General features: G+C 65.3%; 58 protein-coding genes and 1 tRNA gene (2 of these 59 only partly in view). 41 read left to right on the top strand and 18 right to left on the bottom strand.

Annotated elements, in window-relative coordinates; genetic code table 11:
* On the top strand, positions 1-213 hold the 3' portion of the coding sequence (locus tag F624_RS0121270; RefSeq protein WP_157443551.1) for a hypothetical protein. Its footprint begins 426 nt before the window's first position; only the last 213 of its 639 coding nucleotides appear in the window; its start codon lies off the left edge, out of view; the stop codon is at positions 211-213.
* Here the strand turns inward: F624_RS0121270 and queA are convergent, their stop codons facing one another.
* The 3 genes from queA to F624_RS0121255 are packed head-to-tail and all read right to left on the bottom strand — an operon-like array spanning position 214 to position 1,920.
* Entirely contained in the window at positions 214-1,278 is a 1,065-nt protein-coding gene (queA, locus tag F624_RS0121265; protein ID WP_019576375.1) for a tRNA preQ1(34) S-adenosylmethionine ribosyltransferase-isomerase QueA, read from the bottom strand.
* A 58-nt stretch (positions 1,279-1,336) separates the two neighbouring features.
* Positions 1,337-1,717, bottom strand: a complete 381-nt coding sequence (locus F624_RS0121260) for a PIN domain-containing protein (RefSeq protein ID WP_019576374.1) — start codon at positions 1,715-1,717, stop codon at positions 1,337-1,339.
* On the bottom strand, positions 1,714-1,920 hold the full coding sequence (locus tag F624_RS0121255) for a type II toxin-antitoxin system VapB family antitoxin (protein WP_031255763.1): 207 nt from the start codon (positions 1,918-1,920) through the stop codon (positions 1,714-1,716). Before F624_RS0121255 ends, F624_RS0121260 begins: the two co-directional genes overlap by 4 nt.
* A gap of 218 nt (positions 1,921-2,138) precedes the next feature.
* Between F624_RS0121255 and recG the strand changes: the two genes are divergently transcribed.
* The 4 genes from recG to ubiA all read left to right on the top strand — a co-directional run bounded on the left by recG (position 2,139) and on the right by ubiA (position 6,871).
* Positions 2,139-4,226, top strand: coding sequence for an ATP-dependent DNA helicase RecG (recG, locus tag F624_RS0121250; RefSeq protein WP_157443550.1), 2,088 nt, complete (start codon positions 2,139-2,141; stop codon positions 4,224-4,226).
* A gap of 45 nt (positions 4,227-4,271) precedes the next feature.
* Positions 4,272-5,228 (top strand): LysR substrate-binding domain-containing protein, encoded by a 957-nt coding sequence (locus F624_RS0121245; RefSeq protein WP_019576371.1) that lies wholly within the window; start codon positions 4,272-4,274, stop codon positions 5,226-5,228.
* A gap of 147 nt (positions 5,229-5,375) precedes the next feature.
* Complete coding sequence (locus F624_RS0121240) at positions 5,376-5,885, top strand: Dps family protein (RefSeq protein ID WP_019576370.1); 510 nt, start codon at positions 5,376-5,378, stop codon at positions 5,883-5,885.
* A 92-nt stretch (positions 5,886-5,977) separates the two neighbouring features.
* Positions 5,978-6,871, top strand: coding sequence for a 4-hydroxybenzoate octaprenyltransferase (ubiA, locus tag F624_RS0121235; RefSeq protein WP_019576369.1), 894 nt, complete (start codon positions 5,978-5,980; stop codon positions 6,869-6,871).
* A gap of 75 nt (positions 6,872-6,946) precedes the next feature.
* On the opposite strand, the gene F624_RS34935 is transcribed toward ubiA, so the two are convergent.
* From F624_RS34935 to F624_RS0121210, 5 genes are all read right to left on the bottom strand, one after another.
* Entirely contained in the window at positions 6,947-7,156 is a 210-nt protein-coding gene (locus F624_RS34935; protein WP_019576368.1) for a hypothetical protein, read from the bottom strand.
* 103 nt (positions 7,157-7,259) lie between these two features.
* Entirely contained in the window at positions 7,260-8,075 is an 816-nt protein-coding gene (proC, locus tag F624_RS0121225; RefSeq protein WP_019576367.1) for a pyrroline-5-carboxylate reductase, read from the bottom strand.
* Positions 8,072-9,268: an esterase-like activity of phytase family protein gene (locus F624_RS0121220; RefSeq protein ID WP_019576366.1), complete on the bottom strand. Its 1,197-nt coding sequence runs from the start codon at positions 9,266-9,268 to the stop codon at positions 8,072-8,074. The genes proC and F624_RS0121220 overlap by 4 nt, the downstream gene beginning before the upstream one ends.
* A gap of 62 nt (positions 9,269-9,330) precedes the next feature.
* Complete coding sequence (gene glpK / locus F624_RS0121215) at positions 9,331-10,824, bottom strand: glycerol kinase GlpK (RefSeq protein ID WP_019576365.1); 1,494 nt, start codon at positions 10,822-10,824, stop codon at positions 9,331-9,333.
* 35 nt (positions 10,825-10,859) lie between these two features.
* The gene (locus F624_RS0121210; RefSeq protein WP_031255762.1) at positions 10,860-11,627 is read right to left on the bottom strand and encodes a DeoR/GlpR family DNA-binding transcription regulator; all 768 of its coding nucleotides are present in this window, start codon (positions 11,625-11,627) and stop codon (positions 10,860-10,862) included.
* A 188-nt stretch (positions 11,628-11,815) separates the two neighbouring features.
* Between F624_RS0121210 and F624_RS0121205 the strand changes: the two genes are divergently transcribed.
* The 26 genes from F624_RS0121205 (at position 11,816) to F624_RS0121080 (ending at position 28,780) form a co-directional block, all read left to right on the top strand.
* A complete protein-coding gene (locus F624_RS0121205; protein WP_031255761.1) occupies positions 11,816-12,892 on the top strand; it encodes an ABC transporter ATP-binding protein in 1,077 nt (358 codons plus the stop codon).
* Between the two features lie 2 nt (positions 12,893-12,894).
* Positions 12,895-13,971 (top strand): ABC transporter ATP-binding protein, encoded by a 1,077-nt coding sequence (locus F624_RS0121200; RefSeq protein WP_019576362.1) that lies wholly within the window; start codon positions 12,895-12,897, stop codon positions 13,969-13,971.
* Positions 13,968-14,864, top strand: a complete 897-nt coding sequence (locus tag F624_RS0121195; RefSeq protein WP_019576361.1) for a carbohydrate ABC transporter permease — start codon at positions 13,968-13,970, stop codon at positions 14,862-14,864. Before F624_RS0121200 ends, F624_RS0121195 begins: the two co-directional genes overlap by 4 nt.
* Positions 14,857-15,669 (top strand): carbohydrate ABC transporter permease, encoded by an 813-nt coding sequence (locus F624_RS0121190; RefSeq protein ID WP_019576360.1) that lies wholly within the window; start codon positions 14,857-14,859, stop codon positions 15,667-15,669. Before F624_RS0121195 ends, F624_RS0121190 begins: the two co-directional genes overlap by 8 nt.
* A gap of 10 nt (positions 15,670-15,679) precedes the next feature.
* On the top strand, positions 15,680-15,988 hold the full coding sequence (locus F624_RS0121185) for a DUF2160 domain-containing protein (protein ID WP_027476456.1): 309 nt from the start codon (positions 15,680-15,682) through the stop codon (positions 15,986-15,988).
* Between the two features lie 98 nt (positions 15,989-16,086).
* Positions 16,087-17,817, top strand: coding sequence for an ABC transporter substrate-binding protein (locus F624_RS0121180; protein ID WP_019576358.1), 1,731 nt, complete (start codon positions 16,087-16,089; stop codon positions 17,815-17,817).
* Between the two features lie 131 nt (positions 17,818-17,948).
* Positions 17,949-19,541, top strand: a complete 1,593-nt coding sequence (locus F624_RS0121175) for a glycerol-3-phosphate dehydrogenase/oxidase (RefSeq protein ID WP_031255760.1) — start codon at positions 17,949-17,951, stop codon at positions 19,539-19,541.
* A gap of 179 nt (positions 19,542-19,720) precedes the next feature.
* Complete coding sequence (gene rplN / locus F624_RS0121170; RefSeq protein WP_007861702.1) at positions 19,721-20,089, top strand: 50S ribosomal protein L14; 369 nt, start codon at positions 19,721-19,723, stop codon at positions 20,087-20,089.
* A gap of 11 nt (positions 20,090-20,100) precedes the next feature.
* Positions 20,101-20,421: a 50S ribosomal protein L24 gene (rplX, locus tag F624_RS0121165; RefSeq protein ID WP_019576356.1), complete on the top strand. Its 321-nt coding sequence runs from the start codon at positions 20,101-20,103 to the stop codon at positions 20,419-20,421.
* Between the two features lie 2 nt (positions 20,422-20,423).
* Complete coding sequence (gene rplE / locus F624_RS0121160; RefSeq protein WP_027476453.1) at positions 20,424-20,963, top strand: 50S ribosomal protein L5; 540 nt, start codon at positions 20,424-20,426, stop codon at positions 20,961-20,963.
* Between the two features lie 8 nt (positions 20,964-20,971).
* Positions 20,972-21,277 carry a 30S ribosomal protein S14 gene (gene rpsN, locus F624_RS0121155; protein ID WP_027476452.1) on the top strand — a complete coding sequence of 102 codons (306 nt, stop codon included), beginning with the start codon at positions 20,972-20,974 and terminating at the stop codon, positions 21,275-21,277.
* Positions 21,278-21,297: 20 nt separating this feature from the next.
* Positions 21,298-21,693 (top strand): 30S ribosomal protein S8, encoded by a 396-nt coding sequence (rpsH, locus tag F624_RS0121150; RefSeq protein ID WP_019576353.1) that lies wholly within the window; start codon positions 21,298-21,300, stop codon positions 21,691-21,693.
* Positions 21,694-21,718: 25 nt separating this feature from the next.
* On the top strand, positions 21,719-22,252 hold the full coding sequence (gene rplF / locus F624_RS0121145) for a 50S ribosomal protein L6 (RefSeq protein ID WP_019576352.1): 534 nt from the start codon (positions 21,719-21,721) through the stop codon (positions 22,250-22,252).
* Positions 22,253-22,263: 11 nt separating this feature from the next.
* Positions 22,264-22,629: a 50S ribosomal protein L18 gene (gene rplR / locus F624_RS0121140; protein WP_019576351.1), complete on the top strand. Its 366-nt coding sequence runs from the start codon at positions 22,264-22,266 to the stop codon at positions 22,627-22,629.
* Between the two features lie 17 nt (positions 22,630-22,646).
* The gene (gene rpsE / locus F624_RS0121135; protein ID WP_019576350.1) at positions 22,647-23,165 is read left to right on the top strand and encodes a 30S ribosomal protein S5; all 519 of its coding nucleotides are present in this window, start codon (positions 22,647-22,649) and stop codon (positions 23,163-23,165) included.
* 14 nt (positions 23,166-23,179) lie between these two features.
* Positions 23,180-23,362 carry a 50S ribosomal protein L30 gene (rpmD, locus tag F624_RS0121130; protein WP_027476450.1) on the top strand — a complete coding sequence of 61 codons (183 nt, stop codon included), beginning with the start codon at positions 23,180-23,182 and terminating at the stop codon, positions 23,360-23,362.
* 10 nt (positions 23,363-23,372) lie between these two features.
* Positions 23,373-23,804 (top strand): 50S ribosomal protein L15, encoded by a 432-nt coding sequence (rplO, locus tag F624_RS0121125; protein WP_019576348.1) that lies wholly within the window; start codon positions 23,373-23,375, stop codon positions 23,802-23,804.
* Between the two features lie 21 nt (positions 23,805-23,825).
* Positions 23,826-25,145, top strand: coding sequence for a preprotein translocase subunit SecY (secY, locus tag F624_RS0121120; RefSeq protein ID WP_027476449.1), 1,320 nt, complete (start codon positions 23,826-23,828; stop codon positions 25,143-25,145).
* Positions 25,146-25,151: 6 nt separating this feature from the next.
* Positions 25,152-25,370, top strand: a complete 219-nt coding sequence (gene infA, locus F624_RS0121115) for a translation initiation factor IF-1 (RefSeq protein WP_019576346.1) — start codon at positions 25,152-25,154, stop codon at positions 25,368-25,370.
* 33 nt (positions 25,371-25,403) lie between these two features.
* A complete protein-coding gene (gene rpmJ / locus F624_RS0121110) occupies positions 25,404-25,517 on the top strand; it encodes a 50S ribosomal protein L36 (protein WP_019576345.1) in 114 nt (37 codons plus the stop codon).
* 23 nt (positions 25,518-25,540) lie between these two features.
* On the top strand, positions 25,541-25,906 hold the full coding sequence (rpsM, locus tag F624_RS0121105) for a 30S ribosomal protein S13 (protein WP_019576344.1): 366 nt from the start codon (positions 25,541-25,543) through the stop codon (positions 25,904-25,906).
* 13 nt (positions 25,907-25,919) lie between these two features.
* Positions 25,920-26,324 carry a 30S ribosomal protein S11 gene (gene rpsK, locus F624_RS0121100; protein ID WP_019576343.1) on the top strand — a complete coding sequence of 135 codons (405 nt, stop codon included), beginning with the start codon at positions 25,920-25,922 and terminating at the stop codon, positions 26,322-26,324.
* 84 nt (positions 26,325-26,408) lie between these two features.
* Entirely contained in the window at positions 26,409-27,032 is a 624-nt protein-coding gene (rpsD, locus tag F624_RS0121095) for a 30S ribosomal protein S4 (RefSeq protein WP_019576342.1), read from the top strand.
* A gap of 105 nt (positions 27,033-27,137) precedes the next feature.
* The gene (locus tag F624_RS0121090; protein ID WP_019576341.1) at positions 27,138-28,127 is read left to right on the top strand and encodes a DNA-directed RNA polymerase subunit alpha; all 990 of its coding nucleotides are present in this window, start codon (positions 27,138-27,140) and stop codon (positions 28,125-28,127) included.
* 156 nt (positions 28,128-28,283) lie between these two features.
* Positions 28,284-28,685 (top strand): 50S ribosomal protein L17, encoded by a 402-nt coding sequence (rplQ, locus tag F624_RS0121085; RefSeq protein WP_027476448.1) that lies wholly within the window; start codon positions 28,284-28,286, stop codon positions 28,683-28,685.
* Between the two features lie 18 nt (positions 28,686-28,703).
* Positions 28,704-28,780 (top strand) — tRNA-Met (locus F624_RS0121080).
* 171 nt (positions 28,781-28,951) lie between these two features.
* Here F624_RS0121080 and F624_RS0121075 read toward each other — a convergent pair.
* The 4 genes from F624_RS0121075 to F624_RS0121060 all read right to left on the bottom strand — a co-directional run bounded on the left by F624_RS0121075 (position 28,952) and on the right by F624_RS0121060 (position 34,232).
* Positions 28,952-29,521 (bottom strand): HD domain-containing protein, encoded by a 570-nt coding sequence (locus tag F624_RS0121075; RefSeq protein WP_043426410.1) that lies wholly within the window; start codon positions 29,519-29,521, stop codon positions 28,952-28,954.
* A gap of 215 nt (positions 29,522-29,736) precedes the next feature.
* The gene (locus F624_RS0121070) at positions 29,737-32,427 is read right to left on the bottom strand and encodes a bifunctional acetate--CoA ligase family protein/GNAT family N-acetyltransferase (protein ID WP_019576337.1); all 2,691 of its coding nucleotides are present in this window, start codon (positions 32,425-32,427) and stop codon (positions 29,737-29,739) included.
* A 5-nt stretch (positions 32,428-32,432) separates the two neighbouring features.
* Positions 32,433-33,359, bottom strand: coding sequence for a histone deacetylase family protein (locus tag F624_RS0121065; protein ID WP_031255757.1), 927 nt, complete (start codon positions 33,357-33,359; stop codon positions 32,433-32,435).
* A gap of 156 nt (positions 33,360-33,515) precedes the next feature.
* Positions 33,516-34,232 carry an MgtC/SapB family protein gene (locus F624_RS0121060; protein ID WP_019576335.1) on the bottom strand — a complete coding sequence of 239 codons (717 nt, stop codon included), beginning with the start codon at positions 34,230-34,232 and terminating at the stop codon, positions 33,516-33,518.
* A 184-nt stretch (positions 34,233-34,416) separates the two neighbouring features.
* On the opposite strand from F624_RS0121060, the gene F624_RS0121055 reads away from it, so the two are divergent.
* From F624_RS0121055 to F624_RS0121045, 3 genes are read left to right on the top strand one after another with little or no spacing between them, the layout of a single operon-like run.
* Entirely contained in the window at positions 34,417-35,649 is a 1,233-nt protein-coding gene (locus F624_RS0121055; protein WP_019576334.1) for an efflux RND transporter periplasmic adaptor subunit, read from the top strand.
* A 13-nt stretch (positions 35,650-35,662) separates the two neighbouring features.
* Positions 35,663-38,872: an efflux RND transporter permease subunit gene (locus tag F624_RS0121050; RefSeq protein ID WP_043426377.1), complete on the top strand. Its 3,210-nt coding sequence runs from the start codon at positions 35,663-35,665 to the stop codon at positions 38,870-38,872.
* The gene (locus F624_RS0121045; RefSeq protein ID WP_084679581.1) at positions 38,865-40,325 is read left to right on the top strand and encodes an efflux transporter outer membrane subunit; all 1,461 of its coding nucleotides are present in this window, start codon (positions 38,865-38,867) and stop codon (positions 40,323-40,325) included. The genes F624_RS0121050 and F624_RS0121045 overlap by 8 nt, the downstream gene beginning before the upstream one ends.
* Positions 40,326-40,430: 105 nt before the next feature.
* Here the strand turns inward: F624_RS0121045 and ggt are convergent, their stop codons facing one another.
* The gene (gene ggt / locus F624_RS0121040; RefSeq protein WP_425387328.1) at positions 40,431-42,050 is read right to left on the bottom strand and encodes a gamma-glutamyltransferase; all 1,620 of its coding nucleotides are present in this window, start codon (positions 42,048-42,050) and stop codon (positions 40,431-40,433) included.
* A gap of 250 nt (positions 42,051-42,300) precedes the next feature.
* Here ggt and F624_RS0121035 point away from each other — a divergent pair, with 250 nt between their 5' ends.
* On the top strand, positions 42,301-43,239 hold the full coding sequence (locus F624_RS0121035; RefSeq protein ID WP_019576330.1) for a LysR family transcriptional regulator: 939 nt from the start codon (positions 42,301-42,303) through the stop codon (positions 43,237-43,239).
* Between the two features lie 107 nt (positions 43,240-43,346).
* On the opposite strand, the gene hemP is transcribed toward F624_RS0121035, so the two are convergent.
* Together hemP and F624_RS0121025 are read right to left on the bottom strand one after the other, a co-directional pair.
* Complete coding sequence (gene hemP, locus F624_RS0121030) at positions 43,347-43,550, bottom strand: hemin uptake protein HemP (RefSeq protein WP_019576329.1); 204 nt, start codon at positions 43,548-43,550, stop codon at positions 43,347-43,349.
* A 183-nt stretch (positions 43,551-43,733) separates the two neighbouring features.
* Positions 43,734-45,782: a molybdopterin-containing oxidoreductase family protein gene (locus F624_RS0121025; RefSeq protein WP_019576328.1), complete on the bottom strand. Its 2,049-nt coding sequence runs from the start codon at positions 45,780-45,782 to the stop codon at positions 43,734-43,736.
* A gap of 87 nt (positions 45,783-45,869) precedes the next feature.
* On the opposite strand from F624_RS0121025, the gene F624_RS0121020 reads away from it, so the two are divergent.
* Complete coding sequence (locus F624_RS0121020; protein WP_084679580.1) at positions 45,870-47,072, top strand: ABC transporter substrate-binding protein; 1,203 nt, start codon at positions 45,870-45,872, stop codon at positions 47,070-47,072.
* Between the two features lie 2 nt (positions 47,073-47,074).
* On the opposite strand, the gene argE is transcribed toward F624_RS0121020, so the two are convergent.
* Positions 47,075-48,232: an acetylornithine deacetylase gene (argE, locus tag F624_RS0121015; RefSeq protein WP_031255753.1), complete on the bottom strand. Its 1,158-nt coding sequence runs from the start codon at positions 48,230-48,232 to the stop codon at positions 47,075-47,077.
* 96 nt (positions 48,233-48,328) lie between these two features.
* Between argE and F624_RS0121010 the strand changes: the two genes are divergently transcribed.
* From F624_RS0121010 to F624_RS0120990, 5 genes are all read left to right on the top strand, one after another.
* Complete coding sequence (locus tag F624_RS0121010) at positions 48,329-49,531, top strand: M20 aminoacylase family protein (RefSeq protein WP_019576325.1); 1,203 nt, start codon at positions 48,329-48,331, stop codon at positions 49,529-49,531.
* 2 nt (positions 49,532-49,533) lie between these two features.
* Positions 49,534-50,628, top strand: coding sequence for a M14 family metallopeptidase (locus tag F624_RS0121005; RefSeq protein ID WP_019576324.1), 1,095 nt, complete (start codon positions 49,534-49,536; stop codon positions 50,626-50,628).
* Between the two features lie 42 nt (positions 50,629-50,670).
* Positions 50,671-52,011 carry a glutamate carboxypeptidase gene (locus tag F624_RS0121000; RefSeq protein ID WP_019576323.1) on the top strand — a complete coding sequence of 447 codons (1,341 nt, stop codon included), beginning with the start codon at positions 50,671-50,673 and terminating at the stop codon, positions 52,009-52,011.
* Positions 52,012-52,163: 152 nt separating this feature from the next.
* Positions 52,164-52,418, top strand: coding sequence for an acyl-CoA-binding protein (locus F624_RS0120995; protein WP_019576322.1), 255 nt, complete (start codon positions 52,164-52,166; stop codon positions 52,416-52,418).
* Positions 52,419-52,525: 107 nt separating this feature from the next.
* Complete coding sequence (locus tag F624_RS0120990; RefSeq protein ID WP_169426666.1) at positions 52,526-53,848, top strand: cadherin-like beta sandwich domain-containing protein; 1,323 nt, start codon at positions 52,526-52,528, stop codon at positions 53,846-53,848.
* 31 nt (positions 53,849-53,879) lie between these two features.
* On the opposite strand, the gene F624_RS0120985 is transcribed toward F624_RS0120990, so the two are convergent.
* Together F624_RS0120985 and F624_RS0120980 are read right to left on the bottom strand one after the other, a co-directional pair.
* On the bottom strand, positions 53,880-54,341 hold the full coding sequence (locus F624_RS0120985) for a GNAT family N-acetyltransferase (RefSeq protein ID WP_019576320.1): 462 nt from the start codon (positions 54,339-54,341) through the stop codon (positions 53,880-53,882).
* Between the two features lie 80 nt (positions 54,342-54,421).
* On the bottom strand, positions 54,422-54,905 hold the final stretch of the coding sequence (locus F624_RS0120980; RefSeq protein WP_019576319.1) for a Bug family tripartite tricarboxylate transporter substrate binding protein. 506 nt of this gene lie beyond the right edge of the window; 484 of the gene's 990 nt are visible here — the last part of the coding sequence; its start codon lies beyond the right edge, outside the window; its stop codon occupies positions 54,422-54,424.

The following is a 54,905-nucleotide window of genomic DNA, read 5'->3' as shown; positions in this document are numbered from 1 at the left end:
GGCTGGAAAGGCAGTGAGGGCAAGCGCCGGCTCGGCCTGGGTCTGGCTTTTGAGGGCTGTCAGCCGCCCGGGGCCTCGCGCAGTCTGCGGGTGAGCACCCTGCTGCGCTTCAACGCCCAGGGCGACTACATCGCCGTGCTGCGCGATGCGGATCTGGCCACCCTGCTGCCCAAGGAGGAGCAGGCCCGGCGCTTCCCGGCCTGTGCCTCTTGATCAGGTCGCTGGTGAGCCAGTGGGTCGGCGCTCCAGCAGCATCGCATCCCCATAGCTGAAGAAGCGGTACTGGTGGGCGATGGCGTGGCGGTACAGGGCCATGATGGGCTCGTAGCCGGCCAGGGCGCTGACCAGCATCATCAGCGTGCTCTTGGGCAGGTGGAAGTTGGTGATCAGCACGTCGACCACCTTGAAGCTGAAGCCGGGCGTGATGAAGATCTGCGTGTCGCCCGAGGTCTGGCCCGACTGGGCCCACGATTCCAGGGTGCGCACGGTGGTGGTGCCCACGGCCACCACGCGGCCGCCGCGCTGGCGGCAGCGCTCCAGGGCGGCCAGGGTGTCCAGCGGCACCTGGTACCACTCGCGGTGCATCTTGTGCTCGGCCAGGTTCTCGGTCTTGACGGGCTGGAAGGTGCCGGCCCCCACGTGCAGGGTGACGCTGGCGCGCTCGATGCCGCGCGCGGCCAGTTCGGCCAGCAGGGGCTCGTCAAAGTGCAGGGCGGCCGTGGGTGCGGCGACGGCCCCGGGGTGGCGGGCGAACACGGTCTGGTAGCGCTGCTCGTCCTCGGCCGAGTCGCCGTGTTCGATGTAGGGGGGCAGGGGCACGTGGCCGTGGGCGGCCATCAGGGCATGGGGTTCGCCGCTGAAGCGGAAGCGGAACAGCGCGCCGTCCTCGTCAGGCCAGCGGCCCAGCAGGGTGGCGCTGAAGCCGCCCACCATCTCCAGCGTGCTGCCCACGGGCGGCTTCTTGCTCACCTTCATGTGGGCCACCACCTCGTGGTCCTGCAGCACGCGCTCGACCAGCAGTTCGACCTTGCCGCCGGTGGACTTCTCGCCGAACAGGCGCGCCTTGATCACCTGGGTGTCGTTGAACACCAGCAGGTCGCCGGCACGCAGCAGGCTGGGCAGCTCTTTGAAGATGCGGTCGATGGGGGCCGGGCCGGTGCCGTCGAGCAGGCGCGAGGCGCTGCGCTCGGCAGCGGGGTGTTGGGCGATCAGTTCAGGCGGCAGTTCGAAGTCGAAATCGGCCAGGGTGAACGGACGGGAAGCGGGGTGAAGCGTCATGGTGCTTGAGGGCCTGACAGGCCCGTGCCAAGGGGTTGTGAAAGATCAGGCGCGCAGCTTAATGCAGTTTGGCCGCGTGGCTCACCTGAAAACGCCGACACAGCGTGTCCAGGCGCTGGTCCAGGGTCCAGAGCGTGGCGCCCGGGGTCAGCAGGGTGGAGGTCAACAGCAGCAGATCGACGATGCCGCAGCCCAAGCCATGCAAATGTTCCCGTTCAATGAAGGCCATCACCTCTTGCAGACTGGCTTGCTGGGCCGCGCGCAGCAGGCCGATGTCGCCCAGGGTGCGACCGCGGGGTTCGGGCGGCGTGCCGCAGGCCAGTTCACCGAGCACCAGCGGGTGGGTCAGCGCCTGATCCGTCAGAAGCAGCTGCACCAGCGTCTCATTGCGCTGTCGGAAGTGGGCCACCCACACCGAGGTGTCGACCAGCACCGTCATGGCGTGGCGGGGGCTTCGCGCTGCCTGGGGATGTCTGCGGCCTCGGGTTGGCTGCCTCCCAGGGCGGCCAGGCGCTTGCCGGCCTGCAGCCGCACAAAGGCCTTGATCGCCTCACGGAACAAATCCGATTTGTCCATGCCGGGATCGGCCATTTCAAGCGCTTGTTCGTACAGGGCATCGTCGATGGTCACCGTGGTTCGCATGAGGGCCTCACCAATTTGGATGCTGAATTGCATCATATTAAGCATCACGAGGGCTTGTTGAGGGGATTGAGGGGGCATTCACCGTCTCGGCGCAGTGCAAAGGCCAGCATTTTTGAAGTGCGCAGCGCCTGGCCTTTGAAAGACTGGGTAAAAATACAGTCATGGCCCCCAAGCCCCCCGCCACACCGCCCTCTCCGCCCAAGTCTGCCAAGCCAGACATGGCTGCTCCTGCCGGGCGTGAACTCTCGCCGCCGCAAAAAGCCCTGCTCAAGATGGGGCTGCGCCGTGACATCGACCTGGCGCTGCACCTGCCACTGCGCTACGAGGACGAGACCCGCATCACCTTGCTGCGCAACGCCCGCGATGGCGACACGGTGCAGATCGAGGCCACGGTGGTGAAGAGCGAGATCACCCTGCGCCCGCGCCGCCAGCTGGTGGTGACGGTAGAGGACGAGAGCGGCAGCTGCGAGCTGCGTTTTTTCAGCTTCTACCCCTCGCACCAGAAGACGCTGGCGGTGGGCGCCCTGCTGCGGGTGCGGGGTGAGATCAAGGGTGGGTTCTGGGGGCGGCAGATGCTGCACCCGGCGTTCCGCCTGGCCGGCGGCGAGCTGCCCACGGCGCTGACACCGATCTACCCCACCGTGGCCCAGTTGCCACAGCCCTACCTGCGCCGCGCCGTGCAGTCGGGCCTGATGCGCGCCGACCTCAGCGAGACCATCCCGCCCGAGGTCTTGCAGGGCATTGATTTTCTGCGCCTGTCCGATCTGCGTTCGGCCCTGTCCTTTTTGCACCACCCCACGCCCGATGTGTCGCTGGCGGCGCTGGAGGACCACAGCCACCCGGCCTGGCAACGCCTCAAGGCCGAAGAGCTGCTGGCGCAGCAGCTGTCGCAGCTCGAATCCAAGCGCGAGCGCGCGCGCCTGCGCGCCCCGGCCCTGCAGCCGCGGCACCAGCGCGGCGTGCTGTCGCTGCACGAGCAGTTGCTGGCGGTGTTGCCTTTTGCGCTCACGGCGGCCCAGCGCCGGGTGTGCGAAGAGATCGCCCACGATCTGGCGCGCGGCGTGCCCATGCACCGGCTGCTGCAGGGCGATGTGGGCTCGGGCAAGACGGTGGTGGCGGCGCTGGCAGCGGCGATCTGCATCGATGCGGGCTGGCAATGCGCCTTGATGGCCCCGACCGAAATCCTGGCCGAGCAGCACTTCGGCAAGCTGGTCGGCTGGCTGGAGCCGCTGCTGGCACCGCTGGGCAAAAAAGTGGCCTGGCTGGCGGGGGCCCAGAAGAAGAAGGAGCGGGGCGCTGCCCTGGCCCTGGTGGAGAGCGGCGAGGCGGCGCTGGTGGTGGGCACGCATGCGGTGATCCAGGACCAGGTCAAGTTCAAGAACCTGGCCCTGGCCCTGATCGACGAGCAGCACCGCTTCGGCGTGGCCCAGCGCCTGGCCCTGCGCAGCAAGCTCGATGACGGCAGCGGGCGCGAGCCGCACCTGCTGATGATGAGCGCCACGCCCATCCCGCGCACCCTGGCCATGAGCTATTACGCCGACCTGGATGTGTCCACCATCGACGAGCTGCCGCCCGGCCGCACGCCCATCGTGACCAAGCTGGTGTCCGACAGCCGGCGCGATGAGGTGGTGGCGCGCATTGCCGATCAAATTGCGCAAGGGCGCCAGGTCTATTGGGTCTGCCCTTTGATTGAGGAGAGCGAGGCGCTGGACCTCAGCAACGCCACGGCCACCCATACCGACCTCAGCGATGCCTTGCCCGGCGTGATGGTGGGGCTGCTGCATTCGCGCATGCCCACGGCCGAGAAAAAGGCGGTGATGGAGCTCTTCACCAGCGGCCAGATGGGCGTGCTGGTCAGCACCACCGTGATCGAGGTGGGGGTGGATGTACCGAATGCCTCCTTGATGGTGATCGAGCACGCCGAGCGCTTTGGCCTGAGCCAGCTGCACCAGTTGCGTGGCCGGGTGGGGCGGGGCGCGGCGGCCTCGGCCTGCGTGCTGCTGTACGCCACCAACGAGAGCGGGCGCCTGGGCGAGACGGCCCGCGAGCGCCTGCGCGCCATGGCCGAGACCGCCGACGGCTTCGAGATCGCCCGGCGCGATCTGGAGATCCGGGGGCCCGGCGAGTTCCTGGGCGCGCGCCAGTCGGGGGCGCCGCTGCTGCGTTTTGCCGATCTGGCCACCGACACCGTGCTGCTGGACTGGGCCCGCGAGGCCGCACCCCTGATGCTGGACCGCTACCCCGAAATGGCCCAGGCGCACGTGAGCCGCTGGTTGGGAGGAAAATCAGAGTTCCTCAAAGCCTGAGGACCGGCTGGGCCCCTTCGGGCCCGGCATGCAGCAAAGACCTTCATGACCCTGACCGAACTCAAATACATCGTGGCCGTGGCGCGCGAAAAGCACTTTGGCAAAGCCGCCGAGGCCTGCTTTGTCTCGCAGCCGACCTTGTCGGTGGCGATCCGCAAGCTCGAAGACGAGCTGGAGGTGAAGCTGTTCGAGCGCAGCGCCAACGAGGTCAGCGTCACCCCGCTGGGCGAGGAGATCGTGCGCCAGGCGCAAAGCGTGCTGGAGCAGGCCGCCGCCATCAAGGAGATTGCCAAGCGCGGCAAAGACCCGTTGGCCGGCGCCTTGAAGCTGGGGGTGATCTACACCATCGGCCCCTACCTGCTGCCCGATCTGGTGCGCCAGGCCATCTCGCGCACGCCGCAGATGCCGCTGATGCTGCAGGAGAACTTCACCGTCAAGCTGCTGGAGATGCTGCGCACCGGCGAGATCGACTGCGCCATCATGGCCGAACCCTTCCCCGACACGGGGCTGGCGCTGGCGCCGCTGTACGACGAGCCCTTCATGGCCGCCGTGCCCAGCACCCACGCGCTGGCCGCGCGCAAGAGCATCACGGCCGAAGAGATGAAGAGCGAAACCATGCTGCTGCTGGGCAACGGCCATTGCTTTCGCGACCATGTGCTCGAGGTGTGCCCGGAGTTCGCCCGTTTTTCAAGCAATGCCGAGGGCATCCGCAAGAGCTTCGAGGGCTCGTCGCTGGAGACCATCAAGCACATGGTGGCCGCCGGCATGGGCGTGACCCTGGTGCCCCGCCTGAGCGTGCCCAAGGACGCCCTGACCCCGCGCACGCGCCGCCGCAAGAGCGACGATGAGGCCCATGTGGTGTATCTGCCGTTCGAGGGCGATGTGCCTTACCGCCGCGTGGTGCTGGCCTGGCGCCGCAGCTTCACCCGTTACGAGGCGATTGCCGCCCTGCGCAACTCGATTTATGCCTGCGAGTTGCCCGGTGTCAAACGTCTGTCTTGATTCCTTGAGCGATCGTCCTACGTGCTTGACCGTCTGGCGGAGTTACATTGAATCTTCTGATTACAAAAGGCTTGAGGTCTGCCACATGGACGCGTCGACTCAAGCCTTTGTGGATGGTTTGTTTTTCAACACTGAAGGAGTGACCCCATGGCCAAAGCCCCCCGCAGCACCCCCAAGACGGCGCCCGCGATCAACATCGGCATCAGTGACAAGGACCGTGCGGCCATCGCCAAGGGCCTGTCGCGCCTGCTGGCCGACACTTACACCCTGTACCTGACCACGCACAACTTCCACTGGAACGTGACCGGGCCGATGTTCAACACCCTGCACACCATGTTCATGGTGCAGTACACCGAACTGTGGAACGCGGTCGACCCGATTGCCGAGCGCATCCGCTCGCTGGGCCATGTGGCGCCGGGCTCGTACGCCGACTTCGGCAAGCTGGCCACCGTGCCCGACGCCCCGGGCACCCCGCCCAAGGCACTGGAGATGGTGCGCATTCTGGTCACCGGCCACGAGGCGGTGGCGCGCACGGCGCGCGAGCTGTTCCCGCTGGCCGACAAGGCCAGTGACGAACCCACGGCCGACCTGCTGACCCAGCGCCTGACGGTGCACGAGCAGACCGCCTGGATGCTGCGTTCGCTGCTCGAAGAGTGATTTCGCGGTTCTGAACGGTCCCGGGTGCCTTCGGGCCGGGGCGGCTTGCTGCGAAAATTGCCACCGCCCTTCTTTGACCGAGCCCGCCTGCGATGACCGCCTCCTCCAGCCCTTCCTCTGCCACACCGTCTCCGAGCCGTCTGGCGCTTTACCTCAGCCTGATCCGCTGGGACCGGCCTGCCGGCTGGCTGTTGCTGCTGTGGCCCACGCTGAGTGCGCTGTGGGTGGCCAAGGGCGGCTTCCCGGGCTGGCATCTGCTCATTGTGTTCACGCTGGGCACCATCTTGATGCGCAGTGCCGGGTGCTGCGTGAACGATGTGGCCGACCGCGGCTTTGACCGCCATGTGAAGCGCACGGCCAACCGGCCGGTCACCTCGGGCGCTGTTTCGGTGCGCGAGGCCTTGGCGCTGGGGGCTGTGCTGGCCTTGCTGTCCTTTGGCCTGGCGCTGACCACCAACGGGCTCACGATCCTGTGGTCTTTTGGCGCCCTGGCGGTGACGCTGTTCTACCCGTATGCCAAGCGCCTGCTGTCCATGCCGCAGGCCGTGCTGGGCGTGGCGTTCAGCTTTGGCATTCCGATGGCCTTCACGGCGCAGGGCGTACCCCTGTCGCCGCTGGTGGGCTGGCTGGTGCTGAGCAATCTGTTGTGGGTGCTGGCCTATGACACCGAGTACGCCATGGTGGATCGCGACGATGACCTGAAGATCGGCATGAAAACCTCGGCCATCACCCTGGGTCGCTGGGATGTGGCCGCCGTCACCGCCTTTTATGGGCTGAGCCTGCTGATCTGGGGGCTGGTGCTGCGGGAGCGCGTGCCGGCCGTCTTCCTGGGCGGGGGGCTGCTGTTGGCCCTGGCCCAGGTCGGCTGGCATGTGGGCCTGATCCGCAACCGCAGCCGGGACGGCTGCTTCAAGGCCTTCCGAGCCAACCACTGGCTGGGGGCCACCTTGTTCGCCAGCCTGCTGCTGGCCGGCTGGCTGGCATGAATTTCGACCTGAATTCCGGCCTGAATGAAAAGGCCCGCACGCGGCGGGCCTGATCGCTGAGGGGCGCTGGGCCGCTCAGAAGGTGTGGGCCTTGGCCTTGTGCGCGCTCTTGGCGTGCTTGGCATGCTTGCTCTTGGCCTTCTTGCCGTGCTTGCCGGCCTTCTTGGCATGTTTGCCCGAGGCCTTGACGCTGTGCGGCGTCTTGGCAGCGGCTTCGGTGCTGGTCAGGGCCAGGGGCATGACCACCAGGGCGGCCGAGAGAATCGCAGTCAGTAGTTTTTTCATGTTGTGTCTTGGTTGGTTGAGGGTTGGCCGCCACGGCACCGTGCCGAATGGCTGCTGGCGCCTTGACGGGCGTATTTTCGCTGAAGTTGGGCGGTTGCCGGGTTCAGGCCGCGCCGAATTCATCGCCCAGTTCCTGGGCGCGGGCGCGGGCCTTTTCCATGGCTTGCATGAAATGGGCCTTGACCTGGTTTTCTTCCAGGGAGCACAGGGCGGCGTAGGTGGTGCCCCCCTTGGAGGTGACGCGCTGGCGCAGCACCTCGGGCGGCTCGGTGGAGGCCCGGGCCAGCTCGGCTGCCCCCACAAAGGTGCCGATCGACAGCTTCAGGGCCTGGGCTTCGCTCAGCCCCATCTGGGCACCTGCGGCGGCCATGGCCTCGATGAAATAGAACACATAGGCCGGGCCCGAGCCCGAGAGGGCGGTGACGGCGTCGAGGTGGCTTTCTTCGCTCACCCACAGCGAGTCGCCGGTGGTCTGGATCACCTGTTCGACCAGGCCGCGGTCGGCCGCGGTCACGGCGGCGCGGGCGAACAGACCGGTCATGCCCTTGCCCACCAGGGCGGGCGTGTTGGGCATGCAGCGCACCACACGCTCGGTGCCGGTCCATTGGGCAATGCTGTCGCTGCGGATGCCGGCGGCCACGCTCAGGTGCAGGGCCTGGGCGGTATGGGCCTGCACCGCCGTGGCGGCCTCGCGGAAGGTCTGCGGCTTGACGGCCCAGACCACCAGGGCGGCGCTGGCCAGGCGGGCATCGGCCGCCTCCAAGGCCTGGATGCCGAAATCACGGGCCAGGCGCTCGCGGGCTTCGGCAAAGGGCTCGACCACCAGGATGTCGGAGGCCTGGCGCCCCTGTTTGAGCAGGCCGCCGATGATGGCGCTGGCCATGTTGCCGCCGCCGATGAATGCGATTTTTGAGGTCATTGGGATGCGTCCTGGTATTCGAAAGCTAGGAATTGGGTGATCTGGATCGGGCTGAAATTGTCGTCGCTCAGCACCACCAGGCTGCGCCGCCCGTTGCTCAGGGTGGGCCCCCAGCACAGGCATTCGCTGTTGTCCAGGCGGCTGATCCCCAAACTGGCAAAGTCGGCCACCAGGGTCTTGGCCGCCACCGGGGTGCCCGCCGCCAGGGTGGGCTGGTGCAGGGTGTCGGGGGCCTGGCGGGTGTCGATGCGGTAGAGCGCCAGCGACACCCCCACACCGGTCATGTAAGCGCGCTCAAGCAGCAGCAGGTGGTGCTCGTCGATCATCAGGATCTCGCTGATGCCATTGTCGGCCGGCGTGCCCGGCGGCAGCGGGCTGCGGGGCACGGCATCGGGCTGGTAGGCGATCTGCCGGTCGGCCTGTCCGGTGCTCAGGTCAAAGCGGGTCAGGCGGCAAGGTCCGCCGCGCTGGCCGGCGGTGGGCAGCGGGCCGTCCTGGGCCAGCGGGGCTTCCATCGAGACCCAGGCGTGGCGGCCGCTGGGGCTCAGGGCCAGGCCTTCAAACGTGAGGTTGTTGCGCGGGCCATGGGCGTCGTCGGCACCCAGCTTCAGCACCTCGGGCAGGGTGAACTCGCGCAGCAGGCGCCCGTCCAGCGACATTTCGCGCAGTGCGGGGGGCAGGCCGCGGTTCACATCGCCCTCGCTGGTCCAGAGCAGGGTGCCGGTTTCAGGGCGGAAGCGGATCGACTCGGGATCGGGGATGTCGGGCCGGCTGGCGTCGGCCTGCTTGCGATTGGGGTAGGGCTGGCCCTGGGCGTCGCGCAGCAGGGTCACGCTCTGGACGGACAGGCCGGTGATGCCGGCTTCAGACACCTTCATGGCCAGGGTGTAGAAACGCGCCGGGTTGCGGTCGGAGCGGTCGTCGCTCAGGGCAAACCAACGGCCGCTGGCCGGGTCGTGGTCGAGGCCGGACAGGCCACCCACCATGGTGTCTTGAAATTGGAGGTGGTAGGGCAGGCGCTCTTCGCCCAGCAGGCGCAACTGAGGGCGCAGGCCGGCGTTGCCAGGGCGCAGGCCCAAGGGGGTGCAGCCGGGCAGGGCGCTGGCCAGGAGAGGGGCAGCGCCCCATTTCAGCCACTGGCGCCGGGACAAGACCTGGGCACCTGGGAGGGAGGTGTTGCTGGGGATTTTCACGGGCAGAAGTCTAGGCGTTTTTTCAAACGCTCTGCCCGCGGTCAGGGTGGCCGCAGCGCTTTTCAGGTGGCAGTCGCCTGACGCACGGCGCGCTCCCAGTGGGCGATGCGTTCGCGGGCGAGGTCGCGTGCCAGTTGCGGCACAAAGGTGCGCTCGGCACGCCACTGCTGGCTGAGTTCGTCCAGCCCCGCGTACAGGCCCGAGCCCAGGCCGGCCAGGTAGGCGGCCCCGAGGGCGGTGGTCTCGATCACGGCGGGCCGCACCACGGGGATGCCCAGCAGATCGGCCTGCATCTGCATCAGCAGGTCGTTGACACAGGCGCCGCCGTCCACCCGCAGTTCGGTGACGGGGCTGCCGCCGGCGGCTACGGCATCCAGGCTCATGGCTTCGAGCAGGGCGGTGCTCTGGAAGGCGATGCTCTCCAGGGCCGCCCGGGCAATGTGGGCCAGGGTGGTGCCGCGGGTGATGCCGGTGATGGTGCCACGGGCCTCGGGGTTCCAGTAAGGGGCGCCCAGGCCGGTGAAGGCAGGCACCATCATCACGCCGCCGGCATCGGGCACGCTCTGCGCCAGTTGCTGCACCTCGCTGCTGGACTGGATGGCGTTGAGCCCATCGCGTAGCCACTGCACCACGGCGCCGCCCACGAACACGCTGCCCTCGATGGCGAACTCGGCCCGCGGGCCGGTCTGGGCTGCGCTGGTGGTCAGCAGGCCGTTTTGCGAGGTCTGGAAGCGCTCACCGGTGTGCATGAGCATGAAGCAGCCGGTGCCGTAAGTGTTCTTGGCCATGCCGGCACTGAAGCAGGCCTGGCCGAACAGAGCGCTTTGCTGGTCGCCGGCCACGCCGCTGATGCGGATGGCCTGGCCCAGCAGTTCGGGGCGCACCTGGCCGAAGTCGGCGCTGGAGGGGCGCACCTCGGGCAGCAGCTGGCGCGGGATGTCGAGCAGGGCCAGCAGTTCATCGTCCCACTGGTTGGTGCGTATGTTGAACAGCATGGTGCGTGAGGCATTGCTGACATCGGTGGCGTGCACAGTGCCGCCCGTGAGCTGCCACATCAGCCAGCTGTCCACGGTGCCGAAGGCCAGCTCACCGGCCTCGGCCTGGGCCCGGGCGCCGGGCACGTTGTTCAAGATCCACTGCAGCTTGGTGCCCGAAAAATAGGCATCCACCAGCAGCCCGGCGCGTTGCTGGATCAGCTCCGCATGGCCTTGCTCGCGCAGCAGGGCGCAGGCCGGCTCGGCGCGCCGGTCCTGCCAGACGATGGCATTGTGGATGGGTTGGCCGGTCTTGCGGTTCCAGACCACGGTGGTCTCGCGCTGGTTGGTGATGCCCAGGGCATGGATGTCGCGGGCCTGCAGGCCTGCCTTCTGCAGCACGGCGCGGGCGGTGTCGAGCTGGGTCTGCCAGATCAGCAGGGGGTTGTGCTCCACCCAGCCGGGCTGCGGGTAGATCTGGGGCAGCTCCTGCTGGGCCTGGGCGACGACATGCCCCTGGGCGTCAAAAACAATGCTGCGTGAGCTGGAGGTGCCCTGGTCGAGGGCCAAGAGGTAGGTCATGTCAGGGGTCCTGGAGATCCGGTCGGGCGGGGGTGTCAGGTCAGGCAGACGTCGAGGCGCACGCCGGCGTCTTCCAGCAATTGGGGAAAGGGCGCCGGGGGCGGGGCGTCGGTGAACAGGCGGTCGATTTGCGACAGGGTGGCGGCCTCGACCATGGCGGGGCGGTTGAACTTGCTGGCGTCGGCCGCCAGCCAGACTTCGCGTGCGTGTTCGATGATGGTCTGGGCGACTTTCACCTCCCTGTAATCGTAGTCACGCAATGATCCGTCGGACTCGATGCCGGAGATCCCGATGATGGCCAGGTCGACCTTGAATTGGCGGATGAAGTCGACCGCCGCCTCGCCCACGATGCCGCGGTCGCGCGGGCGCACCACACCGCCGGCCACGATCACCTCGAAGCTGGGGTTGCGGCACAGGATGGTGGCCACATTGAGGTTGTTGGTGATCACGCGCAGGCCCTGGTGCTGCAGCAGGGCTTCGGCAATGGCCTCGGTGGTGGTGCCGATGTTGAGGATCAGCGAGCAGTCGTCGGGCACCTGCTGGGCCACGGCGCGGGCGATGCGGGCCTTGCCCTCGGCATGCAGGCCCTGGCGTTGCGGGTGGGCGATGTTCTCGGTGGTGGAGCTGGGCACGCGCACGCCGCCATGGAAGCGCCGCAGGGCGCCACTCTCGGCCACTTTCTGCACGTCGCGCCGCACGGTCTGCAGGGTGACCGACAGTTGCTCGGCCAGTTCTTCCACCGTGGCCGAGCCGCGCTCGCGGACCACTTCAATGAGTTTGAGTTGTCTGGGGTTGAAGTTCACGGTGCGCAGTCTGCCAGTGTTCGAGCCAGCGACTTTAAAGGGAAAAAAAAGGAACGCGTTAGGGGAAAACCAGAATCAAAAACGAAAAAAAAGGAACAATAATCGAAAAGTTGCGAACATTCGAAGCCCCTGCCAGCGCGCAACAACTGGTAGCGGGACCCGAGACAAACAAGTGGAAAGGTTGCGTGATGCAGCTTGAATTGGAAGGCATTGGCAAGAAAATGGGGGCGGAGACTTGGCTCCACCCCATGAATCTGGCCTTGCGAAGCGGCGCTGTGACGGTGCTGCTGGGGGCGACCCAGGCCGGCAAGACCAGCCTGATGCGCATCATGGCGGGCCTGGACACACCGAGCCAGGGCAGGGTGCTGGTCGATGGCAAGGACGTGACCGGCATGCCGGTGCGCGAACGCGACGTGTCCATGGTGTACCAGCAGTTCATCAACTACCCGTCGATGACGGTGGCGCGCAACATCGCGTCACCCCTGTTGCTGCGCAAGGCGCCCAACGTTGACCAGCGGGTGCGTGACCTGGCGGCCAAGCTGCACATCGAGATGTTCCTGGAGCGCCTGCCGGCCGAGTTGTCGGGCGGGCAGCAGCAGCGTGTGGCCCTGGCCCGCGCACTGGCCAAGCAGGCCCCGCTGATGCTGTTGGATGAACCCCTGGTGAACCTGGACTACAAGTTGCGCGAGGAGCTGCGCGAAGAGCTGACCTCGCTGTTTGCCAGCGGCGACTCGACCGTGGTGTATGCCACCACCGAGCCGGGCGAGGCCCTGCTGCTGGGGGGCTACACCGCGGTGCTGGACGAGGGGGAGTTGCTGCAGTACGGCCCCACGGCCGAGGTGTTTCACCGCCCGCGCTCGCTGCGGGTGGCGCGGGCCTTCAGCGATCCGCCGATGAACCTGCTGCAGGCCGATGCCTGCGAGGGCGGCGTGCGCCTGCGCGGCGGCCCGGAATTGACCCTGGCCCTGCCGGCATCGGCCGGTGCCGCCCAGATGACGGTGGGCTTGCGCGCCAGCGCACTGCGCGTGCATGGCCGCCCGGGCGATGTGAGTCTGCCGGGCACGGTGGAGTTGGCCGAAATCTCAGGCTCGGACACCTATGTGCACGTGCACACGCTGGTGGGTGAGCTGGTGGCCCAGTTGACGGGGGTGCATTACTTCGAGCTGGGTGCCCCGATCACCTTGTACGTGAGCCCCGCACAGGCCTATGTCTTTGACGGCAGCGGCCAGCTGGCCTTGGCCCCCGAACGCGCAGGAGGACACTGAGCATGGCCCGCATCGAACTCGATCTGGCGCACGCCTACCGCGCCAACCCGCAGCAGGACAGCGATTACGCGCTGCTGCCTCTCAAGATGACTTTTGACGACGGCGGCGCCTATGCGCTGCTGGGGCCGTCGGGCTGTGGCAAGACCACCATGCTCAACATCATGTCGGGGCTGCTGGTGCCCTCGCATGGCAAGGTGTTGTTCGACGGCCAGGACGTGACCCGCCTGAGCCCGCAGCAACGCAATATTGCGCAGGTGTTCCAGTTTCCGGTGATTTACGACACCATGACGGTGGCCGAGAACCTGGCCTTCCCGCTGCGCAACCGCAAGGTGCCCGAGGCGCAGATCAAGAAGCGCGTGGGTGAGATTGCCGAGATGCTGGACATGAGCGGCCAGCTCAACCAGCGCGCCGCCGGCCTGGCCGCCGACGCCAAGCAGAAGATCTCCCTGGGCCGCGGCCTGGTGCGGCCCGACGTGTCGGCCGTGCTGTTCGATGAGCCGCTGACGGTGATCGATCCGCACCTGAAATGGCAGCTGCGCCGCAAGCTCAAGCAGATCCACCACGAACTCAAGCTGACCCTGATCTACGTGACGCACGACCAGGTCGAGGCCCTGACTTTTGCCGACCAGGTGGTGGTGATGACCCGTGGCCGCGCTGTGCAGGTGGGCCCGGCAGATGCCTTGTTCGAGCGCCCTCAGCACACGTTTGTGGGGCATTTCATCGGTTCGCCCGGCATGAACTTCCTGGCCGCCGAGGTGGCTGGCGACAAGTTGGAGCTGGCGGGCCGGCACCTGCCGCTGCCGGTGGGCAAGGCCTTGCCGGATGGCGCGCTGAAGCTGGGCATCCGCCCGGAATACCTGGACCTGGCCAGCCCCGGCGCGCCGGGCGCAGTGCCGGCACGGGTGCGCCAGGTGCAGGACGTGGGCACCCACCTGATGCTGAGCGCCGAGGTGCAAGGCACGGTGCTCAAGGCCCGGCTGGGGGTGGAGTGGTTGAAGCTGGCGGCAGGCGACGAGGTCTGGCTGCAATTGCTGGGGCAGCACACCTGCTTTTATGTGAATGAGGAACTGGTGTCATGAGTGCCGTGAACAAACCCGTGAACCAGAAGGCCTGGTTCCTGATCCTGCCCGTCATCCTGTGCGTGGCGTTTTCGGCCATCGTGCCGCTGATGACGGTGGTGAACTACTCGGTGCAGGACATCATCTCGCCCGAGCGCCGCGTCTTCGTGGGCACTGAATGGTTTGCTGCCGTGATGCGCGACGAAGAGCTGCACGGGGCCTTGCTGCGCCAGCTGATCTTCTCGCTGTCGGTGCTGCTGGTCGAGCTGCCTCTGGGCGTGCTGCTGGCGCTGTCGATGCCGGCCCAGGGCTGGAAGTCATCGGCCGTGCTGGTGGCGGTGGCGCTGTCGCTGCTGATCCCCTGGAACGTGGTGGGCACCATCTGGCAGATCTACTGCCGTGACGACATCGGCCTGCTGGGGCACACGCTGCAGCAGATGGGCATCGAGTACAGCTACACCGGCAATGCGACGCATGCCTGGATCACCGTGTTGGTGATGGATGTGTGGCACTGGACACCGCTGGTGGCCTTGCTGGGCTATGCCGGGCTGCGCAGCATCCCGGATGCCTACTACCAGGCGGCCCGCATCGATGGGGCCAGCAAGCTGGCGGTGTTTCGCTACATCCAGCTGCCCAAGATGCGCGGCGTGCTGATGATCGCGGTGCTGCTGCGCTTCATGGACAGTTTCATGATCTACACCGAGCCCTTTGTGCTGACCGGGGGCGGCCCTGGCAATGCCACGACCTTCCTGAGCCAGTACCTGACGCAGAAGGCAGTGGGCCAGTTCGACCTGGGCCCGGCGGCGGCTTTCTCGCTGATTTATTTCCTGATCATCTTGTTGCTCTGCTTCATCCTCTACAACTGGATGCAAAGCGTGGGCACGCAGAACCCGGAGGAGACCGGTCATGCATGAGAACCGCTTTCACAAGCGCTCGCTGTTCCTGCTGGCGTACATCGTGTTTGCCCTGTTGCCCATCTACTGGATGATCAACATGAGCTTCAAGACGAACGAGGAGATCCTGTCGAGCTTTTCGTTCTTCCCAGTGCATTTCACCTGGGCCAACTATGGGCTGATCTTCACCGACCCGTCCTGGTACTCGGGCTACATCAACTCGATGATCTATGTGGCCATCAACACCGTGATCTCGGTGGCGGTGGCCCTGCCGGCGGCGTACGCGTTCTCGCGCTACCGCTTTCTGGGTGACAAGCATGTGTTCTTCTGGTTGCTGACCAACCGCATGACCCCGCCCGCGGTGTTTTTGCTGCCTTTCTTCCAGCTCTACACCACCGTGGGCTTGATGGACACGCACATCGCCGTGGCTTTGGCCCACCTGCTGTTCAACGTGCCGCTGGCGGTGTGGATCCTGGAGGGCTTCATGGGCGGCATCCCGCGCGAGATCGACGAGACCGCCTACATCGACGGCTATGGCTTCCCGCGCTTCTTCCTGACCATCTTCCTGCCGCTGATCAAGGCCGGGGTGGGGGTGGCAGCCTTCTTCTGCTTCATGTTCAGCTGGGTGGAGCTGCTGCTGGCGCGCACGCTGACCAGCGTGAACGCCAAGCCCATCGTGGCCACCATGACGCGCACGGTGTCGGCCTCGGGCATGGACTGGGCCACCCTGGCAGCGGCCGGTGTGCTGACCATCGTGCCGGGTGCCATCGTGATCTGGTTTGTTCGTCACTACATCGCGAAGGGTTTCGCGATGGGTCGAGTCTGAGGAGATGGGCATGTTTGAGTGGATGGCCTGGACCTTGCCGGTCGCCGTGTTCTTCAGTTGCATCGTGCTCATGCTGATCGGCATGACGGTGTGGGAAATCCGTTCTCCCACGGTGGAGCGCAAGGGCTTTTTGCCGCTGCGCACCACGCGGGGGGATCGCCTGTTCATCGGGCTGCTGTCGGCCGCCTATGTGAACCTGGCCTTTGTCGGCCTGAGTGAAAAGCTGCAGGGGTGGTTGCACCTGGAGGCAGAGCCTTCGGTGTGGATCAGCTTCGTGCTGTCCATGGCCGTGCTGGCCCTGGTCATGCGCAAGGGCTGAGTTTTCAACGTGATTCATCACAGGCATTCGGCTCGACCTTTCCCCGGGGCCGGACACCTTTTCAAAAAGCCGGGGATTTGTACTTGAGGAGACATCTCATGAAACTGCGTTACACAGCGCTGGCCATCGCTGCCGCGTTGGTGGCTGGCCAATATGCCCAGGCTGGTGAAGCCGAAGCCAAGAAATGGGTCGACACCGAGTTCCAGCCTTCGTCGCTGTCCAAGGACAAGCAGCTGGCCGAAATGAAGTGGTTCATGGATGCGGCCAAAAAGCTGCAGGCCAAGGGCGTCAAGGAGATCTCGGTGGTGTCCGAAACCATCACCACCCACGAGTACGAATCCAAGACCTTGGCCAAGGCCTTTGAAGAGATCACCGGCATCAAGGTCAAGCACGACCTGATCCAGGAAGGTGACGTGGTCGAGAAGCTGCAGACCTCGATGCAATCGGGCAAGTCGATCTATGACGGCTGGATCAGCGATTCGGACCTGATCGGCACGCACTACCGCTACGGCAAGATCATGTCGCTGACCGACTACATGTCGGGCGACGGCAAGGAATACACCAACCCCGACCTGGATCTGAAGGATTTCATCGGCACCAGCTTCACCACTGCACCGGACGGCAAGCTGTACCAGTTGCCCGACCAGCAGTTTGCCAATCTGTACTGGTTCCGTGCCGACCTGTTCGCCCGCAAGGATCTGCAGGACAAGTTCAAGGCCAAGTATGGCTACGACCTGGGCGTGCCGCAGAACTGGAGCGCCTACGAAGACATCGCCGAGTTCTTCACCAACGACGTGAAGACCATCGACGGCAAGCCGATCTATGGCCACATGGACTACGGCAAGAAGGACCCGTCGCTGGGCTGGCGCTTCACCGATGCCTGGCTGTCCATGGCTGGTACGGCCGACAAGGGCATCCCGAACGGCATGCCGGTGGACGAGTGGGGCATTCGTGTGGCGGATGACAAGTGCACGCCGGTGGGCGCCTCGGTCTCTCGCGGGGGGGCCACCAACTCGCCCGCTGCCGTGTACGCACTGACCAAGTACGTCGACTGGATGAAGAAGTACGCGCCCAAGGAAGCCATGGGCATGACCTTCGGTGAAGCCGGCCCGGTGCCGGCTCAGGGCCAGATCGCGCAGCAGATCTTCTGGTACACCGCCTTCACCGCCGACATGACCAAGGCCGGCCTGCCGGTGGTGAACGCCGACGGCACGCCGAAGTGGCGCATGGCCCCTGGCCCGAACGGCCCGTACTGGAAGCAAGGCATGCAGAACGGCTACCAGGACGTGGGCTCGTGGACCTTCTTCAAGGGCCATGACGCCAACAAGACGGCCGCTGCCTGGTTGTACGCTCAGTTCGTGACCTCGAAGACCGTGTCGGCCAAGAAGTCGGTGGTGGGCCTGACCTTCATCCGCGACAGCGACATCCGTCATGAGTACTTCACCAAGAACGCCGCCAAGTACGGTGGTCTGATCGAGTTCTACCGCAGCCCGGCCCGTGTGGCCTGGACCCCCACCGGTACCAACGTGCCCGACTACCCGAAGCTGGCTCAGCTGTGGTGGAAGAACGTGGCCCAGGCCGTGACGGGTGAAAAGACCCCGCAAGGCGCCATGGACACGCTGGCTGACGAGATGGACCAGGTGATGGGTCGTCTGGAGCGTGCGGGCATGAGCCACTGCGCGCCCAAGCTGAACCCGAAGAGCGATCCGTCCAAGTGGCTGAGCGACAAGGGTGCACCGTGGGCCAAGCTGGCCAACGAAAAGCCCAAGGGCGAGACCATCAACTACGACAAGCTGCTGCAGGCCTGGAAGGACGGCAAGGTTCGCTGAGACCCGCGCAGCGAACAGGTTCCGGCGGTGTGCTTCCAGCCCCGCCGGTTTGATATCCAACAGGGCACCCGGGAGGCCCTGAAGCAATGGCGGCGTCGGTGGCACAGGGTGCACCGGCCCGCCCCAAGATCATGAGCGAAACTGCACTGCCCCAAACGACTGACCGAGCCCGGCTGATCGAGCGCTTGGCCGAGCCACGCACCTACGACCTGGCTGTCATCGGCGGTGGGGCGACGGGCTTGGGCGTGGCGCTCGATGCCGCGCTGAGGGGCTTGAGCGTGGTGCTGGTCGAGTCGCACGACTTTGCCCAAGGCACATCGTCGCGGGCGACCAAGCTGGTGCACGGTGGTGTTCGCTACCTGGCTCAGGGCAATGTGTCGCTGGTGCGTGAGGCGTTGCATGAGCGCACCACCTTGCTGCACAACGCGCCGCATCTGGCGCAGCCCTTGCCCTTTGTGATGCCGTCCTACCACTGGTGGGAGTCGCCCTTTTATGGCATCGGCCTCATGATGTACGACGCGCTGGCTGGCAAGGCCGGCCTGGGCGCCACCGAATTCCTGGGCAAGGCCCGCACCCGTGAGTGCCTGCCCACCATCATCCAGGAGCACCTCTGGGGAGGGGTCAAATACTGGGATGGCCAATTTGATGACGCGCGCCTGGCCCTGGTGCTGGCGCGCACGGCGGCCGCGCAGGGCGCCTTGCTGGTCAACTACTGCAAGGCCACCGGCCTGGTGCACGAGGCGGGCCGACTGGCTGGCCTGCGCTGCGAAGACCAGGAAAGCGGTCGTTCATTCGAGCTCCGCGCCCGCTGCGTGGTGAATGCCGCCGGGGTTTGGGTGGATGCGCTGCGCGAGCTCGACGGCCAGGCCAGCGGCCGAGCCACTAAGCCCATGGTGGCGCCCAGCCAAGGCGTTCACTTGGTCGTGGATCGTGATTTCCTGCAGGGCGACCACGCCTTGCTGGTGCCCAAGACGGCCGATGGGCGTGTCTTGTTTGCCGTGCCCTGGCTCGGCAAGGTGATCCTGGGGACCACCGACACGCCCCGTGAGGATCTGGCGCGCGAGCCAGAGCCGTTTGCCGATGAGGTGGCGTTCATCCTGGACGAATCGGCGCGCTACCTCCAGCGCGCACCGCGCCGCGAAGACGTGCGCAGCGTCTGGGTGGGGCTGCGTCCCCTGGTCAAGCCGGTGGAAGACGACGGCAACACCAAGGGCATCAGCCGTGAACATACCGTGGCCGTGAGCAAAAGCGGCCTGGTCACCGTCACGGGCGGCAAATGGACCACCTACCGGGCGATGGCCGAGGATGTGCTGGGTAAAATCCAGCAGGCCGGCTTGCTGCCCAAGCTGGCGGCCTCGAGCACGGATCACCACCGGTTGATCGGTGCGCCTGTGCCCGGCTCGGCCACCGTGCGTTTGAGCGACGCGCCAGGGGCGCATCTGTACGGCGATGAAGCCGCCCTGCTGGCAGGCCTGCCGGGGGCGGACGTACTCGTGGCGCCGAACCTGACCGAAGCCATGGTTCGTTTTGCGGCACGCTATGAATATGCGCGCAGCATCGAGGATGTGTTGGCTCGGCGCAATCGCCTGCTGTTCCTCGACGCCCGGGCCGCTGCAGCCGCGGCCCCAGCAGTGGCGCGCATCCTGGAGCAGGAGCTGGGCATGCCGCAGCCGACGGCTCCGTTCCTGGCGTTGGCTGAACGCTACGGCACCCTGCCTGCCTGACCGTCAAAAACAATTGACATCTTCTGGATAGTTTGCAATACTCACAGGCTTCGCTGTAAAAAGTGAAGTTTCTTGCCCAACGGAAGCGCATCAAAATGGTTTGCGGCGCGGACGACGGGCCCAAGACTGACTGGTGCTTTTGATGGTCAAGAGCCCTGGTACAAGTTGGGAATATTGAAATGATCCAGACAGAATCTCGGTTAGAGGTTGCCGACAACACTGGCGCCAAGTCCGTCCTGTGCATCAAGGTGCTCGGCGGTTCCAAGCGTCGCTACGCCAGTGTCGGCGACATCATCAAGGTGAGCATCAAGGAAGCCGCTCCGCGTGGCCGCGTCAAAAAAGGCGAGGTTTACAGCGCAGTGGTGGTTCGCACCGCCAAGGGCATCCGCCGTGGCGATGGCTCGCTCGTTAAGTTTGATGGCAATGCAGCAGTGCTGCTGAACGCCAAGCTGGAGCCTATCGGCACCCGCATCTTTGGACCCGTGACGCGTGAACTGCGTACCGAAAAGTTCATGAAGATCGTGTCCCTGGCTCCTGAAGTTCTCTGAGGACGCGAATCATGAACAAGATCCGCAAAGGCGATGAAGTGATCGTGCTCGCAGGGCGCGACAAGGGTAAGCGCGGCCAAGTGGTGCTGCGCAAGGATGACTCCCACCTGATCGTGGAAGGCATCAACCTGGTGAAGAAGCACACCAAGCCGAACCCCCTGAAGGGTACGACCGGTGGCATCGTGGAGAAATCCATGCCCATCCACCAGTCCAACGTGGCCATTTTCAATGCTGCCACCGGCAAGGCTGACCGCGTCGGCATCAAGCTCCTGGCTGACGGCAAGCGCGTTCGCGTTTTCAAGTCCAGCGGCGAAGAAATCAAGGTGGCATGACCATGGCACGACTGCAACAACACTACCGTGAAAAAGTGGCTCCGGAGTTGATGGCCAAGTTTGGCTACACCTCTCCGATGCAAGTGCCGCGTCTGACCAAGATCACCCTGAACATGGGCGTGAGCGAAGCTGTGTCGGACAAGAAGGTCATGGACAACGCCGTGGCTGACCTGACCAAGATCGCTGGCCAGAAGCCTGTGGTGACCAAGGCCAAGAAGGCTATCGCTGGTTTCAAGATCCGCGAAGGCCAGGCCATCGGTTGCATGGTGACCCTGCGTGGCGTGCACATGTACGAATTCCTGGACCGTTTCGTGACCGTGGCTCTGCCCCGCGTCCGTGACTTCCGTGGTATTTCGGGTCGCGCTTTTGATGGCCGTGGTAACTACAACATCGGCGTCAAAGAACAGATCATCTTCCCGGAAATTGAGTACGACAAGGTTGACGCCCTGCGCGGTCTCAATATCAGCATCACCACGACGGCCAAGACGGACGAAGAGTGCAAGGCACTGCTCGCCGGCTTCCGTTTCCCGTTCAAGAACTGAGGTGTCGTGTGGCTAAAGTAGCTTTGATCGAGCGCGAGCTCAAGCGTGAAAAACTGGCAGCCAAGTTCGCGAAGAAATACGCTGAACTGAAGGCTGTTGCCAACGATGCCAAGCGTAGCGATGAAGAGCGTGCTGCTGCCCGTCTGGGTCTGCAAAAGCTCCCGCGCAACGCCAACCCCACCCGTCAACGCAACCGTTGCGAAATCACGGGCCGTCCGCGTGGCACCTTCCGTCAATTCGGTCTGGGCCGTGCAAAGATTCGCGAACTGGCTTTTGCAGGTGATATCCCCGGTATCACCAAGGCCAGCTGGTAAGCAGGCAGGAGAGATTAAACATGAGCATGAGTGATCCCATCGCTGACTTGCTGACCCGCATCCGCAACGCACAAATGGTGGCTAAGGCTACCGTGTTGGTTCCTTCGTCCAAAGTGAAGGTTGCCATCGCGCAAGTGCTGAAGGATGAAGGCTATATCGACGGCTTCCAAGTGAAGACCAACGAAGGCAAGTCCGAACTTGAAATTTCCCTGAAGTACTACGCTGGTCGTCCGGTGATTGAGCGCATCGAGCGCGTCAGCCGCCCTGGTCTGCGTGTCTACAAGGGCCGTGACGCCATCCCCCAAGTCATGAATGGCCTCGGCGTGGCCATCGTCACCACTCCCAAGGGCGTGATGACTGATCGCAAAGCACGTGCTACCGGTGTCGGTGGCGAAGTGCTGTGCTATGTGGCTTAAACCGTGACATTGAGGAGAAACTGAAATGTCCCGCGTAGGCAAAGCACCGGTCGCCATCCCCCAAGGTGTGGATGTGTCGATCAAAGAAGACCAGATCAGCGTGAAGGGTACCGGCGGTTCCCTGTCGCTGGCGCAAAACGCCCTGGTCAAGATCTCTAATGAAGAAGGCAAGCTGACGTTTGCCCCTGTGAATGACTCTCGCGAAGCCAATGCCATGTCCGGCACGCTGCGCCAGTTGGTCAACAACATGGTGGTGGGTGTCAGCAAGGGTTTTGAGAAGAAGCTGACTCTGATCGGCGTGGGCTACAAGGCCGCTGCTCAAGGCACCAAGCTGAACCTGGCGGTGGGCTACTCGCACCCCGTCAACATCGAAATGCCGCAAGGCATCACCGTGGCCACTCCGACCGCGACTGAAATTCTGATCAAGGGCGCTGACCGTCAGCGCGTGGGTCAGATCGCTGCTGAGATCCGTGCTGTTCGTCCCCCCGAGCCTTACAAGGGCAAGGGCATCCGTTATGCGGACGAAAAGATCACGATCAAAGAGACCAAGAAGAAGTAAGGAGCTGCAGCATGTTGACCAAAAAAGAGCAGCGTCTGCGTCGTGCACGTCAAACTCGCATCCGCATTGCCAATCAAGGCGTTGCGCGTTTGAGCGTGAACCGCACCAACCTGCACATCTATGCTCAAGTGATCTCTGGCTGCGGCACCAAGGTGCTGGCCAGCGCTTCGACTGCCGAAGCCGAAGTGCGCAGCTCGCTGGGTGCTTCCGGCAAGGGCGGCAACGCCGCCGCTGCAGCCCTCATCGGCAAGCGCATTGCTGAAAAGGCAAAGGCTGCTGGCGTGGAGAAGGTTGCATTCGATCGCGCTGGTTTCGCTTACCACGGTCGCGTCAAGGCTCTGGCCGACGCTGCCCGTGAAGCAGGCCTGCAGTTCTAAGCGGACGGGAATAAAAAATGGCTAAGTTTCAACCCAAAGTTCAAGACGAAGGTCGCGACGACGGCATGCGCGAGAAGATGATCGCCGTGAATCGCGTGACCAAGGTGGTCAAGGGCGGCCGTATTCTCGGTTTCGCTGCCTTGACCGTGGTCGGCGATGGCGATGGTCGCGTTGGCATGGGCAAGGGCAAGTCCAAGGAAGTGCCTGCTGCCGTGCAAAAGGCGATGGAAGAAGCCCGTCGCAACATGACCAAGGTTTCCCTGAAGAACGGCACCATCCACCACAACGTGACCGGCCACCACGGCGCGGCTGTTGTGATGATGGCACCGGCTCCCAAGGGTACCGGCATCATTGCTGGCGGCCCGATGCGCGCTGTGTTCGAAGTGATGGGTATCACCGATATCGTGGCCAAGAGCCATGGTTCGTCGAACCCTTACAACATGGTTCGCGCCACGTTTGACGCGCTGAAGAACTCGACCACTCCGTCGGACATTGCTGCCAAGCGCGGCAAGTCTGTCGAAGAGATCTTCGCCTAAGAAGGAGTCATTTCATGACGACCCAAAATACCGTGAAGATCCAGCTGGTTCGCAGCCCGATCGGCACCAAGGAATCGCACCGCGCGACCGTTCGTGGTCTGGGCCTGCGCAAGCTGAACAGTGTCAGCGAGCTCAAGGACAGCCCCGAAGTGCGCGGCATGATCAACAAGATCAGCTATCTGGTCAAAGTGCTCTGAGAGAAAGAACATGGAACTCAATAGCATCAAGCCCGCTGCTGGCGCCAAGCACGCCAAGCGTCGCGTTGGCCGTGGCATTGGCTCCGGTCTGGGCAAGACCGCTGGCCGTGGTCACAAAGGTCAAAAGTCGCGTTCTGGCGGCTATCACAAGGTGGGTTTCGAAGGCGGTCAAATGCCTCTGCAACGTCGCCTGCCGAAGCGCGGTTTCAAGTCGCATCTGCTGAAGTTCAATGCCGAGATCACTCTGTCTGATCTGGAAGCATTGGGCCAAGCCGAAGTTGACGTGGCTGCTCTGAAGGTCGCTGGCCTGATTGGCGAATTGGCCAAGGTGGTCAAGGTCATCAAGACCGGTGAACTCACCAAGGCTGTGAAGCTCAACGGCATTGGCGCCACCGCTGGTGCCAAGGCTGTGATCGAAGCTGCCGGCGGCAGCTTCGCCTGAGCGGTCTGAAAGACGTCCATCGTGGCAACTAGCGCAGCACAAATGGCAAAGACCGGGAAGTTCGGCGACTTGCGTCGACGCCTGGTGTTTCTGTTGCTCGCGCTCGTGGTGTATCGCATTGGTGCCCATATCCCTGTGCCTGGCATTGACCCGGCACAACTCCAGCAGCTCTTTCAGGGTCAGCAGGGTGGGATTCTGAACCTTTTCAACATGTTCTCCGGTGGAGCACTGTCGAGGTTCACGGTGTTCGCACTGGGCATCATGCCGTACATCTCGGCGTCGATCATCATGCAACTTCTGTCTTACGTCCTTCCTGCCATGGAGCAGCTCAAGAAGGAAGGTGAGGCAGGGCGTCGCAAGATCACCCAATACACCCGTTATGGGACTTTGGGGCTGGCGCTTTTCCAGTCGCTCGGCATTGCTGTGGCATTGGAAGGCACTGCAGGTCTGGTTATCTCTCCCGGTTTTGGCTTCCGCCTGACCGCGATGGTGAGCCTGACTGCCGGCACCATGTTTCTGATGTGGCTGGGTGAGCAGATCACTGAGCGCGGTTTGGGCAATGGTATTTCGATCCTGATTTTTGCTGGGATCGCAGCAGGTCTTCCGAAATCCATCGGCGGCTTGCTGGAACTGGTCAGCACCGGTGCGATGAGCATCGTGGTTGCGCTGTTCATCGTGGCTGTGGTGATCCTGGTGACCTATTTCGTCGTTTTCGTCGAACGTGGTCAGCGGAAGATCCTGGTCAACTATGCGCGGCGTCAGGTCGGCAACAAGGTTTATGGGGGCCAATCCTCTCATTTGCCCTTGAAGCTGAACATGGCCGGTGTGGTGCCGCCGATCTTTGCTTCGTCGATCATTCTGCTGCCGGCAACGGTGGTGGGCTGGTTCAGCACTGGTGATTCGATGCGTTGGTTGAAGGATATCGCTGGAGCGTTGACCCCTGGTCAGCCCATCTATGTGATGTTCTATGCCGCCGCGATCGTATTTTTCTGCTTCTTCTATACGGCGCTGGTTTTCAACAGCCGTGAGACAGCAGATAACTTGAAGAAGAGTGGAGCTTTCGTTCCGGGAATCCGTCCTGGTGAGCAAACTGCGCGTTATATCGACAAGATTCTCGTGCGTCTGACACTGGCTGGCGCGGCTTACATCACATTCGTGTGCTTGCTGCCGGAGTTCCTGATCCTGAAGTACAACGTTCCGTTCTACTTCGGTGGCACCTCGCTGCTGATCATTGTGGTGGTGACCATGGACTTCATGGCCCAGGTTCAGAACTACATGATGTCGCAGCAGTATGAGTCACTGCTCAAGAAAGCCAACTTCAAGACATCCATAGGTGGTTGATTTGACATGGCTAAGGACGATGTCATCCAAATGCAGGGTGAAGTGGTTGAAAACCTACCGAACGCGACATTCCGCGTGAAGCTGGACAACGGCCATATCGTCCTCGGGCATATTTCCGGCAAGATGCGTATGCACTACATCCGCATTCTTCCCGGTGACAAAGTCACTGTTGAATTGACGCCCTACGATCTGTCTCGGGCACGTATTGTTTTCCGCGCCAAGTGATGGTTGCGGTTTGAAGAGTTTTAGGAGAATGAAATGAGAGTTTCGGCTTCGGTCAAGAAAATTTGCCGCAACTGCAAAATCATCCGCCGCAAGGGTGTGGTGCGCGTGATCTGCACGGATGCACGTCACAAGCAGCGCCAAGGCTGATTTACAAGTTATAGAGGACGCACATGGCACGTATTGCTGGGATTAACATTCCGCCGCACAAGCATGCGGAAATCGGTCTGACCGCCATTTTTGGCATTGGTCGCACCCGCGCTCGCAAGATTTGCGAAGCAACTGGTATCGCTTACACCAAGAAGATCAAGGATCTGACGGACGGCGATCTGGAAAAGATTCGCGAACAAATCGAGCAGTTCACCATTGAAGGTGACCTGCGTCGCGAAACCACCATGAACATCAAGCGCTTGATGGACATTGGTTGCTACCGTGGCTTCCGTCACCGTCGTGGCCTGCCGATGCGTGGTCAGCGTACCCGCACCAACGCTCGTACTCGCAAGGGTCCGCGCAAGGCAGCCGCCGCTCTGAAGAAATAATTGAGAGATCAATATGGCAAAAGCACCCGCCAATAACGCAGCACAACGTGTGCGCAAGAAGGTCCGCAAGAACGTTTCTGACGGTATTGCCCACGTTCACGCCTCGTTCAACAACACGATCATCACCATCACCGACCGCCAAGGCAATGCCTTGTCCTGGGCTTCGTCGGGTGGTCAAGGCTTCAAGGGCTCCCGCAAGTCCACGCCCTTTGCGGCCCAGGTCGCGTCGGAAGTGGCTGGTCGTGCTGCCATTGAGCAAGGTATCAAGAACCTCGACGTTGAGATCAAGGGCCCCGGCCCGGGTCGCGAGTCTTCCGTTCGTGCACTGGGTGCCCTGGGCATCCGCATCACGTCCATCTCTGATGTGACGCCGGTGCCGCACAACGGCTGCCGCCCGCAAAAGCGTCGTCGTATCTGATTTTTTAAGCCCACCGCCATCGGCATCGCGCCGATGGCTCCCGCACGTTCAAGCGTGTGGAAGATGACATAAAAGGAAGCTCAAGTGGCACGTTACCTCGGCCCCAAGGCCAAACTCTCCCGCCGTGAAGGCACCGACCTGTTCCTGAAGAGCGCTCGTCGCTCGATCGCGGACAAGGCCAAGTTCGACTCCAAGCCTGGTCAGCACGGCCGCACCTCGGGTGCCCGTACTTCTGACTTCGGTCTGCAACTGCGTGAAAAGCAGAAGGTCAAGCGCATGTACGGCGTGCTGGAAAAGCAATTCCGCCGTTACTTCGAAGAAGCCGATCGTCGCCGTGGCAACACCGGCGCCAACCTGCTGTTCATCCTCGAGTCCCGTCTGGACAACGTGGTGTACCGCATGGGTTTCGGTTCGACCCGCGCTGAAGCTCGTCAGCTGGTTTCGCACAAGGCCATCACCGTGAATGGTCAATCGGTCAACATCCCGTCGTACCTGGTCAAGGCCGGTGACGTGGTGGCCGTGCGCGAAAAGTCCAAGAAGCAAGGCCGTGTGGTCGAAGCTTTGCAACTGGCTCAACAAGTCGGCATTCCGGCTTGGGTTGAAGTCAATGCGGACAAGGCGGAAGGTACCTTCAAGAAGTCCCCGGATCGTGATGAATTCGGTGCAGACATCAACGAATCGCTGATCGTTGAACTGTATTCGCGTTAATCGTCCGTTCAATTGAAATCGTTCCTATACCGCGGGGCACCGCGGTATAGGTGCTTCACCAGCCTTACCGGTGTAACGAGCCGGGGGTATTGAGAGGAAGTCTGAATGCAAACCAACTTGCTGAAACCCAAAGCAATCACCGTGGAACAGCTTGGCAACAACCGCGCCAAGGTCGCCCTGGAACCGTTCGAGCGTGGCTATGGCCATACGCTGGGCAACGCAATCCGGCGAGTGCTTCTGTCCTCCATGGTGGGGTACGCAGCGACTGAAGTCACGATTGCAGGTGTTCTGCACGAGTACTCCTCCATCGACGGCGTTCAAGAAGATGTGGTCAACATCCTTCTGAACCTGAAGGGCGTGGTGTTCAAGCTGCACAACCGCGACGAAGTTACTCTGAGCCTGCGCAAGGATGGCGAAGGCGTTGTCACTGCCGGTGATATCCAGACCCCGCATGATGTCGAGATCATCAACCCCGAACACGTGATCGCCACGTTGTCGGCCGGTGGCAAGCTCGACATGCAGATCAAGGTCGAAAAGGGCCGTGGCTATGTGCCTGGCAACATTCGTCGCTTCGCCGATGAGCCCAGCAAGTCGATTGGCCGCATCGTTCTCGACGCATCGTTCTCGCCGGTCCGCCGCGTGAGCTACACCGTCGAAAGCGCCCGTGTGGAGCAGCGTACCGATCTGGACAAGCTGGTGGTCGAAATCGAAACCAACGGCGCGATCACGGCTGAAGACGCAGTGCGTGCCTCGGCCAAGATCCTGGTGGAACAGCTGGCTGTGTTTGCTCAGCTCGAAGGCGGCGAACTGGCTGCGTTCGATCAGCCGGCTCCGCGCGGTGGCGCTTCGTTCGATCCGATCCTGCTGCGTCCTGTGGACGAGCTGGAACTGACCGTGCGTTCGGCCAACTGCCTGAAGGCAGAGAACATCTACTACATCGGCGACCTGATTCAGCGTACCGAAAACGAGCTGCTCAAGACCCCGAACCTGGGTCGCAAGTCGCTCAACGAGATCAAGGAAGTTCTGGCCTCTCGCGGCCTGACTCTGGGCATGAAGCTGGAAAGCTGGCCGCCCGCTGGTCTCGACAAGCGTTAAGTTATAATCGCAGGCTTCGCTTTTTCAGCGAGCCTGCCTCATCCGTCATGGGATGGATGGGAAATCTGAGAAATCCGAGCAATCGGAAAAGTCAGAAAAGTGCATCAACCAGTACCTGATCCGGCTGGTTGTCATCAATAAAGAAAGGAAAGCACTATGCGTCACGGACACGGCCTTCGTAAACTGAATCGCACCAGCTCGCACCGCCTGGCGATGCTGCAGAACATGATGAACTCGCTCATCGAGCATGAAGTCATCAAGACCACCGTTCCCAAGGCCAAGGAACTGCGCCGCGTGATCGAGCCCATGATCACTCTGGCCAAGGTTGACACTGTGGCCAACCGTCGTCTGGCTTTTGACCGTCTGCGCGACCGCGACAGCGTCACCAAGCTGTTCAACGACCTGGGCAAGCGCAACAGCGCTCGTCCTGGTGGTTACACCCGAATCCTGAAGATGGGCTACCGCGTGGGCGACAACGCTCCGATGGCCCTGGTGGAGTTGGTTGAACGTGCTGAAGCAAATAATTCTGCCGAAGCCGCTCAAGCAGCTGCAGAATAAGTTATAATTCCATCTTGCCGCGCGATGGAGCAGTCTGGTAGCTCGTTGGGCTCATAACCCAAAGGTCGGAGGTTCAAATCCTTCTCGCGCAACCAATCCAAAGCAGCTCCTAGAGTTGTTTGCAAAAAGCCCACTTCGGTGGGCTTTTTTGTTTTCTGGCGTTCCATGGTGAGATGGCGTACCCCGATCTCTGGTGATAGCGCTACGGGGATCTTCTTTGCCAGTGGTGCTGGGATGTGTTGAACCGCCTGCGAGCGGGGATGGGCTTATTGCGATGCCATGGCGGTCGTCACGACCCGCGCCATGTAGGGCTCGAAATGCGTCAGATCGGGGCCCTGCCAGCCTGGCACTTTGGCCTGGTCGTCATAGCGGCGAAGGCGCACCGCTTCGGCGGCATGCGCTTGGGTGATGAACCGTGCAGCCTCTTCGGCGCTGAAAGCACCGCCTTGCAGCGCCAGGCTGGCCTTGGATGCGGGTGACAAACCGGCTTCATAGCCGGCTTCCGTGGCGCACAGAAAGCGCTTGGCGTCCACATGCAGTCGAATCGGCGCCAGCACCGCCTCAGGGAAGGTGCCCCGCAGAAACGGCACAACCACGAATTGATGCAGTTCATCGCGGCTGTTGTCGGGCTCATCGACACCATCGCGCTCGGCCACGATCAAATGCCCGAGGTCGTGCAGCAGCGCTGCCACGATGGTCTCCGGGCTTTCCTCGGCTTGCTCTGCCAAGGCGGCGGATTGCAGGGCGTGCTGCAGTTGCGACACCGCCTCATCGCCATATTGGGCGTTGCCCCTGCGCAGCAACAGGGCAGAGATATCGGGCAGGCTCAGGGACACTTTGGGCTCCAATCACGCGAGGGTTCATCAGGTTTTCGCAGGGTGCCCGTCTTCCGCTTCCAGCTCATCACCGGATGGATCGGGGGACATGCAAAAATGGGCAAAGCCTCCAGGCTAGAGTCCTTGCGTGAAGCCCCGATGACGCCCCACCTGCAGCTGCTTCATGCGGTGCCGCCAGCATTGCCCGCTTCATTTCATGAAGAAGCCTGCGGTGCTCAGAGTGGGTGCGTCACCAATTTGAACTCCGGGTCTTCCGCAAACGCCTTGACGCTGAAGCCCAGGCCCCGCATCAGCTTGAGCATGGGCTGATTGTTTGCCAGCACCAGCCCGTCGATCTCGCTGAGCCCCTTTTCGCGGGCCACATCCATGATGCATTCCATCAGCCGCGACCCCAGCCCCTTACCGTTGAAGTCATCGGCCACCACCAGCGAGAACTCACAGCTGGTCTGGTCCGGGTTGGTGATGTAGCGCGACACGCCCACGATGCGCTCTGTTTCGCTGATCTCACCCTCGGCGTTGGCCGTGCGCTCCTTCACCACGGCCACCAGCGCCATTTCCCGGTCGTAGTCGATGAGGGTGAAGCGGGCCAGCATCTGCGGCGGCAACTCCGCCATCGACGACACAAAGCGGAAATAGCGACTCTCCTGCGACAGGTGGTGCATCAAGTCCTGCAGCATCTGGGCGTCGTCGGGGTGAATCGGCCGCACTGTGTACTCGCCACCGCCGCGCAAGGGCAGCACCTGCTCGTAGCGCGCCGGGTAGGGCAGGATGGACAGGTGGTGGTAATTGCTCAGGCGCCCGCTGGCAGCCTGCGGGGCGCTGTCGATCACGATGCGGGCATCCACCGCCACGGCGCCGCTTTCGTCCACGATGATGGGGTTGATGTCCATCTCTCGCAGCTGAGGCAGCTCACACACCATTTCGGACACGCGCAACAGCACCTGCTCGAGTGCGTCGCGGTCTGCTGCAGTGGCGCCGCGCCATTCGCCCAGGGTTTCGGCCACCCGGGAGCGATCGATCATGCGCCGGGCCAGGAACAGGTTCAGCGGAGGCAGCTCCATGGCCCGGTCATCGATCAGCTCGATCATCGTGCCACCCGCGCCAAAGGTGATGACAGGGCCGAAGGGGGCGTCCGTCACCAGGCCCACGCAGATCTCTCGGCCGCGCCGGTTGCGCGCCATCCGCTGCACCGTCACGCCGTTGATGCGGGCCTGGGGCAGCAGGCGGGTCACGCGCTCGATCATGTCGCTGTAGGCGTCGCGGGCGGCCGAGCCGCTCATGATGTTGAGCACCACGCCTTGCACATCGGATTTGTGGCTGATGTCGGGTGAGTCGATCTTCAAAGCCACCGGAAAGCCCAGTTGGGTGGCGATCATCATGGCCTCGGTGGCGCTGCGGGCCAGCAAGGTTTCGGTCACCGGGATGTGGAACGCCGACAGCAGCGTCTTCGACTCCATCTCGGTCAGCACCTTGCGGCGCTCGGCCAGCACGCTTTCGATGACCAGCCGCGCGCCCTCGATGTCGGGCTTGGCGAGGGTGGACAGGGGGGGCGGCGTCTGCTGCAGCAACTGCTGGTTCTGGTAGAAAGCCGCCAGGTTGCCAAACGCGCCCACGGCCGCCTCGGGGGTGCGAAAGCTCGGGATCGATGCCTCGTTCAGGATGGCGCGCGCCGGCACCACCGAACGATCCCCCATCCAGCAGGCCAGCATCGGCTTGCCCACCTTGGGCTTGAGCGCCGCCACGGCCTGGGCGATGGCGCTGGTGTCCATGCCCACCTTGGGCGAGCAGATCACCAGCACGCCATCCACCTCGCGGTCCTTGTGCGCGGCCTCGATGGCCGCGGCGTAGTGCTCGGGGCCCGCCTCCTCCGACAGATCAATCAAATCGGTCAGCGAGGCCAGGGCCGGCAGCTGGGGCTTCAGGGCCTGCACGGTCTCGTGCGAGAGCTTGGCCAGATGCAGGTGGATCTCATTGACCCAGTCGGCCGCCAGCACGCCCGGCCCGCCGCCGTTGGTCACGATCGCCAGGCGTTTGCCCACCGGCCGGTAGCGCGAGGCCAGGCACTTGGCCGCCGAGAACAACTGCACGAACGAACGCACTCGCACTGCACCGGCGCGGCGCAGGGCGGCGTCGAACACGTCGTCGCTGCCCACGATGGCACCGCTGTGGGTCTGGGCGGCTTCATTGCCGGCGGGCTTGCGGCCCGCCTTCAGCACCACCACCGGCTTGGCGTTGGCGGCCGAGCGCAGCGCACTCATGAAGCGGCGGGCGTTCGAGATCCCCTCCAGGTAGACGATGATGCTGTGCGTCTTGGCATCGTTAGCCAGAAAGTCCAGCACATCGGCCATGTCGAGCACGGTGTTGGGCCCCAGCGACACCACGGTCGAAAAGCCCACCGCGTTGTTGCTGGCCCAGTCCAGCATCGAGGCCGTCAGGGCGCCCGATTGCGAGATCAGCGCCAGCGAGCCAGCGCGGGCCAGGCCGCCACTGGCGCTCGCATTGAGCTGCAGCGAGGGGCGTTGAAAGCCCAGGCAATTGGGCCCCAGCAAGTGAATGCCTTCGCGGCGGGCAATCTTCTTCAGCTCAGCCGCCTTGTCGGCGCTGATACCGGTCGAGATCAACAAGGCGGCTTTGCAGCTCAGCCGCGCCGCCAATTCGAGGGCCGCATTCATGTCCTGCGCCGGCAGGGCGATGATGGCCAGGTCGGCCACGGTCTGGGCCAGATCGGCCAGGGTGCCCGTGGTGTGGATATCGACAAACTGCAGGGTGCCCGAAAAGCGCTGGGCCTTCAGCGCTTCCAGCAAGGCCTGGTTGAGCGCAGACGTGGCCTCGCCCGTCTCCGCCGGGTTGGCGAAGACCACGATGGATTCAGGAGAGAACAGGGGGGTGAGGTAGTGTTTGTCCATGGTCTTCAATCGGCGCCGATCAGCACCTTCACGTGGGCCCCGGCACTGCGTGCCAGGGGGCTGAGCACATAGCCACCTTCAAGGCAGGAGATGACACGGCCCTGACAATGGCGCCGCGCCACCGCCATCAATTGCTGAGTCACCCATTCATAGTCGGATTCCAGCAGGGCCAGATTGCCCATGTCGTCGTCGCGGTGACCGTCAAAGCCGGCCGAGATGTAAATCAGTTGGGGCCTGAAGGCCTCCAGCGCCGGCAGCCAGCGCTGCGTCACGGCGTCGCGGAAGGCCTCGCTGCCCGAGCGCGAGGGCAGGCCCACGTTCACCATGCCGGGGCGTTTGTCGTCGCCGTCGGGAAAGGGGTACAGGCCTTTTTCATAGATCGAGCACATCAGCACGCGCTCGTCATCGCGCAGGATGTCTTCGCTGCCGTTGCCGTGGTGTACATCGAAGTCGATCAAGGCCACGCGTTCCAGCCCGTGCACATCCAGCGCATGGCGCAGGCCCACCGCCACATTGTTGAAAAAGCAAAAGCCCATGGCGCTTCGGTATTCGGCGTGGTGCCCGGGCGGCCGCACACAGCAAAAGGCCGCGCTCACCTCACCGCCCAGCACCAGGTCCGTGGCCTGCACCGCTGCACCGGCGGCACGCAGGGCGGCGGTCACGGTGTGGGGGTTCATGCTGGTGTCCGGGTCCACCGGGTGGTAGCCCTCGGTGGGCGAGGCCGCCAGGATCTCGCTCACGTACAGAGAAGAGTGCGCCCGCCCCAGTTGCTCTTCGGTGGCCAGCGGGGCGTCATAGGGCAGCATGTAGTCCAGCAGGCCCTTGATGAGCAGGTGGTCATGGATGGCGGCCAGCCGCTCGGGGCATTCCGGGTGGTGGGGGCCCATCTCATGACGGGAACAGTCGGTGTGGGTGATGTACGCTGCCAGCAAAACGGTCTCCGTCGGAGACCGGCACATCCGGCCTCTCTTTGTTACCACTTTAGGCCCCGCCGGGCGACAAAGACTTGACTTGAGGCAACTCTTGCTGACATCGCTGGCGTCCGCCACAGGGATGACCCTGGCCCTGGTCGCCGTTCGGGACGCGGCTCACTCCGTGGTGCTGGGACTCCAGAAGGCCTGCTGCACGTAGCTCTCGCTCTTCAGGCGGGCCACCAGCCCATCCAACTCGCTGCCGTCGACCGAGGTGGCCGACAAGGTGGCTTCAATCTCCACCTCGTGTTCGCCAAAGGCGTGCACGGCCAGGTCGCGCACAGGGTGATGCAGTTGCTCCAGCAGCGTGTGCAGCTGCGACATGGCCAGCTTTTGATGCTCGCGCGGGGCTATCACATAGACCGTGCAACTCACTTCCACCGAGGCGGTGCCCATGGGTTGGCGGTTGATGCGGTTCACCACCGGGCGCAGCAAGGTGTTGGCCGCCAGCACGAACAGTGTGCCGACAAAAGACTCCACCACCAGATCGGCTCCGGCGCAGGCCCCCACCGCGGCGGAGGCCCACAAGGTGGCGGCCGTGTTCAGCCCACGCACGCTGCCTTCCTCGCGCATGATCACCCCGGCACCCAGAAAGCCGATGCCCGACACCACATAGGCCACCACCCGCACGGCGCCATCGCTGCCACCCAGGCGGTTGGCCATGTCGACGAAGATTGCCGCCCCCACCGCCACCAGCACATTGGTGCGCAGGCCGGCCGTGCGCTGGCGGTACTGCCGCTCCAGGCCGATCAGCCCGCCCATGATGAAGGCGGAACTCAGGCTCAGCACCGAGTCGGCGAGAGAGGCGAGGTTGATGTTCTGCAGGGCTTGCATCGGCGAGTGTCCGGTTGTCCTTGGGATGGCGCATTTTGCCCCGCTGGCGTGTCTGCGGCGTGGCATCTGTACGTAGTACTGCGCAGGGTGGAGGTCAGTCTCAGGTCAGGTGCTTCTTCTTACAGTCCACCACGCAATGCGGCGACCACCCTCGGTCGTCGACGGGTTGAGAAGAGGTTCAGTGATGGCAAAGCAAGAAAAGCGTGGGCGCGCCGTGCGGCACGAAGGGCGTATCAGCCCGGTCATGGGTCTGATCGTGGGGCTGGTGCTGTTGGCCGCTGCAGGCGGGGCGGTCTACCTGTTCAGGGCGCCGGCGCCCACCAAGGCCGCGAGCGAGAGTGGCCCGGTGCTGGCCACCCGCACCGGCGTGGATGAGCTCCAGATGGCCCCAGAACAAGTGACCGAACTCCAGGTGGGCGGGGTGAAGACGCAACGCTTCGAGCAGCAGCGCGAAGCCATCGGCATCATCGACCTCAACCAGGACAATGCGGTGCAGGTGTTCTCGCCCTACCAGGGCCGCATCGGGCAGATCGGCGTGAAAGCGGGCGATGATGTGAGCAGGGGCCAGGTGCTCTACACCGTGCAGATCCCCGACCTGGCCCAGGCCGCCTCGGCCCTGATCTCGGCCAGTGGCAACCTGCGCGTGGCCAACGAAACCCTGCGCCGCGCCCAGGCCCTGGCCGAGGCCCAGAGCATTCCGCAAAAGGAACTGCAGCAGAACCAGGCCGACCAGCAGACGGCCGATGCGGCCTACCGTGCCGCCCGCAAGAACCTTGAACTGTTCGGCCTCAGCCCGCAGGACATCGACACCCTCGAGACCACCCGCAAGGTCGACACCGAGATGCCGGTGCGCAGCCCGCTGTCGGGCCGGGTCACTGCGCGCGCCGGTGCCCCGGGCCAGTTGGTGCAGCCCGGCAACAACACCGCCCCGGTGGCCGTGGCCAACCTGCAACAGCTGTGGATGGTGGCCAGCGTGCCGGAGTCCGAACTGTCGGCCTACCAGAAAGGGCAGAACGTCACCGTGCGCGTCTCGGCCTACCCTGACAAGAGCTTCAGCGGCAAGGTCAGCTACATCGGCGATGTGGCCGACCCGGCCACCCACCGCCTCACCGTGCGTGCTGACGTGGCCGACCCGCAGCACCTGCTCAAGGCGCAGATGCTGGCCAACTTTGTGATTCGCGTCGGCGCTCCGGTGGAATCGCCTGCCGTGCCGCAAAACGCACTGGCCCGCGAGGGCGACGGCAGCATGTCGGCCTGGGTCACCGCCGATGGCGTGCGCTTCAAGCGCCGCGTGGTCGAAACCGGTCTGGTGCAAAACGGCCTGGTGCAGATCACGAAAGGCCTGAATCCGGGCGAAAAGATCGCACGCGACAAGGGCTTGTTTCTGAGCAACCTCTACCTCATCACCACGAACTGAAAGAGGCCCTGCCGTGTTCCGTTCCTTATTGGCGTTCGTCCTGACGCGCCGCCCGGTGGTGCTGCTCGGGCTGCTGGCCTTCATGGCCGCCGGCGTGCTGGCCTTCATCAAACTCAATGTCGAGGCCTACCCCAACCCGGCCCCGGTGATTCTCGAGATCACCGCCCAGGCCCCGGGCCTGTCGGCCGAAGAGATGGAGCGCTACTACACCCGCCCCATGGAGATCGGCCTGGCCACCACCATGGGCGTGGACAACATCCGCTCCACCTCCTTCTATGGCCTGGCCTTCGTGCGCGTCACCTTCAAGTACGGCGTCGAGTACGTGCCCGCCCTGACCCAGACCGCGCTCAACCTGCAGCAGAACGTCAACCTGCCCGGCGGCGTGCAGCCGCAGATCCAGGCCTCCAGCCTGGTGGGTGAAATCCTGCGCTACCAGGTCAAGGGCCCGTCCACCTACAGCCTCACCGACCTGCGCGGCATCCAGGACTGGATCATCCAGCGCCGCCTGCTCACCGTGCCAGGCGTGGCCCAGGTGGTCACCTGGGGCGGCACCACCAAGGAATACCACGTCGAAATCAACCCCGCCAAGCTCGAAAGCTACGGCCTGACGCTGCAGCAGGTGCTCAGCGCCGTGGGCAATGCCAACAGCAATGTGGGTGGGCGCAACCTCAGCGTGGGCGAGCAGTCGGTCAACGTGCGCGGCCTGGGCCTGGTGCGCGACGCCGCCGACGCCGGCAACATCGTCATCACCCAGCAGAACGGCCTGCCCGTGCTGGTCAAGGACGTGGCCTCGGTCAGCGTGGGCAGCGTGCCGCGCCTGGGCGAGGCCGGTCGCGACGCAGAGAGCGATGTCGTCACCGGCGTGGTGGTGATGAACCGCCTGCAGCAGACCAAGGACGTGATCGCCCGCGTCAAGGAGGCGGTGGACAAGCTCAACGTCGATGGCAGCCTGCCGCAGGGTGTTCAACTCGTGCCCTACTACGACCGCTCCACCCTGGTCAACGTGACCACCCACACCGTCATCCACAACTTGATCTTCGGCTGCCTGCTGGTGTTCGTGATCCAGTGGATCTTCCTGGGCGATTTGCGCAGCGCGGTGATCGTGAGCGTCAACATCCCGTTTGCGCTGTTCTTCAGCATCATGATGCTGGTGCTCACGGGCGAGTCGGCCAACCTGCTGTCGCTGGGCGCGGTCGATTTCGGCATCATCGTCGACTCGGCGGTGATCCTGGTTGAGAACATCTTTCGCAACTTCCAGAAGAGCCCGCGCGAACGCATCAATGCGCTGCGCGCCATGACCCGCGGCCCGCACGGCATGGTCACCGACCCGGCCCTGGGCTGGACCCAGCGCCTGCGCATGATCTTCATGAGCTCGCTGCAGGTCGACAACTCGGTGCTGTTCTCCACCGTCATCACCATCGCCGCCTTCTCGCCGCTGTTCCTCATGACCGGGGTGGAAGGGCAGATCTTCGGCCCCATGGCCCGCACCTACGGCTACGCGCTGGCGGGCGCGCTGCTGGCCACCTTCACCGTCACCCCGGTGCTGGCCGCCTACCTGTTGCCGCGCCGCATCCAGGAGCACGAAACCCGCATCGTCGAGTTCGTGCGCAAGGCCTACGAGCCGGCCCTGCGCTGGTCGCTGCGGCATGCCCTGGCCGTGTGCATCGGCGGTGTGGTGTTTCTGCTGGCGGTCGGGGTGCTGGCTTCGCGCCTGGGCAGCGAGTTCCTGCCAGCGCTGGAAGAAGGCAACCTGTGGATCCGGGCCTCCATGCCGCCCACCATCTCGCTGGAGGCTGGCACCGCCAAGGCCAACCGCATGCGCGAGATCATCAAGAGCTACCCCGAGGTGATCACCGTGGTCTCGCAGCACGGCCGCCCCGACGACGGCTCGGATGCCTCAGGCTTCAACAACGTCGAGTTGTTCGCCCCGCTCAAGCCCTTTGACGAATGGCCTGCCGGTGTCAGCAAGGAGCAACTGGTGGCCGAGCTGCAGGAGAAGTTCGCCCGCGAGTTCCCGGGCGTGGGTTTCAACTTCTCGCAGTACATCCAGGACAACGTGCAGGAGGGCCTGTCGGGCGTCAAGGGCGCCAACTCCGTGAAGATCATGGGCCCCGACCTCGTCACGCTCGAGAAGCTGGCCGTCGACGTGGTCGCCGTGATGAGCAAGGTGCAGGGCACGGCCGACATCGGCATCTTCAACACCCTGGGCCAGCCCAACCTCAACATCCAGATCGACCGGCAGAAGGCGGCCCGCTATGGGCTGAACACCGGCGACGTCAACACCGCCATCCAGGCGGCCATGGGCGGCACCGTGGCCACCACGGTGCTGGAGGGCGAGCGCCAGTACGGCCTGAGCGTGCGCTACCTGTCGGCCAACCGGCGCGACCTGCAAAGCGTGCGAGACCTGCGCATCGGCTACACCACCACGGGCGGGGGCAACGCCTTTGTGCCCCTGCGCGACATCGCCGACATCACGCTGGACACCGGGGCCACCTACATCTACCACGAGCGCAACGAGCGCTACATCCCGATCAAGTTCAGCGTGCGCGACCGCGACCTGGGCAGCACCGTGTCCGAACTGCAGCAGCGCGTGGCCGCCGAGGTCAAGTTGCCCGAGGGCTACCGCATCCAGTACGCGGGCGAGTTCGAGTCGCTGCAACAGGCCAAGGCCCGCATGGGCGTTCTGATCCCGATGGCCATGGCCCTGATCCTGGTGCTGCTGTATGCCCTGTTCAGCAGCTTTGCCTACAGCCTGCTGGCCCTGGCGGCCGTGCCCTTCACCGTGGCCTGCGGCATCCTGGCCCTGTATGTGTCCGACCAGGTGATCAGCATCTCGGCCGTGATCGGTTTTGTCTCGTTGCTTGGCGTGTCTGTCATGGACGGCATCCTGATCCTGAGCTATTTCAAGGAGCTGCGCCTGGCCGGGCAGAGCGCCGAAGACGCCATCTACGAGGCCTACATCCACCGCATGCGGCCGCTGCTGATGACGGCTCTGTCGGCCTGCATCGGCCTGTTCCCGGCCGCGCTCAGCCATGGCATCGGCAGCCAGGTGCAGCGACCGCTGGCCACCGTGGTGGTGGGCGGCATGCTGCTGGGGCCGGTGTTCCTGCTGCTGGTGGTGCCCGCCATGCGCCTCACCGTGCTGCGCCACCTGAAACTCAAGAAACGCCGCAAAGGCCTGGGTGGCGATGCGCTGGCCCACGAGGAGGACGCCCATGCTTGATTCACTGTGTCGCATTCGCATGGGGGGCTCGCTCAGCACCCTGGCGGGCTGCCTGCTGGGCGCCGGCCTGCTGTCGGCCTGCGCCGTCGGCCCCGACTACCACGCGCCCAAGGCGCCTGAGGTGAGCGCTTTCACCCGCCAGGCTGAACCGATGGCCACCGCCGGCACGGCCGACATCCGCCCCGATTGGTGGACCGCCTACGGCTCGCCACGGCTGGACGGCCTGGTGCAACGTGCGCTCCAGCACAACCCGGGCATCGATGCGGGCCTGGCCAATCTGCGCCAGGCGCAGGAGCTGGTCACGGCGCAGCGTGGCCTGTTCTTCCCGCAGGTGCAGGCGGGCTACAGCGCCAATCGGCAGAACTCGGGTCAGGTGCTGGCCTCGCCCCTGGCCTCCAATGCCAGCCTGTTCACACTCAACACGGCCCAGCTCAGCGTGGGCTTTGTTCCGGACGTGTTTGGCGGCAACCAACGCCAGGTCGAGTCCCTGCAGGCGGGGGCTGACAGTCAGCGCCTGCAGCTGGAGGCCCTGCGTGTCACCCTGGCCAGCAATGTGGCGACCGCCGTGATTCAGGAGCAGATGCTGGTCGAGCAGATCGCTGTGCTTGAAGAAGCCTTGCAACTGGCACAGCAGCAACTGGCGCACACCCGTGGGCTGAAGGCGCAAGGCTACGCCAGCGGCCTTGATCTGGCCCAGCAGGAATCGGCCTACGCCCAGACCGCGGCCCAGTTGCCGCCCCTGCGCAAGCAGCTGGAGCAGACGCGCAACCTGCTGGCCGTGCTGTGCGGCGAGTTCCCGGCCGCCGATCTGGGCACGGTGCAGCAGGCGCCCGTGCGCGTGCCGGCCGCGCTGCCGCAGGCCTTGCCCTCGCAATTGGTGAGCCGGCGCCCTGATGTGCAGGCCGCCGCAGCCCAATACCATGCGGCCTATGCGCAAATCGGTGTGGCCACGGCCAACATGCTGCCCCAGCTGTCGCTGACGGCGAACCTGGCGTATTCGGGGGGCGGCCTGGGAGGCCTGCTGTCGGCCGGCAACAAGGCCTGGGGCTTGTTGGGCGGCGTGAGTGCGCCTTTGTTTTCGGCCGGTACCCTGTCGGCCCGCAAGCGCGCGGCCGAGGCCGGGGCCGAAGCCGCCCAGGCGCAGTACCAGGGCGTGGTGCTGACCGCTTTCCAGAATGTGGCCGACACCCTGGTGGCCTTGCAGCACGACGGCCAGGCGCTGGCCGTGGCCCGCGATGCCGAAGCCGCTGCACAAAATCTGCTGCGCCTGACCCGCCAGCAGTTCGACCAGGGCTATGTCGCCCAGCCCCAGTGGCTCAGCACCCGCCAGGCCTGGCTGCAGGCCCGCCTGGCCCACCTGGCGGCGCAGGCGGTCTACCTGGGCGACACCGTGGCCCTGCACCAGGCCCTGGGTGGCGGCTGGCGCGATGGCACCGTGGTGGGCAGCCGCTGAAACAGGGCTGACCGAGAACGCAAAAAGGGGCCGTCGTGACGGCCCCTTTTGTGTGTGGTGCTGTGCCGACTGGGTTCGAAGAACCCCAATCAACAGCTCAACAGCTCAATAGCCCATGGCCAGGCCGCTGTTGCGGCGCGGATCGTTGGCGCCATAAAAGCGGTTCTTGCCCACCGGCTTGCCGCCCAGCGAGGGCGCGCCGATCAGCACCGCGGCCAGGTGGTTGGCGGGCTGCGGTGCGCCCAGCTTGTGGCCTGCGGCCTCCAGCAGCTTGCGGGTGTCGGGCGAGATGGCAAAGTTCTCCATGTTGGTCACATCGGGCAGCCATTGCTGGTGGAAGCGCGGGGCATCCACGGCTTCCTGCACGTTCATGCCGTAGTCGATCACGTTCAGCAGGGTGTGCAGCACCGCGGTGATGATGCGGCTGCCGCCGGGCGTGCCCACCACCATCACGGGCTGGTTGTCCTTGCTGACGATGGTCGGGCTCATCGACGACAGCGGGCGCTTGCCCGGGGCGATGGCATTGGCCTCGCCCTGCACCAGGCCGTAGATGTTGGGCACGCCGATCTTCACCGTGAAGTCATCCATCTCGTTGTTCAGCAACACGCCTGTGCCCGGCACCGTCACCTTGGCACCGAACCAGTCGTTCAAGGTGTAGGTGACCGACACTGCATTGCCCCAGCGGTCGGCAATCGAGTAGTGGGTGGTGTTGCTGCCCTCGTGCGGCGCCACGCCCGGCTTGATGTCCTTGGACACGCCGGCCTTGTTGGGGTCGATCACCGCGCGGATCTGCGCCGCATAGGCCTTGTCGGTCAGGCGGGCGATGGGGTTCTTCACAAAGTCGGGGTCGCCCAGGTAGCTGTTGCGGTCCACATAGGCGTGGCGCATGGCCTCGATCTGGTAGTGCACCGACTGGGCCGAGCGAAAGCCCAGGTCTTTCAGCGGGTAGCCCTCGAGGATGTTCAGGATCTCGCAGATGATCACCCCGCCCGAGCTCGGGGGCGGTGCCGACACCACGTGGTAGCCGCGGTAATCGCATTCGACCGGGGGCATTTCGCGGGTCTTGTACTGGTCCAGGTCGGCCTGGGTGATCAGGCCGCCCCCGGCCTGGCTGGCTTGGGTCAGGGCCTGGGCCACCGGGCCCTTGTAAAAGCCTTCAGGCCCCTTGTCGCTGATCGCCTTCAAGGTGCGGGCCAGGTCTTTCTGCACCAGCTTGTCGCCCACCTGGTAGGGCTCGCCCCCCTTGAGGAAGATGGCCGCCGAGGCCGGGTCTTTGCGGAAGTCGCCGGTGGCGGTGAGCAACATGTCGATGTCGCCCTGGTCCAGCACAAAGCCCTGATCGGCCAGGGTGATCGACGGGGCCAGCAGCTCCTGGCGCTTGAGCGTGCCGTACTTCTCGCGCGCCCACTCCAGGCCCGACACGCTGCCGGGCACACCCACCGCCAGGTGGCCGTGGGTGCTCAGACCCTTGATGACGTTGCCGTCCTTGTCGAGGTACATGTTCGGCGTGGCGGCCAGCGGGGCCTTCTCGCGGAAATCCAGGAAGGTCTTGCGTCCGTCGGCCAGCTGCAGCGTCATGAAGCCGCCACCGCCCAGGTTGCCGGCGGCAGGGTACACCACGGCCAGCGCGTACCCCACGGCCACGGCCGCATCCACGGCGTTGCCGCCGCGTTTCAGCACGTCCACCCCCACTTTCGTGGCCAGATGCTGGGCGGCCACCACCATGCCGTTCTCGGCGGCCACGGGGGCCACCGAGGCGGCGTGCGCGACCCAGTGGAAACTCAGGAACAGGCAGCCCGTGAGCACCGTGGTGCGCAGGCGGGGCAGGCGTCGGGGGAAATTCATCCGGCTTCTCCTCGTTGATGTCTTGCGGGGGGGGGAATCCCGGCCTCCAGGGGCCGGGTCGGGGCAGTTTAGGGGCCGTTGCTCAATTTATGATCAGGGAATTTGCCGCTGGCGGCGAAATGACTGTTTCATGAAATTTGACAATCTGGCCGATCTCAAGGTGCTGGTGGCGGCGGCCGAAACCGGCGGCTTCACCCCGGCGGGCCGCCGCTGCGGCCTGAGCACGGCCGCGGTCAGCGCCGCCATCAAACGACTCGAGACCAGCCTGGGGGTGCGCCTGTTCGAGCGCAGCACGCGCAGCGTGCAAGCCACCCAGGAGGGGCGGGTGATGATCGATCACGCACGCCGCGCCCTGGAGCTGGTGGCCGAAGGTCAGGCCCTGGTGCGGGGCGGGTCTGCGGCCCTCACGGGCAGCCTGCGCCTCACCACCTCATCGGCGCTGGCCCGCGGCCTGTTGCTGGACTGGCTGCCCGGCTTTGCCGCGCAACACCCCGGGCTGGAGATCGACCTGCGCGTCACCGACACCCATGTCGACCTGGTGCGCGAGGCGATCGATGTGGCGGTGCGCTATGGGCCCTTGCCCGATTCTGGGCTGGCGGCCCGCTTGCTGGCCCCCTCGCACCGCATCGCCTGCGCCAGCCCGGCCTACCTGCGGCGCCGGGGTTGGCCGCAGCAGCCGCAGGACCTGGCACAGCACGAATGCCTGACCTATGAAGTGCGCGGGCGTCTGTTGTGCGACTGGGCGTTCAGCCCCGTCGATGGGGCAGGGCAGGCCGTGACCGTGCCGGTGCGCGGCGCGCTGCGCTGCAACGATGCCTCGGTGGCATTGGACTGGGCTTTGCAAGGGCAGGGGGTGGTCTACCAGTCGGCCCTGCAACTGGCGGGGGCCTTGGCGGATGGGCGATTGCAGCGCGTGCTGCCCCACTGGCTGGGGGCGGCGGCGCCGCTGTACGCGGTGCTGCCCAGCAACCGCTTTGTGCCGCCACGCGTGACGGCCCTGGTGGAGGCCCTGGCCGAGCTGTTTGCGCGCTCGGCGGCGGGCGAGCTCGGGGAGCGGGTCGCGGGGTAAAAAAGGCTTGGCTGGTCGGGTGGGCCGCATGACGGCTCCCGATGGCTGGCCAAAACGACCTTGGAGACACGGCTGTGGCCGTGCAAGGGTCGCCCCACGATGAAACTTTATTTGGTCAGGATCAGCTTGCCCAGGCGGGTGGCCTGCAGGCGGTACAGCAGGCCGTTGTGCAGGATCTCGACCGTCTTCTGGCCGGCCAGCAGCTCCTGGCTGGGCACGATCCGGGGCGCCGAGCCGGCCGAGGCCGAGGGGCCACGCGACGGGGCTGCTGCGGTCTGAAACGGAGTGGACAGGGCGGTGAGTTGGGTCATGGCGGCAAGTCGATGAAATGGGGCTGGCTGGGTCTGCGGGCCCGATGGGCGGCCCCGCAGACTGGCTGATGGGTGGATTATGCACTCAAATGAGAATGAATCTCATTAAAAAATTCAATCAACCCTGCCGTCGCCATGGCGGCCGCTCGGCCCGCGCAGCAGGCCCCTCCTTCCGCCCCCTCTTCAGCCCAGCCGGCTGACCTGCACGGCGCAGTCGTAGAAGGTCGGGCCCCGGCCCAGGTCGGTCAGGGCCTGACTGGTGAGTTCGTTCACATTGGTGCCGTTCAGCCCGAACTTGCGCCACCAGATGCCCAGGCCGTTGACCACGCCGGGGCGGGCCCGTTCGCTGACCTCGGCCTTGCAGTGGTAGTTGCCTCGGGCGTTGAACACGCGCACCACGTCGCCGCTGTGGATCTGGCGCGGGCCGGCGTCGTCGGGGTGGATCTCCAGCACCGGCTCGGTCTCGATGTTGCGCAGGCTGGTCACGTTGACGAAGGTCGAGTTCAGGAAGTTGCGCGCCGGCGGCGAGATCATGGCCAGCGGCCAGGGCCCAGCGGGGTCGGGCAGTTCGTGGTTGGGCAGGTGGTCGGGCAGGCCGTCCAGCCCTTGCGCCACCAGAGCGGGGCTGAGGAATTCGCAGCGCCCCGACGGCGTCGGAAACCCGCCTTCGGCAAAGGGGGCGTCGGCCAGCGGCAGGCTGGCAAAGCCCTGGCTCAGCAATTGGTCGTAGTCGATCCGGTCGCCGAAAGCCTGGCGGCACAGGGTTTCGTCCTCTTCGGCAAAGCAAGGGTCGCTGTAGCCCATGCGCTGCGCCAGGCGGCGGAAGATCTCGCTGTTGGGCAGGGCTTCGCCCAGCGGGGCAATGGCCGGGCGGTTCAGCAGCACATCGGTGTGGCCATAGGCCAGGTGGATGTCCCAGTGCTCCAGTTGCGTGGTCGCGGGCAGCAGGTAGTCGGCGTAGTCGGCGGTGTCGGTCTGGAAATGCTCCAGCACCACGGTGAACAGGTCGTCACGCGCAAAGCCGGCCACCACCCGGGCCGAGTCCGGGGCCACGGCCACCGGGTTGCTGTTGTAGACCACCACGGCCTCCAGGGCCGGCCCGAAGGCGGCCGAAGCCGGCTGGTTGAGCGCATCCCCGATGGTGGACATGTTGATCAGCCGCGGCCGGCGTTCGCCCAGCAGATCGGGCCGTTGCAGGGTCTGGCGCTGCACCGGGAACTGCCCCGAGCTCGACAGCAGAATGCCTCCACCGCGTTGCCGCCAGGCCCCCGTGAGGGCGGGCAGGCAGGCGATGGCGCGCACGGCATTGGCGCCGCCGCGCACGCGCTGCACCCCGTAGTTGAGGCGGATGGCCGCGGGCCGGGTGTGGGCGTAGTCGTGCGCCAGGCGCGTGATCTGCTCCACCGGCACGCCGCACACCTCGGCCGCGCGTTCGGGCGGCCACTGCAGGGCGCGCTCGCGCAACTCGGCCCAGCCCAGGGTGTGGTGCTCGATGTAGTCGTGGTCCAGCCAGTCGTGCACGATCAACTGCTGCATCAGGGCCAGCGCCAGCGCCGCATCGGTGCCGGGGCGCAGGGCGATGTGCTCATGGCACTTCTCGGCGGTTTCGCTGCGGCGCGGGTCGATGCACACCAGGCGGGCGCCCTGGCGCTTGGCCTCTTGCGCAATGCGCCAGAAGTGCAGGTTGCTGCCGATCGAGTTGCTGCCCCAGATCACGATGAGCCGGGCCTCGGCAAAGAACTGCACCTTCATGCCCACCTTGCCACCCAGGGTGTGCACCAGCCCGGCCGTGCCCGCCGACGAGCAGATGGTCTGGTCCAGCCGGCTGGCGCCCAGGCGGTGGAAGAAGCGCGCCGCCATGCCGTCGCCCTGCACCAGCCCCATGGTGCCGGCGTAGCTGTAGGGCAGCACGGCCTCGGGCGCGCGTGCCGCGATGGCCGACAGGCGCTGCGCGATGTCGCTCAGCGCCTCGTCCCAGCCCACGCGCACGAACTGGCCCGAGCCCTTGGGCCCCACGCGCTTCATCGGGTGCAGCAGGCGATCCGGGTGGTAGGTGCGCTCGGGGTACTTCGACACCTTGGCGCACAGCACGCCGCCGGTGAGCGGGTGGGCCGGGTTGCCTTGCACGCGGGTGGCCACGCCGTCTTTCACGGTGGTCAGCAGCGAGCAGGTGTCGGGGCAGTCGTGGGGGCAGGCGCCAAGCACCTGGGTGTCGTCGATGGGCTGGTTCATGGGGCGGTCGTGGTCGGATGGGCCCGATGGGCCACTGTGTTTGAACGCATTGTCATACAGCGTGACAAGCGTTAACGTCGAAAGTCCATGCTTGCACCATCGTCGTTTCCTTCTGGTGAACCCCCGCAGCAGCCGACCCGGCGTCGGCTGGTCCAACTGGCCTGTGCGGCGACGCTGGGGAGTCCGGCCTGGGCGCGTGGCCCTGGCAGCAGCCCAGGCAAAAGCCCGGGTGACGGCCCGCTGATATTGGGCCAGTCGGTTCCCTTGACCGGCCCCACCGCCCACCTGGGGCGCAACTACGTGCAAGGGGCCCAACTGGTGTTCGACCAGGTCAACGCAGCAGGTGGCATCGGCTTGCGCACCCTCGAGTTGCGCATCCAGGACGATGGTTATGAGGCAGACCGTTGCGCCGACAACACACGCCGTTTCATTCGCGAGGGTGTTTTTGCCCTGTTCGGCTACGTGGGCACACCCACCAGCCTGGCTGCCATGCCCTTGGCCCTGCAGGCGCGGGTGCCCTTCATAGCCCCCCGAACCGGGGCGCAGGCCGTGCGTGAACCTTTGCACCAGCAGGTTTTCATCCTCCGGGCCTCGTACCGAGAAGAGTTGTCTCTGGTCGTGTCCACGCTGCGCGCCAGAGGGGTGCGCCGGGTGGCCCTGTTGCGCCAGGGTGACTCCTATGGTGACGCCGGGCTGGATGCGTTGACACGGGCCCTGGCGGCCCAGGGCCTGGGCCTGCTGGGGCAGGCCAGCATCGAGCGCAACTCACTTGACGTCAGTGCTGCGGTGCGGGCCCTGGCACCGCTGCGGCCCGAGGCCATCGTGCTGGTGTGCACCTACCAGGCGGCGGCGGCCTTCATCAGGGCTGCCCGCAAGGCCGGGTTTGCCGGCTTGTTCGCGGCGGTGTCCTTTGTGGGCACACAGGACATGATCGACACCCTGGGGCGCGAAGGGGCTGGCGTGATGATCTCTCAGGTCATGCCTTCACCCTACGTCGACGGCCATCCGCTGGCCATCCAGTTCCGGGCGGCGGCCCGCAAGGCGGGGGGGCGTGTGGCGCTCACCTATTCCGCCATCGAAGGCTATCTGGCCGCCTCGGTGCTGGTGGCCGGGCTGCAGGCGGCCCAGCGCATGGGGCGCCTGAGCCGCGAGGGCCTGGTCGAGGGGCTGGAGTCGCTCGGGCGGCGTGAGATCGCAGGCTTTCCGATTGAATTGGGGCCGGCGCGCCATGTGGCCTCCGACTTCGTCGAGCTCTCCACCCTGGTGGGCGACGGCACGATCCGCACCTGAGCTCAGGCGATTTCGCGCACCCCGCCCAGGCCCTGCAGAAATTGCTCGCAGCGCCCCAGTTGCTCCAGGCTCACGTACTCATCGGGCTGGTGCGCCTGCTCGATGCTGCCCGGCCCGCACACCACCGTGGGGATGCCGGCCTGCTTGAACAGCCCCGCTTCGGTGCCGAAGGCCACCAGGGTGGTGCCCGATGCGCCGGCCAGGCGCTGCGCCAGCCGGGTCACGGCATCGTCGGCCGAGCCCAGGAAGGCCGGCACCTCGCAGATGGGCTCGAAGCTGAAGCCCGCCTCGGGGCTCACCTTTTGCATGCCGGGCTCCAGGGCACGGGCGGCGGCCACCACCTGCGACTGCAGCGCCAGCGCGTCCACGGTGGGCAGGTTGCGGAACTCGTAGCGGAACTCGGCGTCGCGCGGCACCACGTTGTCGGCAATGCCGCCGTGGAACTGGCCCACGCTGGCGGTGGTGTAGGGCACGTCAAAGCCCGTGTAGCGGGGTTCGTCGCGCTCGAAGCCCTCGGCCATGTCGCGCAGCGTGCCGACCAACCGGGCCGCCATCTCGATGGCGTTGACGGAGCGCGGGGTCAGCGACGAGTGCGCCTCTTTGCCGCGCACGCAGCAGCGGTAGCGGTACACCCCCTTGTGGGCAATGGCCGGCACCATCAGCGTGGGCTCGCCCACGATGCAGGCCAGGGGCTGGATGTGGGCGTCGCGCAGGTCGGCAATCAGCTCCTTCACGCCCAGGCAGCCCACTTCTTCGTCAAAGCTCAGCGCCAGGTGGATGGCGAAGGGGGCCGGGCTGTCCAGAAAGTGCTGGGCCTGGGCCAGTGCGATGCCGATGAAGGCCTTCATGTCGGCCGAGCCCCGTCCGTACAGGCGGCCGTCGCGCACCGTGGCCGACAGTGGCTCCAGGCTCCAGGCCTGGCCGTCCCAGGGCACGGTGTCGGTGTGACCCGACAGGATCACCCCCGCGGGCTTGCCCTCGCCCAGCGTGGCAAACAGGTTGGCCTTGGTCTTGTCGGCGTTCCAGGTCAGGCGGCTGGCCACGCCCAGGCGCTGCAATTCGTCGCGCACGAAGTGGATCAACTCGAGGTTGGAGTTTCGGCTCACCGTGTCCATCCGGACCAGGGTCTGCGCCAGTGCAAGGGCTCGTTCGGAAATCATGGTTGGCATTGTGGATGATGTGCGCGGATGGCGCAGAACTTGCGGCAAAGCCCTGCCCATTGCTAGACTGATCCATTAAGCGCCCACTACATCACCATGCAAATCCTTGACTCCATCGTGGCCCAGGCGGCCGGCATCGCGGCGGTGCGCCGCGACATCCATGCTCACCCCGAGTTGTGTTTTGAAGAACTGCGCACTGCCGACCTGATCGCGGCCAAGCTCACCGAGTGGGGCATTCCGGTGCACCGTGGCCTGGGCAAGACCGGTGTGGTCGGCATCGTCAAGGGCGGAAGCAGCCCGCGTGCCATCGGCCTGCGCGCCGATATGGACGCGCTGCCCATGCAGGAGTTCAACACCTTCGCCCATGCCAGCCGGCATCCCGGCAAGATGCACGCCTGTGGGCACGACGGCCACGTGGCCATGCTGCTGGCGGCGGCCCAGCACCTGGCCCGCCACCGTGATTTCGATGGCACGGTGTACCTGATCTTCCAGCCGGCCGAAGAGGGCGGTGGCGGCGCCCGCGAGATGGTCAACGACGGCCTGTTCGAGCAGTTCCCCATGCAGGCCGTGTTCGGCATGCACAACTGGCCCGGCATGCCTGTGGGCACCATGGCCGTCAGCCCCGGCCCGGTGATGGCCTCGACCAGCGAGTTCAAGATCACCGTGCGTGGCAAGGGCGGCCACGCGGCCCTGCCGCACACCGGCATCGACCCGGTGCTGATCGCCTGCCAGATGGTGCAGGGCTTCCAGACCATCGTCACCCGCAACAAGAAGCCGGTCGACGCCGGCGTCATCTCGGTCACCATGATCCATGCGGGCGAGGCCACCAACGTCATCCCAGACAGCTGCGAGCTGCAGGGCACGGTGCGCACCTTCACCACCGAGGTGCTTGACCTCATCGAGCGCCGCATGTCCGAGATCTCACACGGCGTGGCGGCCGCCTTCGGGGCCGAGTGCAGCTTCGAGTTCGTGCGCAACTACCCGCCCACCATCAACCACCCCGCCGAGGCCGAGTTCGCCCGCAGCGTGATGGTCGATCTGGTGGGGGCCGACAAGGTGCTGCCGCAAGAGCCCACCATGGGCGCGGAAGACTTTGCCTACATGCTGCAGGCCAAGCCGGGCGCCTATTTCTTCATCGCCAACGGTGACGGCGCGCACCGCGAGATGGGCCATGGCGGCGGCCCGTGCATGCTGCACAACCCCAGCTACGACTTCAATGACGACCTGATCCCGCTGGGGGGCTCGCTGTGGGTGCGCCTGGTGCAGAAGTGGTTTGCCCAACAGCCTGAAGGGGTCTGATCATGCTGGCGGTGCCGCAGGCCTTTGCCAGCCGTTACGCCGAGGCGCGTCGGCTGTTTCTGGAGGCAGCGGCCACGGCTGGCCTGCCCATCGAGTCGCACCCCCACCCCTTGCCGGGGCGCGACGGCGAGGCCCTGGCCATGGACGTGGCGCGCGACGGCCCGCCCGATGCCCAGGCCCTGCTGATCGTCAGCAGCGGCTGCCATGGGCTGGAGGGTTTTTGCGGCTCGGGTGTGCAGGTGTTCGCCCTGCATGACGCCGAATGGCGTGAGCGTGCCCAGGCGGCCGGGGTGGCTGTGCTGTATGTGCACGCGCTCAACCCCTACGGGTTTTCGCACCTGCGCCGGGTCACGCACGAGAACGTCGACCTGAACCGCAACTTCCACGATTTCAGCCAGCCCCTGCCGCTCAACGAGGCCTACCGCGAACTGGCCCCGCTGCTGCTGCCCGAGGTGTGGCCGCCCGATGCGGCCAACCAGGCCGCCATCGCCGACTTCCTGGCCCGGCGCGGCGAGGCCGCCTTTCAGGCCGCGGTGGCGCGTGGCCAGCACGAGTTCCCCCAGGGCCTGTTCTTCGGCGGCCAGGCCCCCACCTGGAGCAACCTGACCCTGCGCGCCGTGCTGCGCCAGCATGGCCGTCAGGCCCGCCGCCTGGGCTGGATCGACCTGCACACCGGCCTGGGGCCCAGTGGCCTGGGCGAGCGCATCTTTGCCGGCCGCAATGAACCGGCGGCCGTGGCCCGGGCCCGGGCCTGGTGGGGCGGCGGCGGCGCCACGCCGGTCACCTCGATCTACGACGGCTCCTCCACCTCGCCCTTGCTCACCGGCCTGATGTGGGAGAGTGCCTACCAGGAATGCCCGCAGGCCGAGGTCACCGGCATCGCCCTGGAGTACGGCACCCAGCCGGTGCTGCAGGTGCTGCACGCCCTGCGGGCCGAACACTGGTTGAACGGGCACCCCGAGGCGCCGCCCGCGTTGGCCGAGGCCATCCGCCAGCAGGTGCTGGCGGCCTTCTACACCGACACCGATGCCTGGAAAGGCCAGATCATCAGCCAGGCCCGGCAGGCCCTGTTCCAGGCGGTCGACGGCCTGGCCTGAGCCGAGGGCCGGCCTTTCTCACTCCCACAGTCCAGAAGCACCATGAACCCGATGAACCCTTGTGGCCGCAACATCCACCGCCGGGCCGCCCTGCTGGGCTTGAGCCTGCTGGCAGCCGCCTGGCTGAGCCCAGCGGCGCGGGCCGATACCGTGGCCCCGCCGGCCGCCCAGGCCCCGCTGTGGGCGGCGGCTGGGCAGGAGCAGCCGGCCCTGCTGGAGACCTTGCGCGCCCTGGTCAACATCGAAAGCGGCAGCAGCGACCGCGAAGGCCTGGACCAGATCTCCGAACTCATTGCCGGTCGCCTGCGCGAACTGGGGGGTGAGGTGAACTTCATCGAGGCGGCACCGGCCGACCTGTACCGCATGGAAGACACGCCGCCCCGGCCCGGTCGCATGGTGCACGCGGTGTTCAAGGGCGGCGGGCAGCGCCGCATCCTGCTGATCGCCCACATGGACACCGTCTACCCCCGGGGCATGCTGGCCCAGCAACCCTACCGCGTGGAAGGCAACCGCGCCTATGGCCTGGGCATTGCCGACGACAAGCAGGGCGTGGCCACCGTGCTGCACACCGTGGCCCTGCTCAAGCGCCTGGGGGTCCAGAGCTACGGCCAGTTGACGGTGCTCATCAACGGCGATGAAGAGATCAGCTCGCCCGCCTCGCGCAAGACCCTGGCCCGACTGGGGCGTGAGCACGATCTGGTGCTGTCCTACGAAGCCACCCGCGTCGGGGCCGACAAGCTGTCGCTGGCCACCAGCGGCATCGCCATGGCCTCGCTCAAGGTGGTGGGTCGGGCCTCGCACGCCGGTGGTGCCCCCGAGTCCGGCATCAACGCGCTGTACGAGTTGTCGCACCAGCTGCTGCAATTGCGGGATCTGTCCGTGCCCGAGCGCGGCCTGAAGGTCAACTGGACCGTCGCCAAGGCCGGTGTGGTGCGCAACATGATCCCGCCCGAGGCCAGCGCCCAGGCCGATGTGCGCCTGCTGCGCGTGAGCGACCTGCAGGCCCTGGACAGCCAGTTGCAGTCGCGCATCCAGCGCCACCTGCTGCCCGGCTCGGAGGTCAGCGTGACGCTGGAGAACCGCCGCCCGCCCCTGGAGCCCAGCGATGCCGCGCGCCGCGTGGGGGCTCACGCCCAGCAGATCTACCGCGAGATCGGACACCCGCTGCAGATCGACGACCGCCCGGAAGGCGGCGGCACCGATGCCGCCTTTGCCGCCCTCGAAACCCGCGCCCCGGTGCTCGAACGCCTGGGCCTGCAGGGTTTTGGCGCGCACTCCGACAAGGCCGAGTACGTGCTGCTCGATTCCATCCAGCCCAGGCTGTACCTGGGCCTGCGCCTGATCGGTGACTTTGCCGCCGGCCGCGTGGCGGGCGCAGATTGAACAGTTGGCGACACTGTGGACGCGGATGGCCTGGCCAAGCCAGCGATGCAGGCATGCGCCGCTTAAGATGAATGTCTGCCGGGCCGACCGGTGGGTCTGCTGGCCCGCCTGACCCGCCCCATGACGACAACCCCAACCAGGAAATCCGAGACATGTCCGATCTGAACACCTTGTTCGAAGCCGCCGTGGCCAACTCCAAGAACCTCAGCGAGCGCCCCGACAACCCCACCCTGCTGAAGATCTACGCCCTGTACAAACAGGCCACCCAGGGTGACAACACCGAGAAGAAGCCCGGCTTCACCGACCAGGTGGGCCGCTTCAAGTGGGACGCCTGGGACAAGCTCAAGGGCAAGACCCAGGATGAGGCCAAGCAGCTCTACATCGACCTGATCCAGTCGCTCAGCTGAGCGCTGTCCAGCCCCTCAGGCTGCTTCACAAAGTGGTGACTTTGGGGCCGTGATCCGGTGACATGAGCGTGTACAGAATGCCTCTGTCGTTCTCTGCAGAGGTGCTCATGCCCCATCATTCGTCCGGTTCCCACCCCTTGGGGCGCCGCCATGCCTTCGCCCTGGTGGGCACGCTGGGTGCCCTGGCCCTGAGCTCCTGTGGTGGTGGCAGCAGCTCGACGGCCGCCACGTCCTCGGTGGCCACTCTGGCCGGCCTGAGCCTGTCCGCTGGCAGCCTGTCGCCGGCGTTTGCCAGTGGCACCACCGTCTATGCCGCCAGCGTCGGCAATGCGGTCGGCAGCCTCACTGTCAGCCCCACGGCCACCGACAGCGGCGCCACCATCCAGGTCAATGGCAGCACGGTGGCCAGCGGCAGCGCCTCGGCCGCGATCAGTCTCAGTGTGGGCACCAACACCGTGACGGTGGTGGTCACCGCCAGCGATGGCAGCACCACCAAGACCTACACGGTGGTGGTCACACGGGCGGCCGCCACCTTGTCGTCGGATGCCACGCTCAGCGCACTCACCCTGTCTGCGGGCAGCCTTTCGCCGGCCTTTGCGGCCACCACCACCAGCTACACCGCCACGGTGGCCAACAGCGTGAGCAGCCTCACGGTCAGCGCCACGCTGGCCGGCTCGGGCTCGCTCAAGATCAATGGCAGCACGGTCAGCAGCGGTGCGGCCTCGGGCAGCATCGCGCTGTCGGTGGGCAGCAATACCGTGACCGTGGTGGTGACGGCGGCCGATGGCGTCAGCACCCAGACCTACACCTTGACGGTCACCCGATCGGCTGCCGGCAGTTGCACGCTGACTGCGACCGAGACCGATGGTCCGTACCCGCTCTACGCCATCCTGACCAATTCGGCCATCGTGCGCAGCGACATCCGCGAAAGCAAGACCGGCGTCCCGCTGACGCTCACCCTCACGGTTCTGAGCACCGGCAGCAACTGCGCCGCCATCAGCGGTGCAGGCATCTACATCTGGCATTGCGACAAGGATGGCCTGTACTCAGGCTACAGCACCAGCAACAACGCCGGCCAGAGCGGTCTGACCTACCTGCGCGGCATCCAGGTGACCGACAGCAACGGCCAGGTCACGTTCACCACCATCTACCCTGGCTGGTATGCGGGCCGCATCACCCACATCCATGTCCAGGTGTACCTCAACGACAACCTGGCGGTGTCGGCCACGGCCACCACCCAGCTGGCTTTTCCGCAGACCATCACCACCGCGGTCTACAACAGCGCGCTCTACACCAAGGGGCAGAACACCTCGGTCACCAGCTTTTCGGCCGACAACGTGTTCAGCGATGGCACCAGCACCGAGATGCTGACGCTGAGCGGCGACCTCAGCACGGGCTACAGCGCCAACATGACGATCAGCATCGCCTGAGGCGGTCTGTCATCGCCGGGGGGCCGGCGCCTCACAGCAGCCGGCTCATGAACAGGCTGTGCGGGTCGGGTCGGTAGTCTGCAAAGGGCTCGCAGGGCAGAAAGCCATTGCGCCGGTACAGCGCATGGGCCGCCGCGAACGAAGGGGCGGTGCCGGTCTCCAGGCTCAGGCGCAGCAGGCCGCGTGCGCGAGCCTGCGCGAGGATGTGGTCGAGCACGGCCTGACCCACGCCCTGGCGCAGGAACGCGCCGTGGGTGCGCATGGACTTGAGTTCGCCATGCAGGGGGGCCAGCGTCTTGAGTGCGCCACAGCCGCACAGCCGGTCTCCGCGCCAGGCCGACCACAGCGTGATGCCGGGTTGGCGCAATGCCTCCAGCGGCAGCGCGTGCACGCTCTCGGGCGGGGTGTCGGCCTGCATGCCGGCCAGGTGCTCGCGCAGCAAGGCCTGGATCTCAGGGCCGCTGAGGTCGTCCTCGCGGATCTCGAAACGCATGGAACTGCTCCGGCTGGGGCGGCCCGGGATGGGCCACTGGCCTGGACTTTAAGCCATGCAGGGCAGGGTGCCTGCGCGGCTCATTCGAGCGTGATGTGGGCGGTCTGGATGATCCGCCCCCAGCGCTCCAGCTCTGAGCGCGTGAAGTCCGCCAGTTGCTTCGGGCTCATCTGTTCGACATCCGTGCCCGACTCCTCGGCCTTCTTGCGGGCATCGCCGCTGGCCAGGATGCGGTTCACTTCGCTGTTGAGGGTCTGCACCACCTCCGCCGGCGTGCCGGCCGGGGCGTAGAGCGCAAACCACGAATCCAGCTCATAGCCGGGCAGACCAGCCTCGGTGGTGGTCGGCACCTCGGGCAGGGAGCTCAGGCGTTTCTTGCTGGTCACGCCCACGCCCTTCAGGCGGCCGCCCTGGATCTGGCTCACCACGCCCGCGGGGGTGGTGATGAAGATGTCCACCTGGCCCGCCATCAGGTCCTGCACCGCCGGGCCCGAGCCCCGGTAGGGGATGTGGGTGATGAAGGTGCCGGTCAGCTGCTTGAACAACTCGCCGGCGATGTGCTGG

The organism is Curvibacter lanceolatus ATCC 14669 (assembly GCF_000381265.1).
Lineage (GTDB): Bacteria > Pseudomonadota > Gammaproteobacteria > Burkholderiales > Burkholderiaceae_C > Curvibacter > Curvibacter lanceolatus.
Note: the sequence above shows the minus strand (reverse complement) of the source record. Positions and strands in the feature narration are given on the sequence as shown.

What these genes read in the sequence shown, in the direction of transcription:
- rplX (WP_019576356.1), top strand. Translation starts at nt 20,101, where the DNA reads ATGAACAAGATCCGCAAAGGCGATGAAGTGATCGTGCTCGCAGGGCGC.
- F624_RS0121175 (WP_031255760.1), top strand. Translation starts at nt 17,949, where the DNA reads ATGAGCGAAACTGCACTGCCCCAAACGACTGACCGAGCCCGGCTGATC.
- rpsM (WP_019576344.1), top strand. Translation starts at nt 25,541, where the DNA reads ATGGCACGTATTGCTGGGATTAACATTCCGCCGCACAAGCATGCGGAA.
- F624_RS0121060 (WP_019576335.1), bottom strand. Translation starts at nt 34,232, where the DNA reads ATGCAAGCCCTGCAGAACATCAACCTCGCCTCTCTCGCCGACTCGGTG.
- F624_RS0121180 (WP_019576358.1), top strand. Translation starts at nt 16,087, where the DNA reads ATGAAACTGCGTTACACAGCGCTGGCCATCGCTGCCGCGTTGGTGGCT.
- F624_RS0120990 (WP_169426666.1), top strand. Translation starts at nt 52,526, where the DNA reads ATGCCCCATCATTCGTCCGGTTCCCACCCCTTGGGGCGCCGCCATGCC.
- F624_RS0121260 (WP_019576374.1), bottom strand. Translation starts at nt 1,717, where the DNA reads ATGACGGTGCTGGTCGACACCTCGGTGTGGGTGGCCCACTTCCGACAG.
- F624_RS0121190 (WP_019576360.1), top strand. Translation starts at nt 14,857, where the DNA reads ATGCATGAGAACCGCTTTCACAAGCGCTCGCTGTTCCTGCTGGCGTAC.
- F624_RS0121195 (WP_019576361.1), top strand. Translation starts at nt 13,968, where the DNA reads ATGAGTGCCGTGAACAAACCCGTGAACCAGAAGGCCTGGTTCCTGATC.
- F624_RS0120985 (WP_019576320.1), bottom strand. Translation starts at nt 54,341, where the DNA reads ATGCGTTTCGAGATCCGCGAGGACGACCTCAGCGGCCCTGAGATCCAG.
- F624_RS34935 (WP_019576368.1), bottom strand. Translation starts at nt 7,156, where the DNA reads ATGAAAAAACTACTGACTGCGATTCTCTCGGCCGCCCTGGTGGTCATG.
- queA (WP_019576375.1), bottom strand. Translation starts at nt 1,278, where the DNA reads ATGACGCTTCACCCCGCTTCCCGTCCGTTCACCCTGGCCGATTTCGAC.
- F624_RS0121240 (WP_019576370.1), top strand. Translation starts at nt 5,376, where the DNA reads ATGGCCAAAGCCCCCCGCAGCACCCCCAAGACGGCGCCCGCGATCAAC.
- infA (WP_019576346.1), top strand. Translation starts at nt 25,152, where the DNA reads ATGGCTAAGGACGATGTCATCCAAATGCAGGGTGAAGTGGTTGAAAAC.
- F624_RS0120995 (WP_019576322.1), top strand. Translation starts at nt 52,164, where the DNA reads ATGTCCGATCTGAACACCTTGTTCGAAGCCGCCGTGGCCAACTCCAAG.
- F624_RS0121045 (WP_084679581.1), top strand. Translation starts at nt 38,865, where the DNA reads ATGCTTGATTCACTGTGTCGCATTCGCATGGGGGGCTCGCTCAGCACC.
- rplN (WP_007861702.1), top strand. Translation starts at nt 19,721, where the DNA reads ATGATCCAGACAGAATCTCGGTTAGAGGTTGCCGACAACACTGGCGCC.
- rpsE (WP_019576350.1), top strand. Translation starts at nt 22,647, where the DNA reads ATGGCTAAGTTTCAACCCAAAGTTCAAGACGAAGGTCGCGACGACGGC.
- F624_RS0121055 (WP_019576334.1), top strand. Translation starts at nt 34,417, where the DNA reads ATGGCAAAGCAAGAAAAGCGTGGGCGCGCCGTGCGGCACGAAGGGCGT.
- F624_RS0121200 (WP_019576362.1), top strand. Translation starts at nt 12,895, where the DNA reads ATGGCCCGCATCGAACTCGATCTGGCGCACGCCTACCGCGCCAACCCG.
- F624_RS0121035 (WP_019576330.1), top strand. Translation starts at nt 42,301, where the DNA reads ATGAAATTTGACAATCTGGCCGATCTCAAGGTGCTGGTGGCGGCGGCC.
- rpmD (WP_027476450.1), top strand. Translation starts at nt 23,180, where the DNA reads ATGACGACCCAAAATACCGTGAAGATCCAGCTGGTTCGCAGCCCGATC.
- ubiA (WP_019576369.1), top strand. Translation starts at nt 5,978, where the DNA reads ATGACCGCCTCCTCCAGCCCTTCCTCTGCCACACCGTCTCCGAGCCGT.
- F624_RS0121005 (WP_019576324.1), top strand. Translation starts at nt 49,534, where the DNA reads ATGCTGGCGGTGCCGCAGGCCTTTGCCAGCCGTTACGCCGAGGCGCGT.
- argE (WP_031255753.1), bottom strand. Translation starts at nt 48,232, where the DNA reads ATGATTTCCGAACGAGCCCTTGCACTGGCGCAGACCCTGGTCCGGATG.
- F624_RS0121245 (WP_019576371.1), top strand. Translation starts at nt 4,272, where the DNA reads ATGACCCTGACCGAACTCAAATACATCGTGGCCGTGGCGCGCGAAAAG.
- rpsK (WP_019576343.1), top strand. Translation starts at nt 25,920, where the DNA reads ATGGCAAAAGCACCCGCCAATAACGCAGCACAACGTGTGCGCAAGAAG.
- proC (WP_019576367.1), bottom strand. Translation starts at nt 8,075, where the DNA reads ATGACCTCAAAAATCGCATTCATCGGCGGCGGCAACATGGCCAGCGCC.
- rplF (WP_019576352.1), top strand. Translation starts at nt 21,719, where the DNA reads ATGTCCCGCGTAGGCAAAGCACCGGTCGCCATCCCCCAAGGTGTGGAT.
- rpmJ (WP_019576345.1), top strand. Translation starts at nt 25,404, where the DNA reads ATGAGAGTTTCGGCTTCGGTCAAGAAAATTTGCCGCAACTGCAAAATC.
- hemP (WP_019576329.1), bottom strand. Translation starts at nt 43,550, where the DNA reads ATGACCCAACTCACCGCCCTGTCCACTCCGTTTCAGACCGCAGCAGCC.
- rplR (WP_019576351.1), top strand. Translation starts at nt 22,264, where the DNA reads ATGTTGACCAAAAAAGAGCAGCGTCTGCGTCGTGCACGTCAAACTCGC.
- rplE (WP_027476453.1), top strand. Translation starts at nt 20,424, where the DNA reads ATGGCACGACTGCAACAACACTACCGTGAAAAAGTGGCTCCGGAGTTG.
- F624_RS0121025 (WP_019576328.1), bottom strand. Translation starts at nt 45,782, where the DNA reads ATGAACCAGCCCATCGACGACACCCAGGTGCTTGGCGCCTGCCCCCAC.
- glpK (WP_019576365.1), bottom strand. Translation starts at nt 10,824, where the DNA reads ATGACCTACCTCTTGGCCCTCGACCAGGGCACCTCCAGCTCACGCAGC.
- F624_RS0121010 (WP_019576325.1), top strand. Translation starts at nt 48,329, where the DNA reads ATGCAAATCCTTGACTCCATCGTGGCCCAGGCGGCCGGCATCGCGGCG.
- rpsH (WP_019576353.1), top strand. Translation starts at nt 21,298, where the DNA reads ATGAGCATGAGTGATCCCATCGCTGACTTGCTGACCCGCATCCGCAAC.
- F624_RS0121090 (WP_019576341.1), top strand. Translation starts at nt 27,138, where the DNA reads ATGCAAACCAACTTGCTGAAACCCAAAGCAATCACCGTGGAACAGCTT.
- rplQ (WP_027476448.1), top strand. Translation starts at nt 28,284, where the DNA reads ATGCGTCACGGACACGGCCTTCGTAAACTGAATCGCACCAGCTCGCAC.
- F624_RS0121185 (WP_027476456.1), top strand. Translation starts at nt 15,680, where the DNA reads ATGTTTGAGTGGATGGCCTGGACCTTGCCGGTCGCCGTGTTCTTCAGT.
- ggt (WP_425387328.1), bottom strand. Translation starts at nt 42,050, where the DNA reads ATGGTGGTGGCCGCCCAGCATCTGGCCACGAAAGTGGGGGTGGACGTG.
- F624_RS0121020 (WP_084679580.1), top strand. Translation starts at nt 45,870, where the DNA reads ATGCTTGCACCATCGTCGTTTCCTTCTGGTGAACCCCCGCAGCAGCCG.
- F624_RS0121205 (WP_031255761.1), top strand. Translation starts at nt 11,816, where the DNA reads ATGCAGCTTGAATTGGAAGGCATTGGCAAGAAAATGGGGGCGGAGACT.
- F624_RS0121255 (WP_031255763.1), bottom strand. Translation starts at nt 1,920, where the DNA reads ATGCGAACCACGGTGACCATCGACGATGCCCTGTACGAACAAGCGCTT.
- rplO (WP_019576348.1), top strand. Translation starts at nt 23,373, where the DNA reads ATGGAACTCAATAGCATCAAGCCCGCTGCTGGCGCCAAGCACGCCAAG.
- recG (WP_157443550.1), top strand. Translation starts at nt 2,139, where the DNA reads ATGGCTGCTCCTGCCGGGCGTGAACTCTCGCCGCCGCAAAAAGCCCTG.
- F624_RS0121000 (WP_019576323.1), top strand. Translation starts at nt 50,671, where the DNA reads ATGAACCCGATGAACCCTTGTGGCCGCAACATCCACCGCCGGGCCGCC.
- F624_RS0121070 (WP_019576337.1), bottom strand. Translation starts at nt 32,427, where the DNA reads ATGGACAAACACTACCTCACCCCCCTGTTCTCTCCTGAATCCATCGTG.